At 72.0% G+C, this 49,758-nt stretch carries 47 protein-coding genes; 34 read left to right on the top strand and 13 right to left on the bottom strand.

Features of this window, described 5'->3' with window-relative positions; translation table 11 throughout:
* Positions 1 to 327: 327 nt before the first annotated feature.
* Together ACFWWQ_RS11785 and ACFWWQ_RS11780 are read left to right on the top strand one after the other, a co-directional pair.
* Positions 328 to 1,239, top strand: coding sequence for a glycerophosphodiester phosphodiesterase (locus ACFWWQ_RS11785; protein WP_384594403.1), 912 nt, complete (start codon positions 328 to 330; stop codon positions 1,237 to 1,239).
* A gap of 212 nt (positions 1,240 to 1,451) precedes the next feature.
* Positions 1,452 to 2,630 (top strand): acyltransferase family protein, encoded by a 1,179-nt coding sequence (locus ACFWWQ_RS11780; RefSeq protein ID WP_384594021.1) that lies wholly within the window; start codon positions 1,452 to 1,454, stop codon positions 2,628 to 2,630.
* Positions 2,631 to 2,696: 66 nt separating this feature from the next.
* Here ACFWWQ_RS11780 and ACFWWQ_RS11775 read toward each other — a convergent pair whose 3' ends face one another.
* Entirely contained in the window at positions 2,697 to 3,449 is a 753-nt protein-coding gene (locus ACFWWQ_RS11775; RefSeq protein ID WP_384594400.1) for a DeoR/GlpR family DNA-binding transcription regulator, read from the bottom strand.
* A 761-nt stretch (positions 3,450 to 4,210) separates the two neighbouring features.
* On the bottom strand, positions 4,211 to 5,899 hold the full coding sequence (locus ACFWWQ_RS11770) for a bifunctional 3'-5' exonuclease/DNA polymerase (RefSeq protein ID WP_384594018.1): 1,689 nt from the start codon (positions 5,897 to 5,899) through the stop codon (positions 4,211 to 4,213).
* Between the two features lie 294 nt (positions 5,900 to 6,193).
* Here ACFWWQ_RS11770 and ACFWWQ_RS11765 point away from each other — a divergent pair, with 294 nt between their 5' ends.
* The 7 genes from ACFWWQ_RS11765 (at position 6,194) to ACFWWQ_RS11735 (ending at position 11,466) form a co-directional block, all read left to right on the top strand.
* On the top strand, positions 6,194 to 6,484 hold the full coding sequence (locus ACFWWQ_RS11765) for a chaplin (RefSeq protein ID WP_384594015.1): 291 nt from the start codon (positions 6,194 to 6,196) through the stop codon (positions 6,482 to 6,484).
* A gap of 248 nt (positions 6,485 to 6,732) precedes the next feature.
* Entirely contained in the window at positions 6,733 to 7,143 is a 411-nt protein-coding gene (locus tag ACFWWQ_RS11760; protein WP_384594012.1) for a rodlin, read from the top strand.
* Between the two features lie 366 nt (positions 7,144 to 7,509).
* The gene (locus tag ACFWWQ_RS11755) at positions 7,510 to 7,743 is read left to right on the top strand and encodes a chaplin (protein ID WP_384594008.1); all 234 of its coding nucleotides are present in this window, start codon (positions 7,510 to 7,512) and stop codon (positions 7,741 to 7,743) included.
* A 271-nt stretch (positions 7,744 to 8,014) separates the two neighbouring features.
* Complete coding sequence (locus tag ACFWWQ_RS11750; protein ID WP_384594006.1) at positions 8,015 to 8,305, top strand: hypothetical protein; 291 nt, start codon at positions 8,015 to 8,017, stop codon at positions 8,303 to 8,305.
* 230 nt (positions 8,306 to 8,535) lie between these two features.
* A complete protein-coding gene (locus ACFWWQ_RS11745) occupies positions 8,536 to 8,946 on the top strand; it encodes a rodlin (RefSeq protein WP_384594003.1) in 411 nt (136 codons plus the stop codon).
* A 649-nt stretch (positions 8,947 to 9,595) separates the two neighbouring features.
* Complete coding sequence (locus tag ACFWWQ_RS11740; protein ID WP_384594000.1) at positions 9,596 to 10,003, top strand: rodlin; 408 nt, start codon at positions 9,596 to 9,598, stop codon at positions 10,001 to 10,003.
* A gap of 617 nt (positions 10,004 to 10,620) precedes the next feature.
* Positions 10,621 to 11,466 (top strand): nitrilase-related carbon-nitrogen hydrolase, encoded by an 846-nt coding sequence (locus ACFWWQ_RS11735; RefSeq protein WP_384593997.1) that lies wholly within the window; start codon positions 10,621 to 10,623, stop codon positions 11,464 to 11,466.
* A 76-nt stretch (positions 11,467 to 11,542) separates the two neighbouring features.
* Here the strand turns inward: ACFWWQ_RS11735 and tatA are convergent, their stop codons facing one another.
* Positions 11,543 to 11,770 carry a Sec-independent protein translocase subunit TatA gene (tatA, locus tag ACFWWQ_RS11730; protein ID WP_384593994.1) on the bottom strand — a complete coding sequence of 76 codons (228 nt, stop codon included), beginning with the start codon at positions 11,768 to 11,770 and terminating at the stop codon, positions 11,543 to 11,545.
* A 109-nt stretch (positions 11,771 to 11,879) separates the two neighbouring features.
* Entirely contained in the window at positions 11,880 to 12,023 is a 144-nt protein-coding gene (locus ACFWWQ_RS11725) for a hypothetical protein (RefSeq protein ID WP_384593991.1), read from the bottom strand.
* A 329-nt stretch (positions 12,024 to 12,352) separates the two neighbouring features.
* On the opposite strand from ACFWWQ_RS11725, the gene ACFWWQ_RS11720 reads away from it, so the two are divergent.
* On the top strand, positions 12,353 to 12,592 hold the full coding sequence (locus tag ACFWWQ_RS11720; RefSeq protein WP_143944084.1) for a DUF397 domain-containing protein: 240 nt from the start codon (positions 12,353 to 12,355) through the stop codon (positions 12,590 to 12,592).
* Positions 12,593 to 12,852: 260 nt separating this feature from the next.
* On the opposite strand, the gene ACFWWQ_RS11715 is transcribed toward ACFWWQ_RS11720, so the two are convergent.
* Positions 12,853 to 13,335, bottom strand: a complete 483-nt coding sequence (locus ACFWWQ_RS11715; RefSeq protein WP_384593988.1) for an ATP-binding protein — start codon at positions 13,333 to 13,335, stop codon at positions 12,853 to 12,855.
* A 313-nt stretch (positions 13,336 to 13,648) separates the two neighbouring features.
* On the opposite strand from ACFWWQ_RS11715, the gene ACFWWQ_RS11710 reads away from it, so the two are divergent.
* The 3 genes from ACFWWQ_RS11710 (at position 13,649) to ACFWWQ_RS11700 (ending at position 16,895) form a co-directional block, all read left to right on the top strand.
* A complete protein-coding gene (locus ACFWWQ_RS11710; protein WP_384593985.1) occupies positions 13,649 to 14,512 on the top strand; it encodes a helix-turn-helix domain-containing protein in 864 nt (287 codons plus the stop codon).
* Positions 14,513 to 14,596: 84 nt separating this feature from the next.
* Positions 14,597 to 16,054, top strand: a complete 1,458-nt coding sequence (locus ACFWWQ_RS11705; RefSeq protein WP_384593982.1) for an aldehyde dehydrogenase family protein — start codon at positions 14,597 to 14,599, stop codon at positions 16,052 to 16,054.
* 199 nt (positions 16,055 to 16,253) lie between these two features.
* Positions 16,254 to 16,895, top strand: a complete 642-nt coding sequence (locus ACFWWQ_RS11700; protein WP_384594397.1) for a PadR family transcriptional regulator — start codon at positions 16,254 to 16,256, stop codon at positions 16,893 to 16,895.
* Positions 16,896 to 16,969: 74 nt separating this feature from the next.
* Here ACFWWQ_RS11700 and ACFWWQ_RS11695 read toward each other — a convergent pair whose 3' ends face one another.
* The 3 genes from ACFWWQ_RS11695 to ACFWWQ_RS11685 form a co-directional block, all read right to left on the bottom strand.
* Positions 16,970 to 18,364, bottom strand: coding sequence for a glutamate decarboxylase (locus ACFWWQ_RS11695; protein ID WP_384593979.1), 1,395 nt, complete (start codon positions 18,362 to 18,364; stop codon positions 16,970 to 16,972).
* Positions 18,365 to 18,583: 219 nt separating this feature from the next.
* Complete coding sequence (gene leuE, locus ACFWWQ_RS11690) at positions 18,584 to 19,303, bottom strand: leucine efflux protein LeuE (RefSeq protein WP_384593976.1); 720 nt, start codon at positions 19,301 to 19,303, stop codon at positions 18,584 to 18,586.
* Between the two features lie 229 nt (positions 19,304 to 19,532).
* Positions 19,533 to 19,901 carry a YbjQ family protein gene (locus ACFWWQ_RS11685; protein ID WP_030288486.1) on the bottom strand — a complete coding sequence of 123 codons (369 nt, stop codon included), beginning with the start codon at positions 19,899 to 19,901 and terminating at the stop codon, positions 19,533 to 19,535.
* A 311-nt stretch (positions 19,902 to 20,212) separates the two neighbouring features.
* On the opposite strand from ACFWWQ_RS11685, the gene ACFWWQ_RS11680 reads away from it, so the two are divergent.
* Both ACFWWQ_RS11680 and ACFWWQ_RS11675 read left to right on the top strand, forming a co-directional pair.
* Positions 20,213 to 20,917, top strand: coding sequence for a DedA family protein (locus tag ACFWWQ_RS11680; RefSeq protein ID WP_384593972.1), 705 nt, complete (start codon positions 20,213 to 20,215; stop codon positions 20,915 to 20,917).
* Positions 20,918 to 21,283: 366 nt separating this feature from the next.
* Positions 21,284 to 23,038, top strand: a complete 1,755-nt coding sequence (locus ACFWWQ_RS11675) for a threonine/serine exporter family protein (protein WP_384593969.1) — start codon at positions 21,284 to 21,286, stop codon at positions 23,036 to 23,038.
* Positions 23,039 to 23,165: 127 nt separating this feature from the next.
* Here ACFWWQ_RS11675 and ACFWWQ_RS11670 read toward each other — a convergent pair whose 3' ends face one another.
* Positions 23,166 to 23,660, bottom strand: a complete 495-nt coding sequence (locus ACFWWQ_RS11670; protein WP_367437799.1) for an inorganic diphosphatase — start codon at positions 23,658 to 23,660, stop codon at positions 23,166 to 23,168.
* Between the two features lie 86 nt (positions 23,661 to 23,746).
* Between ACFWWQ_RS11670 and dacB the strand changes: the two genes are divergently transcribed.
* The 6 genes from dacB to folE all read left to right on the top strand — a co-directional run bounded on the left by dacB (position 23,747) and on the right by folE (position 31,560).
* Positions 23,747 to 25,498, top strand: coding sequence for a D-alanyl-D-alanine carboxypeptidase/D-alanyl-D-alanine-endopeptidase (gene dacB / locus ACFWWQ_RS11665; protein ID WP_384593967.1), 1,752 nt, complete (start codon positions 23,747 to 23,749; stop codon positions 25,496 to 25,498).
* A gap of 65 nt (positions 25,499 to 25,563) precedes the next feature.
* Positions 25,564 to 26,715: a zinc-dependent metalloprotease gene (locus ACFWWQ_RS11660; RefSeq protein WP_384593964.1), complete on the top strand. Its 1,152-nt coding sequence runs from the start codon at positions 25,564 to 25,566 to the stop codon at positions 26,713 to 26,715.
* 192 nt (positions 26,716 to 26,907) lie between these two features.
* Positions 26,908 to 27,915: a tRNA lysidine(34) synthetase TilS gene (gene tilS / locus ACFWWQ_RS11655; protein WP_384593961.1), complete on the top strand. Its 1,008-nt coding sequence runs from the start codon at positions 26,908 to 26,910 to the stop codon at positions 27,913 to 27,915.
* Positions 27,916 to 28,002: 87 nt separating this feature from the next.
* Positions 28,003 to 28,542: a hypoxanthine phosphoribosyltransferase gene (gene hpt, locus ACFWWQ_RS11650; protein WP_143941039.1), complete on the top strand. Its 540-nt coding sequence runs from the start codon at positions 28,003 to 28,005 to the stop codon at positions 28,540 to 28,542.
* A gap of 289 nt (positions 28,543 to 28,831) precedes the next feature.
* Positions 28,832 to 30,847: an ATP-dependent zinc metalloprotease FtsH gene (gene ftsH / locus ACFWWQ_RS11645; protein ID WP_384593958.1), complete on the top strand. Its 2,016-nt coding sequence runs from the start codon at positions 28,832 to 28,834 to the stop codon at positions 30,845 to 30,847.
* 107 nt (positions 30,848 to 30,954) lie between these two features.
* Entirely contained in the window at positions 30,955 to 31,560 is a 606-nt protein-coding gene (folE, locus tag ACFWWQ_RS11640) for a GTP cyclohydrolase I FolE (RefSeq protein WP_384593955.1), read from the top strand.
* 135 nt (positions 31,561 to 31,695) lie between these two features.
* On the opposite strand, the gene ACFWWQ_RS11635 is transcribed toward folE, so the two are convergent.
* Entirely contained in the window at positions 31,696 to 32,811 is a 1,116-nt protein-coding gene (locus tag ACFWWQ_RS11635; protein WP_384593952.1) for an alpha/beta hydrolase, read from the bottom strand.
* Positions 32,812 to 32,950: 139 nt separating this feature from the next.
* On the opposite strand from ACFWWQ_RS11635, the gene ACFWWQ_RS11630 reads away from it, so the two are divergent.
* The 6 genes from ACFWWQ_RS11630 to ACFWWQ_RS11605 all read left to right on the top strand — a co-directional run bounded on the left by ACFWWQ_RS11630 (position 32,951) and on the right by ACFWWQ_RS11605 (position 38,288).
* On the top strand, positions 32,951 to 34,798 hold the full coding sequence (locus ACFWWQ_RS11630) for a phosphatidylglycerol lysyltransferase domain-containing protein (protein WP_384593949.1): 1,848 nt from the start codon (positions 32,951 to 32,953) through the stop codon (positions 34,796 to 34,798).
* 98 nt (positions 34,799 to 34,896) lie between these two features.
* A complete protein-coding gene (gene folP / locus ACFWWQ_RS11625) occupies positions 34,897 to 35,787 on the top strand; it encodes a dihydropteroate synthase (protein ID WP_384593946.1) in 891 nt (296 codons plus the stop codon).
* Between the two features lie 5 nt (positions 35,788 to 35,792).
* Positions 35,793 to 36,269, top strand: coding sequence for a nuclear transport factor 2 family protein (locus ACFWWQ_RS11620; protein ID WP_384594393.1), 477 nt, complete (start codon positions 35,793 to 35,795; stop codon positions 36,267 to 36,269).
* Positions 36,270 to 36,644: 375 nt separating this feature from the next.
* Complete coding sequence (gene folB / locus ACFWWQ_RS11615; RefSeq protein ID WP_030288515.1) at positions 36,645 to 37,004, top strand: dihydroneopterin aldolase; 360 nt, start codon at positions 36,645 to 36,647, stop codon at positions 37,002 to 37,004.
* A complete protein-coding gene (folK, locus tag ACFWWQ_RS11610; RefSeq protein ID WP_384593942.1) occupies positions 37,001 to 37,597 on the top strand; it encodes a 2-amino-4-hydroxy-6-hydroxymethyldihydropteridine diphosphokinase in 597 nt (198 codons plus the stop codon). Before folB ends, folK begins: the two co-directional genes overlap by 4 nt.
* Before the next feature lie 202 nt (positions 37,598 to 37,799).
* Positions 37,800 to 38,288, top strand: coding sequence for a DUF3180 domain-containing protein (locus ACFWWQ_RS11605; RefSeq protein ID WP_384593939.1), 489 nt, complete (start codon positions 37,800 to 37,802; stop codon positions 38,286 to 38,288).
* 106 nt (positions 38,289 to 38,394) lie between these two features.
* Here the strand turns inward: ACFWWQ_RS11605 and ACFWWQ_RS11600 are convergent, their stop codons facing one another.
* Complete coding sequence (locus tag ACFWWQ_RS11600; protein WP_384593936.1) at positions 38,395 to 39,561, bottom strand: ABC transporter ATP-binding protein; 1,167 nt, start codon at positions 39,559 to 39,561, stop codon at positions 38,395 to 38,397.
* Between the two features lie 155 nt (positions 39,562 to 39,716).
* Between ACFWWQ_RS11600 and ACFWWQ_RS11595 the strand changes: the two genes are divergently transcribed.
* From ACFWWQ_RS11595 to ACFWWQ_RS11580, 4 genes are all read left to right on the top strand, one after another.
* On the top strand, positions 39,717 to 40,532 hold the full coding sequence (locus ACFWWQ_RS11595; protein WP_384593933.1) for an ABC transporter permease: 816 nt from the start codon (positions 39,717 to 39,719) through the stop codon (positions 40,530 to 40,532).
* 2 nt (positions 40,533 to 40,534) lie between these two features.
* Entirely contained in the window at positions 40,535 to 41,284 is a 750-nt protein-coding gene (locus tag ACFWWQ_RS11590; RefSeq protein ID WP_384593930.1) for an ABC transporter permease, read from the top strand.
* A 149-nt stretch (positions 41,285 to 41,433) separates the two neighbouring features.
* The gene (locus ACFWWQ_RS11585; protein ID WP_384593927.1) at positions 41,434 to 42,402 is read left to right on the top strand and encodes an ABC transporter substrate-binding protein; all 969 of its coding nucleotides are present in this window, start codon (positions 41,434 to 41,436) and stop codon (positions 42,400 to 42,402) included.
* Positions 42,403 to 42,466: 64 nt separating this feature from the next.
* Positions 42,467 to 43,897: a hypothetical protein gene (locus tag ACFWWQ_RS11580; protein ID WP_384593924.1), complete on the top strand. Its 1,431-nt coding sequence runs from the start codon at positions 42,467 to 42,469 to the stop codon at positions 43,895 to 43,897.
* A 160-nt stretch (positions 43,898 to 44,057) separates the two neighbouring features.
* Here ACFWWQ_RS11580 and ACFWWQ_RS11575 read toward each other — a convergent pair whose 3' ends face one another.
* A complete protein-coding gene (locus ACFWWQ_RS11575) occupies positions 44,058 to 45,200 on the bottom strand; it encodes an NADH-quinone oxidoreductase subunit D (RefSeq protein ID WP_143941035.1) in 1,143 nt (380 codons plus the stop codon).
* Positions 45,201 to 45,285: 85 nt separating this feature from the next.
* On the bottom strand, positions 45,286 to 46,332 hold the full coding sequence (locus ACFWWQ_RS11570) for an SAM-dependent methyltransferase (RefSeq protein WP_384593921.1): 1,047 nt from the start codon (positions 46,330 to 46,332) through the stop codon (positions 45,286 to 45,288).
* A gap of 270 nt (positions 46,333 to 46,602) precedes the next feature.
* Here ACFWWQ_RS11570 and ACFWWQ_RS11565 point away from each other — a divergent pair, with 270 nt between their 5' ends.
* The 3 genes from ACFWWQ_RS11565 (at position 46,603) to ACFWWQ_RS11555 (ending at position 49,667) form a co-directional block, all read left to right on the top strand.
* Positions 46,603 to 47,799: a sensor histidine kinase gene (locus tag ACFWWQ_RS11565; RefSeq protein ID WP_384593918.1), complete on the top strand. Its 1,197-nt coding sequence runs from the start codon at positions 46,603 to 46,605 to the stop codon at positions 47,797 to 47,799.
* A 257-nt stretch (positions 47,800 to 48,056) separates the two neighbouring features.
* Positions 48,057 to 48,746, top strand: a complete 690-nt coding sequence (locus ACFWWQ_RS11560; protein WP_384593915.1) for a response regulator — start codon at positions 48,057 to 48,059, stop codon at positions 48,744 to 48,746.
* Positions 48,747 to 48,959: 213 nt separating this feature from the next.
* Positions 48,960 to 49,667, top strand: a complete 708-nt coding sequence (locus tag ACFWWQ_RS11555; RefSeq protein WP_384593912.1) for a glycoside hydrolase family 75 protein — start codon at positions 48,960 to 48,962, stop codon at positions 49,665 to 49,667.
* Positions 49,668 to 49,758: the final 91 nt, after the last annotated feature.

Here is a 49,758-nt window from a genome sequence, read left to right as displayed (position 1 = left end):
GCGCGCGCCCGGCCCCGCGCCAGCCCGCCACCCCCCCGCGGTCGAGCGGGGGGCGGCGGGTCGGCAGGTCGACGCCGGCGGGCCCCCGCCCCGCCCCCCCGACCGTGCGGGGCCGCGCCCTACCGGGCCGCCGGGCGCCCTCCGCTCCCCTGTCCGAGGCCCTCGCGCCCCCGGACGGCCGCCCCCCACTCGCTCTCCCCCCCACACCCGGGCGATCTTCGGAGGAGTGCCGTCCGCCGGGAACCGTGCGGGCTCCCGGCGGCGGCGTGGGCGGGGCCGCCGCGGTGCCGTCCGCCGGGCGAGCGATCTGGAGGCACCGTGCCCCACATACCGATACGCCGCGCCGCCGCCCTCACCCTGCTCGCCGCCGTCGCCACCGGCACCACCCTCGCCGCCCCGGCCGCCCGGCCGGGCACCCGGACCGCGGCCGCCCGGTTCGCGACCGCCCCGGCGGCGCACCCCCACAACGGCGACCCCGACCCACCGGCCGCACCCGCCGTGGCGTCCCCGCTCGTCATCGCGCACCGCGGCGCGGCCCGCCAGGCGCCCGAGAACACCCTCGCCGCCGTCGACGCGGCCCACCGCGCCGGGCTGACCTGGGTCGAGAACGACGTCCAGCGCACCAAGGACGGCCAACTCGTCGTCGTCCACGACCCGACGCTGCGCCGCACCACCGACGCGGCGCGCGCCCTGCCCGGCCGCGCCCCCTGGCGCGTGGCGGACCTCACCGCCGCCGAGATCGCCCGGCTCGACGCGGGCGGCTGGTTCGCCGCCCGGTTCGCGGGGGAGCGGGTGCCGACCCTCGACCGCTATCTGCGGCGCCTGGAACAGAACCACCAGTCGCTGCTGCTGGAGTTGAAGAACCCCACCCGCTACCCCGGCATCGAGGCCCAGACCCTCCGCCTGCTGCGCGCCGAGGGCTGGCTCGACCGCGCCCACCTCGGACGGCTCATGGTCCAGAGCTTCTGCGCCCGCTGCGTCCGCACCGTCCACCGGCTCGCACCACAGGTGCGCACCGCCGTCCTCGGCACGCCCGCCCTCCGCGACGCCACCCGCTACGCCCGCTTCACCGACGGCATCAACCCGCCGCTGGACCACCTCACCCCGGGCTGGACCGCCGCCGTCCACCGTCTGCGCGGCCCGCACGGCGACCCGCTGCGGATCTACGGATGGGGCCCGGAGGCGGCCCCCGGCGCCCCCGCCGCCGCGGCGCGAGGAATCGACGGAGTTGTCGCATAACGTGCCCAGAGGCGGGATCCAGCTCCTGTCCGGCCCGGTCAGGGCGGGGATTTACGGGATTCGCGCGGCGGAGCTAAGGTGCCTGAGATGTTCGACGCCGCCACGCCCCCCGCATACGCATGGAGACGCAGGATCAGGCCCATGGGTTCCCCCGCGGCACCCGGCGCGATTCCCCGTCCCGCCCCTCCTCTGGGTTCGTACCGGGAGGGCCCTTGACGAACGAGATACCCGACCACAGCGACCGTCGGGTGCCGATGCCCCCCACCGTCGACGCGGGCGGCACCACCGCCACGGCCCTCGCCCCGCCCGCCGCGGCGGCCGTACCGCGGCAGTCCCCCGCACCCCGTCAGGACGCGGCGCCCGCGCCGAAGAAGCAGCGGGACGCGTTCTTCGACAACGCGAAGTACCTCGCCATCGTCCTGGTCGCGATGGGCCACGCCTGGGAACCGCTGCGGGACGGCAGCCGCTCCGCCGCCGCCCTCTACATCACCGTCTACGCCTTCCACATGCCGGCGTTCATCCTCATCTCCGGCTACTTCTCGCGCAGTTTCGACATGCGCAAGGACCGGCTCCAGCGTCTGGTCACCGGCGTCGCCGTCCCGTACATCCTCTTCGAGGTCGCCTACACCTTCTTCAAGCGGTGGGCGGACGACGACCCCGGCTACCCCATCAGCCTCCTGGACCCCTGGTACCTCACCTGGTTCCTGGTCGCGCTCTTCATCTGGCGGCTGACCACCCCGCTGTGGAAGATCGTCCGCTGGCCGGTCCCGCTGGCACTCACCATCGCCGTCGCCGCCTCCCTCTCGCCGGAGATCGGTGACGACCTCGACCTCCAGCGCGTCCTGCAGTTCCTGCCGTTCTTCGTTCTCGGCCTGAACATGAAGGCCGAGCACTTCAAGCTCGTCCGCAACCGCCGGGCCCGCATCGCGGCCGTCCCGATCATGGCCGGGGCGCTGCTCTTCGCGTACTGGGCCGCGCCGCGGATGAACGCCGCGTGGTTCTACCACCGCGACAGCGCCCAGGAACTGCACGCCCCCTGGTGGAGCGGCGCCATCATGACGCTCGCCCTGTTCGGCTGCTCGCTGGTCCTCGTCGCCTGCTTCTTCGCCTGGGTCCCGGGCCGCACCATGTGGTGCACCGCCCTCGGCGCCGGCACCCTCTACGGCTATCTGCTGCACGGCTTCCTCGCCAAGGGCTCCCGCTTCTGGCACTGGTACGACGCCGCCTGGCTGCACACCCCGTGGGGCGCGATCCTGCTGACCCTCATCGCGGGCACCGTCATCACGCTGTTGTGCACCCCACCCGTGCAACGCGCCTTCCGCTTCGCGATGGAACCCAAGATGGACTGGGCGTTCAAGAAGGACCCGGTGGGCGCCGCCCGCCGCCACTGACCGCCACCCGTACCCACCAGGGCGCCCGCCACCGGATTCTTCCGGCGGCGGGCGCTCTGCCGTCCGTCACGCGCGGTGCGGCTCCTCGGACACCAACTCGTAGCGCACGCCCAGCGACTGCAGCGCGTCCTGCTCCTCCTGCGGCAGCTGTGCGTCGGAGATGACGAGGTCGAAATCGGCGAGCGGCGCCAGCTCGTAGAGCGCCTGACGGCCGAACTTCGAATGGTCGACGAGCAGCACCTTCCGCCGCGCCGCCGCCATCAATGCCCGCTTGACCAGGACGTTTTCCTGCGCCTGGTGGTAGCAGTGGCCGTTGTCGACGGCCGAGGTGGACAGGAACGCGACATCGGCGCGGAAGCTGCGGGCGCTGTCGGCGGTGGACATGCCGAGGAACGCGTTGAACGCCGCGTGGTACTCGCCGCCCAGCGCGATCACCCGGATGTCGGGCTCCTCCGCCAACTCGTTGATCACCTGAAGGGAGTTGGTGATGACGGTGTACGCGCCGCGCGAGGACAGCGCCCGGGCCAGCGGCAGCGCCGTACTGGAGTCGTCGATGATCACGGCCTGCCCCGGCTCCGCGATGGCCAGCGCCGCCGCACAGATCGCCTCCTTCGCCGCGACCTGCTCATTCCCCCGCCACCGCGCATTGGACTCGAAGAGCGCATTCGGCGCGGCCGTCGCCCCGCCCCGCACCTTCCGCAGCCACCCCTGATGCTCCAGCGTGTCCAGATCCCGGTGCACGGTCATCTGGCTGACGCCCAGCTCCTGCACCAACTCCTCGATCGTCACCTGCCCCTCGGCCAGCACCCGGTCCGCGATCCGCTTACGGCGTTCCCGGGGCGTGAGCTTGGCGGCGGGGGCGTCGGCAGCGGCTTCCGGGACGGGGGTGGCGGGGGCTGTGCGGCCGGCTGCGTCCGGCCGACGGGGCGTGCCCGGCTGATCGGTTGCGTCCGGCTGACCGGGTGCGCCTGGCTCACTGGCTGCGCCTGGCTCACCGGTTGCGTCCGGCTCACTGGCTGCGCCCGGCTGACCGGCCGCGCCCGGCTGACCGGAGGTGGCTGGCCGGCCTGAGGCGGCCGTCTGACCGGCCGTGCCGGCCGTACTGGCCGTGCCCGCCCGGCCTGCGTCGCCCTGCGGGCGGTCGCCCTTCGGTTCGGGGGCCTGCGGGTTCGCCTCCGGGCCCGGTCGGCCGTCCTCCGGATCCGGCCGGTCCGCCTCCGGGCTCCGCCGACCTGCCGCCGGGCCCGGCCGCTCGGTCTCCGGGGCCCGGCCGTGCGGGCCCCCGCCCGTGACCGAGGCCCGATTGCCTTCGCTGTCGGTCAACGCGTCGTCCCTTCGCGGATCGGATGTCGGCCGCCCTCAGCACGGCTGGCCCCCTACCCGGGGATTTTAGGTCGTGCCCTCGAATCGGCGTGCGGGCTGTGGACCGACGGCCGAACGACCACCCGGCCGCCTCGGCCCCTCCCGCGCCCGCAGCTGCTCCCGAGGGCGGGCCCTGTCCGTCGAGTCGCGCGGGTACGGATACGCCGCTCGGTCAGGCCACGGCCCCCACGCCGCCCGCCGGGCCCCGCCTCGCCCCCTCACTTCGCCTCCCCGTAGCAATCCACCACCGCCGTTGTGAACGGGAACCGCACCGGTGTCGGGCCGAACGTCAGGCGGCCCGCCGCGTCCGCCGCCGACGCGATGGCCGTCGCGACCGTCTCCGTCTCCTCGGCGGGACAGTGCACGATCACCTCGTCGTGCTGGAAGAACACCAACTCCGCCCGCAGGCCCGCCTCGTGCAGCGTGTGCCGCAGACCCGCCAGGACCAGCAGCGCCCAGTCGGCGGCGCTGCCCTGGACCACGAAATTACGGGTGAACCGGCCGCGCGCCCGCGCCGCCGCCCCGCCGCCGTACCCGCCCCCGTCCTGCTCCGCCCCCGCCTCCTCCTGCGGCAGCCCGGCCTCCTCCGGCGACGCCACCGACGCGGGCGGGCACGTACGGCCCAGCCACGTCCGCACCAGCCGCCCCTCCTCGCCCGCCCGCGCCGCGTCGTCGACGTACGCCACCGCCGCCGGATAACGCCGCCGCAGATCGGCCAGATGCTTCAGCCCGTCCCCGGACGTCTGCCCGTAGATCGCGCCCAGCAGCGCCAGCTTGGCGCGGTCCCGGTCGCCCCCGAAGGCCCGCGCGGCGAGATCCGCGTACAGGTCACGGCCGGTGCCCGCCACCTCCATCAGCCCGCGGTCGCGCGAGACGGCCGCCAGCACCCGCGGCTCCATCTGGTCGGCATCGGCCACCACCAGTCGCCACCCCGGATCGGCCCGCACCGCCCGCCGTACCACCTTCGGTACCTGGAGCGCGCCGCCGCCGTTGGTCGTCCAGCGGCCGGATACCGTCCCGCCCGGGAGGTACGCGGGCCGGAACCGCCCGTCGTGCACCCACTGCTGCAACCACGCCCAGCCATGCGCCGTGTGCAGCCGGTACAGGGCCTTGTACGCCAGCAGCGGTGCCACCGCCGGATGGTCGATCCGCTGCAGCTCCCACTTGCGCGTCGAGCTCAGCGTGATGCCCGCGCCCGCGAACGCCCGGACGATGTCCTGCGGCAGATCGGGCCGGACCCGCGCCCCGCCGAACGCCCGCGACACCTCCTCGGCCAGCTCCGCCATCCGCCGCGGCTCCAGCCCGCCGGGGAACCGCTCGCCCAACAGCTCGTCCAGCAGCGCCCGGTGCACATCGGCCCGCCACGGCACCCCGGCCCACGTCATCTCCGCCGCGACCAGCATCCCCGCCGACTCCGACGCCAGCAGCAACCGCAGCCGCTCCGGCATCTCCGTCCGCTCCGTGCGCGCCACCTGGTCCGCGTAGACCTCCAGCAGCGCCGTGAGCTCGTCCGTCCCCGGCGGCAGCGGCACCGGACCCGGCTCGAACAGCGACGGCTGGGTGTCGGCCGCCCGCACCGGCGCATCCTTCGGCACCGGCAGCCCCCGCAGCCGCGCCCACGCCGCCGCCAACGACCGCGGCTGCCCCCGCTGCCCCTCCTCGTGCCCGATCAGCAGCGCCTCCGCCGCCTCGACGTCGTAACACCGCTCCACCCGCAACCCCGCCGCCAGCAGCCCGCGGTACAGCTCGGGCGTCGAGCGCCACACCCACCGCTCCACCCCGGGCCGGGCCCGCACCGCCGCCGCGAGCGACGGCTCCCGCACCACCGGCCCCGCGGGTCTGCCCTCCGGAGTGAGCGGACAGAGACGCACACCCCCGTCGTCCGTCTCCGCCACCGCCCATCTCATGCCACGAAGTCTTGCACCAGGGTCTGACAATCGCTCTGACCAGCGGTTTTGTCGTGTCCAGCCGCTGCCCGAGGGCACACCGCCGTACGAGGTGCGCCGCGCCCGCCCGCCGGGCTCATCCGCCCGGCCCACCCGCCGGGCACGCACGCCCCGCACGCCCGCGCAGGCCACTCGCCGGGAGCCCTACGAACACTCCTGCCTCGAATTCACCCGAAAGTGGCGCTACCTGGCGACGGTTCGTGCGTTGAGCAGCTTGTCGCTCCACGCGGCTGTGCGTCGCTCACGCGCACGCGCATGTTCCCGAAAGCTGCTTCAGTGAAGAGGTTCGCCGTGAAGTTTGTCTCCAAGGCCGCCGTTCTGTCCGTCGCCGCGGGTATCGCCGTCATGGGCGGTGCCGGTGTCGCCTCCGCCTCGGGCCACGGTCACGGCGCCAGCGCCGAGGGTGTCGCCGTCGGTTCGCCCGGCGTCGTCTCCGGCAACGTCATCCAGGTCCCGGTCGACGTCCCGGTCAACGTCTGCGGCAACACCATCAACATCGTCGGGCTGCTCACCCCCGCGTTCGGCAACACCTGCGTCAACGGCTGACGCCACCCCGGCCGGCGCCCGTACGCCACGGACGCCCGCCCCGAAGGCCGGCCCGGGACCGCACGGTTCCCGGGCCGGCCTTCGGCTTTCCCGGCCGCGGGACACGGCCCGCCGCGTCACGCCACCCGGATACGGTGATATCTGCCTATGGTTTCGCTGCATTCGAGTGAATCGGCGAAACCGCACCCTGCGAAGTGAGTTGTCCAGGACGCTCCGGATACGGGCACTCCGCCTCGAAAGGGTAAATTGTGATCAAGAAGGTCCTGGCCACGACGGCCGTAGCCGCGTCACTCGTCGGCATTTCGGCGACCGTCGCCCCCCAGGCAATGGCGATCGGCAACGACAACGGCACCTCCACGGTCAACGGCAACGGCGCCAAGACCGCGTTCGGCAACTCCACCACCAAGGGCAAGATGAGCCCGCAGCTGGAGCTGATCCAGGGCTCGCTCAACAAGCCCTGCATCGGCCTGCCGCTCAAGGCGAACGTCGGCTCCCTCATCGGCTTCATCCCGATCACCGTTCAGGACGTCAACGTCCTGTCCAGCCCGCAGAACCAGCAGTGCACCGAGAACTCCACCCAGGCCAAGGGCGACGAGCCGCTGTCGCACATCCTGGACAACATCCCGGTGCTGTCCGGGAACGGCGCCGGTAACCACTGACCCTGCCGTCGGCCGTCGGCCGGTCCTCCCGGTTCTCTCCTCCCGGGCGGACCGGACCGGTGGCGCCCCGTCGCCTATGTGGGGCGGGGCAGCGCGACCCCTCTCGGTAGGAATTCGTATGCGGCGAATCCCTCGTATGTGTGGCCCGCGGTGGCTTTTAACGACAGGGTCGCGCGAAAGCACGGCGACAATCGCCGGGCGGATCCAGGCTGTTCGGACAATTTTTCCGAAAACTCCTCCACGGGAGTTTCGTCGGCGAGGGGACATCGTTACCAATATCGGCAGCGGAGTGACGGGCGAGCGGTTTGCGTCCGTGCGACACGAAGGACGTGTGCGCTATCGAACCGCTGCAGGAAAGGGCTCAAAGTGAAGTACACCAAGATCGCCGCTGTTGCCGCAGGCACGCTGATGGCCATCGGTGCCGCCACCCCGGCGTTCGCCGACGCGGATGCCTCGGGTGTCGCCGCGAAATCGCCCGGCGTCCTCTCCGGCAACGACATCCAGATGCCGATCCACCTGCCGATCAACCTGTGCGGCAACACCGTCGACATCGTCGCCCTGCTCAACCCGACTTTCGGCAACACCTGCGTCAACGACTGATCCGAAGCTTTTCGGATTGCGTTGTCCAGGTCGGCCCCGGTGCACATTCCGTGTGCCGGGGCCGACCGGTTCCACCCCGAATTCGACGCGTCCGTGGAAAGTCGCGCGCCTTTTCGGCACACGTTCCGGGCAAGATGCATGTTCGGGGGTTTCCCTGCGCGCAGGGACTCGTTGGGCAGAGGGAATGCGGTGATCCGAGCAGCGAAGTGAATGCTCACGTGGCCGGGATGTCGCGCCCCGTCGAACACCGCCCGAGAAGGGACAGTTCACAGTGAAGTACGCGAAGTCCGCCGCCGTTCTGGCCGGTTCCGTCATGGCTCTCGGCGCGGCTGTTTCCGCTTTCGCGGAAGGGCAGCCGACGGCTCCGAGCATGAGCCTCAACGGTGGTCTCAACGACGCGCTCCACAGCGAGCAGCTCGACGGTCACCAGATCCGGCCGCTGGTCGACACCGTCACGGGCGTGGCGAAGACGGCGAAATCCGGTCCGAAGAAGATCCTGGGTGGTGCCACGGGGGCGGCCCGGGACGGAAAGCTGCTCGGCGGCCTGCCGCTCGGGAAGTAATTCCGTACGCGGGGCTGCGGCGACGGGTGCGGGGAAGCTCAACACCGGAGAATTCCCGGTTCGCGGCGCCGGATACCCCGTGTTTCTGCGGTCACTTCCCAGGCGATTCCGATCAAGCAGTGCGGGTCGGGGACGCCAGCTCATTTGAGTGAATCAGCGCAACTCGGCCGGACGGCCGAAGTTGGGCACGTTGCCCGGCCCCGGGCAACCCGGAAAACGAAGGACAATCAATGATCAAGAAGGCTCTGGCGACCGCAGCCGCGGCTGCGTCCGTCGTTGGTATCGCCGCCGCTGCCGCCCCGCAGGCGATGGCGATCGGCAACGAACACGGCACGAGCTCCGTCAACGGCAACGGCGCCATGCAGGCGTACGGCAACTCCTCGACGTACGGCTACATGAGCCCGCAGATCGGCCTCATCCAGGGCTCGCTCAACAAGCCCTGCATCGGTCTGCCCGCCAAGGCGAACATCGGCTCGCTGCTCGGCGCCGTGCCGATCACGGTCCAGGACATCAACGTGCTGTCCTCGCCGCAGAACCAGCAGTGCACCGAGAACTCCACCCAGGCCAAGGGTGACGAGGCGCTGTCGCACATTCTGGACGACATTCCGCTGCTCTCGGGCAACGGCGCCGGCAACCACTGACCGGCACCCGCTGACCCGGGCTGCCCGGCCCTTCTTCTTCAGGGCGGCCCGGGTTTCCCTTTTCCCGCTTCCGTATCCCTTCCGAATGGTTTCCGGTGTGGTGATGCGTACGGATATCGGAAGGTGTGCGCGTACGGATTACGGAATGCGTACGCGAGGAATGCGGGCGGGGAAATCCGGGCGGTCGGAAACGGCGTTCGGGCGGTCGGAAACGGCGCCGGGGAATGCGGGACGGAATTTCCGGCATCGTTATCCGTGCGTGACCATTACGGGCCCGGGTCACTCGTTGGTCATGGTGTGTGGAGGGACGCATGCCCATGCGTTCGCGGGATTGATGGGGTTGCGGACGCATGGGCATGCCGTCGGAAGTGGCACGAGGCCCGCGTCGCCGGAGAATCGGCGGCGCGGGCCTCGTGTGTGTCCGGGCCCGTCAGACCTTGGGCAGGCCGGCAGGCCGGCAGACCGGGAGCGGGCCGGCCTTGAGGCCGACGGCGCCGGTGCGGTGCGGGGCGCGTGTGAACGAAGGGGGCGGCCGGGCGCCCGCGGTATCGCCATCTCTTCGGGTGACGGACCGGAACCAGGCGCGGTGCAGCGGGTTGTTGAAACAGGGCTTCTGTACCGGAAGTCCTTGTACCGAAGGGTTTGCACGATGAAGAAGATCATGGCGGGCGCCGCTGTCGCGGTGTCGATGCTCGGGTTCTCTGCCGCGGCGGTCCCGCAGGCGATGGCGACCGGCGACGACCACGGCACGTCCACCGTCAACGGCAACGGTGCCAAGACCGCCTACGGCAACTCCACCACGCACGGCAAGCTCAGCACCCAGCTCGGGCTGGTCCAGGGCTCGCTGAACGACCTGTGCCTCGGTGTGCCGGTCAAGGCGAACGTCGGCTCCCTCATCGGCCACGTGCCGATCACCGTTCAGGACATCAACGTGCTGTCCAACCCGCAGAACCAGCAGTGCGCCGAGAACTCCACTCAGGCCAAGGGCGACGAGCCGCTGTCGCACATCCTGGACGACATCGCCGCGCTGTCCGCGAACGGCGAGCACAACAGCTGACGGCCCGACGTCCCGACTGCCGCGTACGCCTCCGGGTGGCCGGTCCCGTGACCTCCGCGGCGCGGCTCCGGCCACCGGGGCGTACGGATGCGGGGCCGGGTCCGTCGTTCGCCGCGGCCCGGGGCGTGGCGTGGTGAGGTCGCCGCGTTCCGGGGCCCGGCGGGGAGGGGGAAGGGAGCGGGACCCGGCCGTGACCGGCGGGCCCGCGGTGGGGGGGCGTGCTCGGCGGCCGGCCGAGCGGATCCGGCGGGCCGCTCGGCCTGGGCCGCCCGGTCGAGACGGCCGTCGGCATCGCCGGACGACTCGACCGCAGCGCCGTCGCACCTGCGGGCCTGGTGGCGCTGCGGCTGGAAGCCACCCGGCCCGGACGACGGACTGTGCGGATCAACGCGCCAGGGGCCTTCTCCGGTACGGGAAGGATCGTTCTTTCCCTCATTGGTGGGACCAGGCTTCCCGGGGGTTTGAAGCGGCTCGAACGGAGCGGACGGGTGCGCCGGCGACTGCCGCGTGCGCCAGGGGCGGGCACGGGCGGGGGTGCGCGCCGGAGCCGAAGGGGGCGGCCTCTGAGAAAATAGCAGGACAAAAGACGTAAAAGCGATAAAAAGGGGGAGTGTGGCATGCGCATAGCGCTGGCGCAGACCGACTGTCTCTTGGGGGATGTGGAGGGGAACCTCGTCCTCGCCCGCGAGCAGATCGAGCAGGCCGCGGCGGAGGGCTCGGATCTGGTGGTGTTCCCCGAACTGAGCCTGCACGGCTACCACTTGGGCGCCCTGGAGCGGGACACCTCCGTGGAGGTGCGTGATCCGCGGCTGCTGGAGCTGAGCGCGCTCGGCCCGGACGTCGTGATCGGGTTCCATGAGCACACCAGCCTGCGGGCGTACAACACCTCGGCGTATTACGCGTCCGGGGAGCTGGTGCATGCGCACCGCAAGCTCTATCTGCCGAACTATCTGGCCTGGGAGGAGCGCAAGCACGTCAGCCCCGGGCAGTCGATGCGCGCGTACGGCCTCGGGAAGGAGCCGGGCGGCGGGCGGGCGGCGACGCTGGTGTGCAACGACGCGTGGCAGCCGGTGCTGCCGTGGCTGGCGGTGCAGGACGGGGCGGAGGTGCTGTTCGTGCCGACGAACAGCGCGGCGAGCCTGGACCCGGAGGCGATGGACACCGGGCTCTACTGGGACACCCTGCTCTCGTACACGGCGCGGATGCTGCAGTGCTGGGTGGTCTTCGTCAACCGGGTCGGCAGCGAGCACGGCGCGACCTTCTGGGGCGGCTCACGGGTGGTGGATCCCCGGGGCGCGGTGGTGGCGCAGGAGCCCAAGTGGGAGCCCGCGCTCGTCACCGTCGACGTCGACCCGTCCGAGGCGCGTCGGCAGCGCCGCGCCGTGCCGCTGGTGGCCGAGGCGCGGCTCGGGCTGGTCGACCGCGAGGTGCGGCGGCTGATCGACGAGGGCGGGGACCACTGAGCGGCGGGGCTACGGGCCGCCGAGCCGGGGCTGCCGGGCCGCGGTGCGGGGATTCGCGGCCCGGGGCCGGGCCGGGTCAGTGCCCGGCGGCCGTCGTCTCCGTACGGGGCGTGGCGGACGCGGCGGGCTGCTCGGGCCGCTCGGGGGTGTGGTCGTCCTTGAGCGCCTTGGCCTCCGACTTGAGGATGCGCATCGAGCGGCCGAGGCCGCGGGCCATGTCCGGCAGCTTCTTCGAGCCGAAGAGCAGGACGCAGGCGACGATGATCAGGATCAGGTGCCAGGGTTCGAAGGCGTTCCGGAGCATGGTGCGCTCGCTTTCGTCGGGGGTGCCTGCGGACGTTCTGCCCAGTATGACCGGAACGGGCCCGGCGTCCGGCGGAGGGGGGCAACTGGAGGACGTCGCCCCTCGGTGTTCACCAAAGGGCCGCGCGGTCGTCGGGGCGGCGTTCCCCGTGCGAGGCGTGCGCGGAGAGGGTGACGGCCCTGAGCGCCGCGCGGCGGACGGCGTAGCGGGCAGCCGTGGCGACCCCCGGCAGCTTATTGAAAATGGTAATCATGTGGCGATGGTAGTCCGGTGTTGCCGGCCGGGCTCGGCGGCGGGTGTGGCGGGGCGATGGATTCACGCCGATCGAGGGCGGGTGCGGGCGTGATAAGGGGCGCGGTGGAGCGGGAGGGAACCTGTTGGCGTCGGCGTGCGTCCCAGCGGCGACCAGTGGGGCGGGTGAGGTGCGCGGGGACGACGGGGCTCGGGTGGGGTTTCCGTGTTTGACGTGCGGTAACGGTGTCGGCACCCCCTGTCGTGCACGTGCATCTGTACATGCATCTGCATGTGAACCTGGTTATGCTGCCGAGTAGTTGAACGACAGTCATGATCCGGGAGAGCCCTGTGCCGCACGCATACAACGGGATGGCCGCGACCGATCTCCCCGACGCCGCCTGGCAGAAGAGCCGCCACAGCAACTCGCAGGGATCCTGCGTGGAGTTCGCGAAGCTCCCCGGCGGGGAGGTGGCGGTGCGGAACTCGCGTTTCCCCGAGGGGCCCGCGCTGATCTACACGCCCGCCGAGGTCGAGGCGATGCTGCTCGGCGTCAAGGACGGGGAGTTCGACCACCTGGTCCGCGACTGACCGTCCGGGGCAGCGACTGAGACCCATAGCCGCAGGTCAGCGGCTTTTTTGCGCATGCGCTGGCCGAGGCGGGGCCGTGCTCCGGGAGGCGCGGGGCGTCGCCCTGCGCGTACCGCCCGTCGTCGTGTACGTACGCCCTTGGGGCGCCCGTCGCTGTGTCCGGTCACAGGTGTGCCGGGGCCTCCGTGGGGGTGGCCCCGGCGTGTGGTGTGTCCATGCCGGTCCGTCCCGGGGGCGGTGCGCGCCCCCGGCGGGGCGGGTTACGGAACCCGGAAGAGCGCCCAGACGATCTTGCCGTGGGGGGCGCCGGAGAGCGGCTGCCAGCCCCAGCTGTCGCTGAACGACTCGACGAGGTACAGCCCGCGGCCGCCCTCCGCCCCGAAGTCCGCCTCGCCGGCGACCGGTGAGTCGTCGCTGGGGTCACGGACCGCGCACACCAGTCGCGAGGACCAGTGCATCAGGTGCAGCCGGGCCGGCGGGGTCTCGTCGGCGAGCTGCGGGGCGGCGAGGACCGCGTGCCGCAGCGCGTTGGTGACCAGCTCGGAGACGACCAGTTCGACGCCGTCGAAGAGGCCCTCAAGACCCCAGTCGCCGAGCGTGTCACGGGTGAACTTCCGTGCGCCGCCCACCGATTCGTAGCGCGGTGGCAGCGAGCAGGAGGCGGAGCCGGAGACTGTCCAGGGGTCGACGGGAAAGACGCTTTGCCCTAATGGATCGAGCCTGGTCAAAACCTTGGTCCCCATGCGAGGCACTCCTGGCGTTCGCGGACGTCATGACCCGGCCGGTCAGCGGGGTCTGGCGGATCTTTCACGAGCGTGCATGCGTGCGACGCCCATGGTTCCGAATGCGTACGCCAGATGCAAGGGCAGATGCACGTGCACGCGCCGGGGTTGCGGGGATGTCTTCCGGTTCGCGGTTAATTCTTCTCCCGTGCAGAGTGTGGAGGGCATGGGCGGACCTCACATATCAGTAACCGGCCGAGCACTCAACGCCGCAGGAACGTGGCAGACTGCCGGGCATTGTTGGGCGGGTCGGGGCCATGGGAGGGGCGAAACGGTGTCCGCAAGTGAGTCGAACGGGTCGGTGGTGCGGAGGATCCTGCTGGGATCCCAGCTGCGCCGACTGCGGGAGTCGCGCGGCATTACCCGGGAGGCGGCGGGGTACTCGATCCGCGCCTCCGAGTCCAAGATCAGCCGCATGGAACTGGGGCGGGTCAGCTTCAAATCCCGTGACGTGGAAGACCTGTTGGCGCTGTACGGGGTGAGCGACGAGCAGGAGCGCGCCGCGTTGCAGTCCCTGGTGCGCGAGGCCAACGTCGCGGGCTGGTGGCACAGTTACTCCGATGTGCTCCCCGGCTGGTTCCAGACGTATATCGGCCTGGAGGGCGCCACTTCGCTGCTGCGCACCTATGAAGTGCAGTTCATTCATGGCCTGTTGCAGACGGAGGAGTACGCCGACGCCGTGGTACGGCGCGGGATGCCGGACGCCACGCCGGAGGAGATCGAGCGCCGGGTCGCGCTCCGCCTGGAGCGGCAGAAGCTCCTCGTCGCCGAGCGCCCGACGGAGTTCCACTGCGTGCTCGACGAGGCCGCGCTGCGCCGCCCGTACGGCGAAAGACAGGTGATGCGCGAGCAGTTGAGACATCTCATAGAGGTGTCGGAACGGCCGAATGTGCGGCTTCAGGTGATGCCCTTCCAGATGGGCGGTCACTCCGGGGAGAGCGGCGCCTTCACGATGCTGGGATTCCAGGAGGACGGGCTGCCGGACATCGTCTATCTGGAGCAGCTCACCAGCGCGCTCTACGTGGACAAGCCCGAGGAGGTCGCCCAGTACGCACGGGTGATGGGGCGGTTGCAGGCGGAGGGGCCGAGCCCCGCGGAGAGCCGGGACCTTTTGCGTGGTCTACTCCAATTGATGTGACGCGTGGGTAGTATGACCAGCCATCAGGAGGCAATACCCCACAACTGGGCGCCGCGCGCGCCCTGTTCTCCAGATCGGGATGGCATGTCCTACTTCGACGACTTGGCGTACCAGTTCATCGACGGCGAGTGGCGCTCCGGCAGCGGCTCGTGGGACATCGTCGATTTCAATCCCTACAACGGGGAGAAGCTGGCCTCCATACCGGTCGCCACGGCGGCGGAGATCGACGAGGCGTACCGCGCCGCGGAGCGTGCACAGCAGGCGTGGGCCGACACCAACCCGTACACCCGGCGGCTGGTCTTCGAGCGGGCGCTGCGGATCATCGACGACCGCGAGGCGGAGCTGGCCGAGGCGATCGCCGCGGAGGTCGGCGGCACCCACGTCAAGGTCGGCTTCGAGCTGCATCTGGTCCGGGAGTTCCTGCGCGAGGCGATGCAGCTGGCGCTGCGCGCGGAGGGCCGCATCCTGCCGTCGCCGGTCGACGGCAAGGAGAACCGCCTCTACCGGGTGCCGGTCGGCGTCGTCGGGGTGATCAGCCCGTTCAACTTCCCGCTGCTGCTGTCGATGAAGTCGGTGGCCCCGGCGCTGGCGCTCGGCAACGCCGTGGTCCTCAAGCCGCACCAGAACACGCCGATCTGCGGCGGCGGGCTGGTCGCCCGGATCTTCGAGGAGGCCGGGCTGCCGGCCGGGCTGCTGAATGTCGTGGTCACCGACATCGCCGAGATCGGTGACGCGCTGATCGCGCATCCGGTCCCCAAGGTCATCTCGTTCACCGGCTCCGAGAAGGTCGGGCGGCACGTCGCGACGGTCGCCGCCGGGCACTTCAAGCACGCCGTGCTGGAGCTGGGCGGCAACAGCGCGCTGGTCGTCCTCGACGACGCGGACGTCGACTACGCCGTCGACGCCGCGGTCTTCAGCCGCTTCATCCATCAGGGCCAGGTCTGCATGGCGGCCAACCGGGTGCTGATCGACCGGTCGCTGGAGCAGGAGTTCACCGAGAAGTTCGTGGCGAAGGTCGCCTCCCTCAAGGTGGGCGACCCGGCCGATCCGGCCACCCACATCGGGCCGCTGATCAACGAGGGCCAGGCCGAGGCGATCACCTCGCTGGTCGGGCGGGCGGTCGGCGAGGGCGCCACCGCGCTGCTGCACGGCACGAGCGACGGCACGCTCGTCGGGCCCAGCGTGCTCGGCGGGGTGGCGGAGGACTCGTGGCTGCTCCACCAGGAGATCTTCGGGCCGGTGGTGGTGCTGGTGCCGTTCGACGGTGACGACGACGCGGTGCGGATCACCAACGCGTCGCCGTACGGCCTGAGCGGCGCGGTGCACACCGCGGACATCGAGCGGGGCGTGCGGTTCGCCAAGCGCATCGAGACCGGCATGATCCACATCAATGACGGCACGGTGCACGACGAGCCGATCGTGCCGTTCGGCGGCGAGAAGAACTCCGGCGTGGGCCGCCTCAACGGTGACGCGATGGTGGAGGCGTTCACCACCACCAAGTGGATCTCCATCCAGCACGGCCGCTCCCGCTTCCCGTTCTGACGGCCGCTTCCCGTTCCGACAGCGGCTTCCCGTTCCCGCGATCGCTTCCCGCTCCGGCGATCGCTTCCCGTTCCGACGGCGGCGCGGGCCGCACGCCCCGGGCGCGGGTACGGCCCGGCCGCCGCCTCGGGGTACGTCCTAGGCTGGTGCCACCGGGCGCGCCGGTCTGCGCGATCCGGGTGTGGCGGACGGAGGGGCGATGTCGGCGATGCGGTTGCTGGTCCTGGGCGCCGTCCGGCAGCACGGGCGGGCGCACGGCTATCAGGTGCGGGGCGATCTGGAGTACTGGGGCGCGCACGAGTGGGCGCAGGCCAAGCCCGGTTCGATCTACCACGCACTCAAGCAGATGGCGAAGCAGGAACTGCTGCGCGCCCACGCCACCGCGCCGAGCCCGGACGGCGGACCGCCGCGTACCGAGTACGAGCTGACGGACGCCGGTGAGGCGGAGTTCTTCGCGCTGCTGCGGGACGCGCTGGCGCGGCCCGGTCAGCGGAACGATGTGCTCAGCGCCGGTCTCGGCTTCCTCGTGGAGCTGGAGCGGGCGGAGGCGGTGGCGCTGCTGCGGGAGCGGGCGCGGGCCCTGGAGGAGTGGCGGGCCACGGCGGCCGAGGAGTATGTGCCCGCGGAGGGGCCCGGTGCGCTCGGGCACATCGGCGAGATCATGCACATGTGGGTGGACGCCGCCGATCACGGCGCGGCCTGGACCCGCGGGCTGATCGCGCGGATCGAGGGCGGCGCGTATGTCTTCGCCGGGGAGGGCGAGCCGTTCGTGGGCGTCCTGGCCGACGGCGAGGAGAACCCGTACGCGACGGGTGAGGCCCACCCCGGGGACGACGCGTAGGGGCAGCCCGGTTCGGGCGTGCCCGGGCGCCGGGCGGACGGCGGGGTTCCGCGGAGCGTCCGGGACCCCCGTGGTCAGTGATGGAACGCGGTGGCTTTGTGGGCGGGACGCTGCAAAGGGCAGGGCTGGGCGCGGAGTTCCGGCAGCAGTTGCTCCAGGTCGTCCAGGAAGAGGTCGGCGAGGTCATGGGAGAAGCCGTTGCGGCAGACCACCCGGAGGACGGACAGGTCCTCGCGGTGCGGCGGGAAGGTGTACGCGGGCACCAGCCAGCCGCGTTCCTTCAGCCGCCGGGAGACGTCGAACACGTCGAAGACGGTGGTGCCGGGAGCGGTGGTGAAGGCGAAGACCGGCAGTTCGTCGCCGTGCGTGAGCAGGGTGAAGTCGTCGAGCGCGCCGATGCGGGACGCCAGTGACGTCGCCACGTCCCGGGTGGCCTGCTGGACGGCGCGGAAGCCCTCCCGGCCCAGCCGCAGGAACGTGTAGTACTGCGCCACGACCTGGGCGCCGGGCCGGGAGAAGTTGAGCGCGAAGGTCGGCATGTCGCCGCCGAGGTAGTTGACGCGGAAGACCAGCTCCTCGGGGAGCATCGTGTCGTCGCGCCACAGTGCCCAGCCGACACCGGGGTAGACCAGGCCGTACTTGTGGCCCGAGGTGTTGATCGAGGAGACGCGGGGGAGCCGGAAGTCCCAGGTCAGGTCCGGGTCGAGGAAGGGCGCGACCATGGCGCCGGAGGCGCCGTCGATGTGGACGGGGATGTCGAGGCCGGTGCGTTCCTGGAGGGCGTCGAGCGCCGCGCACACCTCGGCGACCGGTTCGTAGGAGCCGTCGAAGGTGGAGCCGAGGATGGCGACGACGCCGATGGTGTTCTCGTCGCAGAGGTCCGCGGCGGCCTGCGGGTCGAGGTGGTAGCGGTCGCCCTCCAGGGGGACCTGGCGTGCCTCGACCTCCCAGAAGGTGCAGAACTTCTCCCAGCAGACCTGCACATTGGCGCCCATGACGAGGTTGGGGCGGGCGCCGGTGCGGTCGGCGGCGTGGCTCCAGCGCCGTTTCAAGGCCATCCCGGCGAGCATGCACGCCTCGCTGGAGCCGGTGGTCGAGCAGCCGAGGGCGGCCGCCGGGTCGGGCGCGTGCCACAGGTCGGCGAGCATCGCCACACAGCGCCGCTCCAGTTCGGCGGTGCGTGGGTACTCGTCCTTGTCGATCATGTTCTTGTCCCGGCACTCGGCCATCAGCGCGGTGGCCTGCGGTTCCATCCAGGTGGTGACGAAGGTCGCAAGGTTGAGCCGGGCGTTGCCGTCGAGCATCAGCTCGTCGTGCACGTACTGATAGGCGGTGTGCGGGGCGAGCGGGCCGTCCGGGAGCGTGTGCCGGGGCGGCGACTCGTCCATGCCGCCGATCGGGTCGGCCTCACCGTAGAAGGGGTTGACCGGGTGGCCGGGCCGCGCGGACGCGCCTTTGTGCAGGGTCATGGCCGCACCTCCTCGGCCGACCCTAGGGCGGCGGCCGGACGGCGGCGCGTGGGGAGGGGCCGGGCGTGTGGCCGGGCTTCGGGGCCGGGTCGGGTGCGTCGCGGGTACGGGCCCGGGGGCGCTTCGGACCAGGCGGGCCGGGGCGCCCCGGGGCCGGGGCCGGAGTCCGGTCGGGGCGCCCGGGCGGAGTGGCCCGGGCGCGCCACGCGGTGGCCGGGGTCAGCCCGTCCCGGCCAGGGACAGCTTCGCGGCGAAGCCCAGGAAGGCGGCGCCGGCGCCCGCGGACAGGCCCGCGGTCAGCTTCCGGCGGCGCCGGAACGTCGCGGCCAGATACGTACCGCTGAAGATCAGGATCGACAGGTAGGTGAGGCTGAACAGCTGCGCCCAGGCGCCCAGGGCCAGGAACGACAGCACCGGGTGCGCGTAGGACGGGTCGACGAACTGCACGAAGAAGGAGATGAAGAACAGGATCGCCTTCGGGTTGAGCAGGCTCACCACCAGAGCCCGGCGGTACGGGCGCTCCACCGGCTCCTTCGCCGCTCCGGCCGGCGCCTCGGCCGTCGCCGCCTCGGCCACCGCCGTCGCGGCCGTCGGCTCGGTCCCGGCAGACGCCTCGGCGGACGTACGGGCCGACCGGCCGCGCCACAGGGCCACCGCGCCGCGCAGCATCCCGATGGCCAGCCAGGTCAGATAGCCCGCGCCCGCGAACTTCACGATCGCGAACAGCAGCGGGCTGGCCTTGAGGAGCGACGCCACGCCGCCCGCCGACAGGGCCATCAGCACCGTGTCCCCGCAGACCACCCCGGCCGCCGCACGGTACGCGACACGGGGGCCGCGGCGGGCCGCCACCGAGACGACGTAGAGCGAATTCGGCCCCGGCAGCAGGATGATCAGGGCGAGGCCCGCCAAATAGGTGGAGAGGTCAGTTATCCCGAACATGGGCGCAGAATCTCACCCGGAGCCCGGCCCTCCACAAGTCTTTTCACCATGCGGACGCCCCGTTCTTTTCCCCATGCGGACGCCCCGGACACGGCGCGGTGTCCGGGCGGGAGCCCGGCGGCGGGGCGGACGGGCGCGGGGCGCGCGGCAGGGGGCGTGCGCCGGGCCGGGGGAGCGTCCGACGGTGCGGCGCGCGCCCCTCGTGCGGGGACGCCCCGGCCCGTAGGGGTCAGCTCTTCGGGGCGAGGACCACGGCGGTGCCGTAGGCGCAGACCTCGGTGCCGACGTCGGCCGCCTCGGTGACGTCGAAGCGGAACATCAGCACCGCGTTGGCGCCGCGCGAGCGGGCCTGCTCGATCAGGCGCTCCATGGCCTGGTTGCGGGTCTCGACCAGGGTCTTGGTCAGGCCCTTCAGCTCCCCGCCGATCATCGACTTCAACCCGGCGCCGATCTGGCTGCCCAGGTGGCGCGAGCGGACGGTCAGCCCGAAGACCTCACCGATGACCTGCTGCACGGTGAAGCCGGGGACGTCGTTCGTCGTCACCACCAGGACGTCGGACTGGGCCTGCTGTCCGCCGCCGAATTCCTCGATGCCCATCTGTCACGCACTTCCTTCGCTGTGTGATGCCTGTGACGCAAGCATCACCGGGTTCCCGCGGCCGGGCATCCTCCGCCGGGACGAGCGTCGTCCGGCATCCCCTCCGACCAGGGGCGGAGGGCGTCTCGTACCGGTGGCCGCGACGGTGTGACCCGGGGTGGCGCCCTGGCCGCCCCCGGGGTGGGCGGGCGGAGGGAACCGTGACCGGCCGGGTGGCGTTGATAGCTTGGGGCCGCACACCGCGCCCGATCCCCGCAGCTTCCCCCGTCGCACCGCAGATCCGGCGCCCTCGACACAGGAGCCTCCACCCCGTGAACACCCTCGCGCTCGGCCCCCAGTGGCTGGACCCGGATTTCCTGATCGGCACCTTCGGCCTGATCGGTGTCCTGGTCATCGTCTTCGCGGAGTCCGGCCTGCTGATCGGCTTCTTCCTGCCGGGCGACTCGCTGCTGTTCACCACCGGCCTGCTGGTGACCACCCACAAGATGGACAAGCCGCTGTGGCTGGTGTGTGTGCTGGTGGCGCTGGCCGCGGTCCTCGGTGACCAGGCCGGGTACCTCTTCGGCCGCAAGGTCGGCCCGTCGCTCTTCACGCGGCCCGACTCCAAGCTCTTCAAGCAGGAGAACGTCGAGAAGGCCCACGAATTCTTCGAGAAGTACGGGCCGAAGTCGCTGGTCCTGGCCCGCTTCGTGCCGATCGTGCGGACGTTCACGCCGATCATCGCGGGCGTGAGCCGGATGAACTACCGCTCGTTCCTCACCTTCAACGTCATCGGCGGCTCCCTGTGGGGCGCCGGGGTCACCCTGATCGGCGCCGCGCTGGGCAACATCGAGTTCGTGCACAAGAACATCGAGGCCATACTGGTCCTGATCGTGCTGATCTCCGTCGTGCCGATCGTCGTCGAGTACCTGCGGGCCCGCGGCAAGGCCAAGAAGGCCGAGGGCGCGGTGCCCGAGCAGGCCGTGGCCGAAGGCGCGCCGGGCGACGACCGCCGCGGTCGCCACGCCAAGCGCTGAGCCGCATGAGGGGGCCGGGCCTCGGCTGCTGACCAGGCGCAGCATTCCGCCCCTGCCCCTCGCCCTCCCATCCCCTCCGCACGCCCCGAGACCGCCCGTCCCCGCGCCCCGGGGCGGGCGGTTCGTGGTGGGGCGCGCGGGCGTGCTCCTGGTACGGGATGCGCCTCCACACCATCCCGGTGCACTCCCGTACTCTCCCCTCGGTCACGCACTTCGTGGCATGACCCCCGGCGCCGTCGGGAATGTGCAGTTCATCCTGTCCGACTCCTTTGTCGGAACCGGTCAACCCCCGCCCCGCGCGCCCGGAAGCGTCATCAGGCATCGTGTCCTTGACGGTCGCAGGAGGCGTACGAGGAGCGAAGAAACGTGGCGTCGGATCCACAGCGCGGCCAGCGCTCCACCAACGGCACACCGCATGCCCATAACGGTCACCACCGCGGGCGGAACAGCAACGGTGGCGACGGTTCGGCGGAGCCGCCCGACGAGGACAGAAAGCCGACGCCGGACGAGGTGCGCAGCGCCTTCACGCCGCCGCTGGGTGTCCCGCAGCCCCCGCTTCCCGAGGACGAGTCCAGTACCACCTCCGAATTCGCGCTGCCCGAGGGGCTGCGGCCGGAGGTCCCCGCGGAGCAGGAAGGTTCAGCCTTCGCCCCGCCCGGCGGCGCGCCCGTCGGCGGCTTCCCGGCGTTCACCCCGCCGCACGGCATTCCGGTGCTCAGCCTCACCAAGGAGGCGCCGTGGCAGGACCGCATGCGGACCATGCTGCGGATGCCGATCCACGAGCGCCCCACCCCGGAGCGGTCGGAGCGCCCCGACGACGAGACCGGGCCCGCGGTGCCCCGCGTCCTCGACCTCACGCTGCGTATCGGCGAGATCCTGCTGGCCGGTGGTGAGGGCGCCGAGGACGTCGAGGCGGCGATGTTCGGCGTCGCGCACGCCTACGGGCTGGAGCGTGTCGAGCCGACCGTCACCTTCACCCTGCTGTCCATCTCGTACCAGCCGTCGCTGGTCGACGACCCGGTCACCGCCAGTCGCACCGTGCGGCGCCGCGGTGTCGACTACACCCGGCTGTCGGCGGTCTTCCGGCTGGTCGACGACATCACCTCCGAGGGCATCACCCTGGAGGAGGCGTACCGCGGGCTCGCCGAGATCCGCCGTAACCGCCACCCGTTCCCCACCTGGGCGCTGACGCTCGCCTCCGGGCTGCTGTCCGGCGGCGCGTCCATACTGGTCGGCGGTGGTCTGCTGGTCTTTGTGGCCGCCGCGGTCGGCTCGATGCTCGGCGACCGGCTGGCGTGGCTGGCGTCCGGCCGTGGGCTGCCGGAGTTCTACCAGTTCGTGGTGGCCGCGATGCCGCCCGCGGCCATAGGCGTCGCCTTCGGCCTGGCGCACGCCAACGTCCAGGCGTCCGCGGTCATCACCGGTGGACTCTTCGCGCTGATCCCGGGGCGGGCCCTGGTCGCGGGCGTCCAGGACGGCCTGACGGGTTATTACATCACCGCCGCCGCCCGCCTCCTGGAGGTCGTCTACCTCATCGTCGGCATCGTCGTCGGCGTGCTCGGCATCCTCTACATCGGGCTCCAGCTCGATCCCGGGCTCAAGCGGCTCAACCCCGAGCAGGCGCTGCACGTCTACAACGAGCCGCTGGTGCAGACCGGCGCGTCCATGCTGCTGGCGCTGGCCTTCTGCGTGCTGCTCCAGCAGGAGCGGCACACGGTGGCGTTCGCGACCCTCAACGCCGGGGTGGCCTGGGTCGTCTACGGCGCCCTCGCCAACGTCGCCGGGCTCAACGCGGTGCCGTCCACGGCCATTTCCGCCGGTCTCGTCGGCCTCTTCGGCCAGCTGTTGTCCCGTTACCGCTACGCCTCGGCGCTGCCGTACGTCACCGCGGCCATCGGCCCGCTGCTGCCCGGTAGCGCCACGTACTTCGGGCTGCTCAACTTCGCGCAGGGCAACCTCCTCGACGGCATCGCCTCGCTGATCAAGGCGGCGTCGCTGGCGCTCGCCATCGCCGTCGGCGTGAACCTCGGCAGCGAGGTCGCGCGGCTCTTCCTGCGCGCCCCCGGGCCCGAGATGCCCGGCGCCGGCCGCCGCGCCGCCAAGCGCACCCGCGGCTTCTGACCATCGGCCGACCACCCCGCGCCACGAACGGGCGGCACCCCGAGTGGGTGCCGCCCGTTCGCGTACGAAAATCAGCGCGCCGTGCGCCGGGTCTCGGGGGCCGTGGCGGCCCCGGGGAGCGCCGGTGTCAGTGGGCGCCGCCCTGCGCGTCCAGGCGCTTGTAGGACGCCTCGATCTCGGCCTCGGCCTCGGCGCGGCCGACCCAGTCGGCGCCCTCGACGGACTTGCCGGGCTCCAGGTCCTTGTAGACCTCGAAGAAGTGCTGGATCTCCAGGCGGTCGAACTCCGAGACGTGGTGGATGTCCCGCAGGTGCTCGACGCGCGGGTCGGACGCCGGGACGCACAGCAGCTTGTCGTCGCCGCCGGCCTCGTCGGTCATCCGGAACATGCCGATGGCGCGGCACTTGATGAGGCAACCGGGGAAGGTCGGCTCGTCCAGGATGACCAGCGCGTCCAGCGGGTCGCCGTCCTCGCCGAGGGTGTTCTCGACGAAGCCGTAGTCCGCCGGGTAGCTGGTCGAGGTGAAGAGTCGACGGTCCAGGCGGATCCGACCGGTCTCGTGGTCCACCTCGTACTTGTTCCGCGAACCCTTCGGGATCTCGATGGTGACGTCGAACTCCACGGGTGGCTCCTCCATGATCAACACATAGGTCTGGTGATTAAGTGTCCCCCACGCAGGTGGGTGCTGGCGAAAGGGGCTGGTCCAAGGTGCCGGAGACCGGATCGTGGCAGGTCAGATGGGAGACGGTGCGACGGTCGGCCCGGGCGTACGCCCGTACCGCGGCCCGTACGGCACAGCGGGCCGGCCACGAGGTCCGGCGGACCTGGCTCGCCGCACCGCCGCGGACACGGAGCACCTGGCGCCTGACGGCGGTGGCCACCGCCGCGGGCCTGGCGACCGCGACGGCCGCGGTGGCGGTGGCCGGGCCCTGGGACTCGGGTCAGCGTACGGCCGAGCGGGCCCGCGCGGGGGCCGCGGCCGGTACGGGTGGCGCACATCACGGCGGGGCGCCCGGCCGCGGCGGTGCGCCGGGGGGCGCGGACGGCGGGCCCGGGCTCCCGCAGGTCCTCCCGGCGCTCGGCGTCCCGGCGGCCGGCGCCTCCGGACGCGGCGCGGCGCCGCAGCCCACCGGCGCCGGGCTCGCCGACGCGCTGTCGCCGCTGCTCAAGGACAAGGCGCTGGGCGCGGTGCGGACCGCGTCGGTCATCGATGTCGCCACCGGCCGCCAGGTGTTCGCCGCCAAACCCACCACGGCGGCGGTGCCCGCCTCCACCGTCAAGCTCGCCACTGCCGTCGCGGCCCTCACCACCCTGGGTACCGACCACCGCATCGAGACGACGGTGGTGACCGCCGCGGACGCGGAGGACGACGGCAAGGGAGCCGAGGAGGGCGAGCACCCCAAGGGCGGCAAGGACGACGAGCACCCCAAGGGCGGCAAGGACGCCAAGAGCGGCAAGGACTCCAAGGACCCCAAGGACTCCAAGGACAAGGGCAAGGGCGGCAAGCCCGCGCCCCAGCGGATCGTGCTGGTCGGCGGCGGCGACCCGACGCTCACCGCCCGGGCACCCGAGGGCGGCGCCGACGGGCCCGCCAGCCTGCGCGCCCTCGCCGACGACACCGCCCGGGCCCTCGCCGAGCGCGGCCGCAAGAAGGTTTCTCTCGGCTATGACACCTCGCTCTACTCCGGCCCCGCCATGCACCCCATCGGCTTCAACGAGAACCTCGCCCGCGTCACCCCGCTGATGGCCGACGAGGGCCGCCTCGACGACAGCGACAACGGCCCGGCGCCCCGCGCCGCCGACCCGTCCGCCGACGCCGCCCGCGCCTTCGCCGCCCGGCTGAAGGAGCGCGGCATCGACGTCGACGGCGCCCCGTCCGCCGCGCACGCGCCGAAGGACGCCACCCGCCTGGCCACCGTCCGCTCCCAGCCGCTCGGCGCCCTCGTCGAACGGATGCTGACCCACAGCGACAACGACATCGCCGAGGCCCTGGCCCGGCAGACCGCCCTCGGCGCCCACCACCCCGCCAGCTTCTCCGGCGCCGGGACCGCCGTCCGGCAGACGCTCGCCGCCCAGCACCTGCCGCTGTCCGGCGCCCGCTTCGACGACGGCAGCGGGCTCGACCGCGACGACAAGGTCAGCGCCGAACTCCTCGCCCGCCTCCTGCTGCACGCCTCGGCGCCCGAGCGCCCCGAACTCCGCCCGATCGTCACCGGCCTGCCCGTCGCCGCCTTCACCGGCACCCTCGACGGCCGCTACGCCGACACCGCGGGCGCCGGGGCCGTACGCGCCAAGACCGGCACCCTCACCGGTGTGAACACCCTCGCCGGAACCGTCGTCGACGCCGACGGACGGCTGCTGGTCTTCGCGTTCATGACCAACGGCACCAGCGACGCCCAGGGCGCCCAGCAGGCCCTCGACGCGCTCGCCTCGGCCGTCGCCAACTGCGGCTGCCGCTGACCCGCCGGCCCCGGAGGCCACCGGTCGGCTACCCCCGAGCCGGGTGCCCACGTACCGTGAAACGCATGACGAGCATCGGTGGTGTCGAGATGGTCGACTGGAACCTCGCGGCGGCGACGGCGACGCGCTTCGTGCGGCCCGGTCCGGAGGTCAGCCGCGACGAGGCCAGGGCGATCGTGGCGGAGCTGCGCGCCCACGCCCGGTCTTCCGAGGAACACGTCCGCGCCTTCACCCGCATGGCGCAGCCCGGAGAGGCGGTGGGCGCCGAGGCGCCGCAGGACACACCCGTCCTCGTCGTGGACCGCCCCGGCTGGATCAAGGCCAACGTCGCCGGGTTCCGCGCGGTGCTCAAACCCCTGCTGGACAAGATGGCCGAGCGCCGCCCCGGCGGCGCCGGGGGCGCGGTGCTCGGCGCCGTCGGCGGCAAGGTCACCGGCGTCGAGCTCGGCATGCTCCTGTCGTTCCTCGCCTCCCGGGTGCTCGGCCAGTACGAGACGTTCGCACCGGCCTCGCGCGATCTGCCCGCCGCGGCCAGGGGCGGCCGGCTGCTGCTCGTCGCGCCCAACATCGTCCACGTCGAACGGGAGCTGGAGGTCGACCCGCACGACTTCCGCCTCTGGGTCTGCCTGCACGAGGAGACCCACCGCACCCAGTTCACCGCCGTGCCCTGGCTGCGCGATCACATCGAGGGCGAGATCCAGTCGTTCCTGGCCGAAACCGACATCGATCCGGGCGCCCTCGTGGAACGCCTCCGCGAGGCCGCGCAGGCACTCACCGGCGCCCGGCCCGAGGGCGAGTCCGGCGAGGAGAACGCCCGCTCCCTCGTCGACCTCGTCCAGACCCCCGCGCAGCGCGAGATCCTGGGCCGCCTGACCGCCGTGATGTCCCTCCTGGAGGGCCACGCCGACTTCGTCATGGACGGCGTCGGGCCCGAGGTGGTGCCCTCCGTCGCCGAGATCCGGGAGAAGTTCCAGCAGCGCCGGGCCAGCGGCGCGGGCCGCCTCGACCTCGCGCTGCGCAAACTCCTCGGCCTCGACGCCAAGCTGCGCCAGTACCGCGACGGCGAACGCTTCGTCCGCGCGGTCGTCGACGACCTCGGCATGGACGGCTTCAACCGCGTCTGGACCTCGCCCAACACGCTCCCCACCAAACAGGAGATCGCCTCGCCCGCGGACTGGATCGCGCGCGTGAAAGGTGCGGCGGACGGGGCACCGTAAGGCAGAGATGCGCCGCGCGCACGCCGGACGGCAGATGTGCGCCCCCGTAATCACCCTTCTGAGGGACCGTTACCAGGGGATGGGCGTGCAATGCTCGGGGAACTGCTCGCCTCTGTCACCATCTAGGCACTCTGTGTGACGAATATGTCGTCCACGGACCAAGGCTCCCCAGCTGAACGATTGGAAACGGACATGGGTCCCCATCCAGCGGTCGCCGCGATACGCCTGGCGGTCCGCCGCGTACTCCACGACGTACTCAACCGGCACTGCGCGCAGGCCAGGACCGAGCCCCCGCTCGTCCTCGTCGCCTGCTCCGGCGGCGCCGACTCCATGGCGCTCGCCTCCGCCCTCGCCTTCGAAGCCCCTCGGCTCGGTGTCCGCGCGGGCGGCGTCACCGTCGACCACGGCCTCCAGGCCGGCTCCGACCTCCGCGCCGCCGAGGTCGTCCTGCGGCTGCGCTCCCTCCACCTCGACCCCGCCGAGGCGGTCACCGTGCGCGTCGGCAAGGAGGGCGGACCCGAAGCCGCCGCCCGCGACGCCCGGTACGCCGCCCTCGACGCCGCCGCCGAACGCCACGGCGCCGCCGCCGTCCTCCTCGGCCACACCCGCGACGACCAAGCCGAGACGGTCCTCCTCGGCCTCGCCCGCGGCTCCGGCACCCGCTCCCTCTCCGGCATGGCCGCGACCACCGGCCACCTGGGCCGCTACCGCCGTCCGTTCCTCGGCGTCGACCGCCAGACCGCCCGCACCGCCTGCCTCATCCAGTCCCTCCCGGTCTGGGACGACCCGCACAACACCGACCCCGCCTACACCCGCTCCCGGCTGCGCCACGAAGGGCTGCCCGCCCTGGAGAAGGCGCTCGGCAAGGGCGTCGTCGAAGCCCTCGCCCGTACGGCCCAGCTCTCCCGGGACGACGCCGACGCCCTCGACTCCTGGGCCGCCGACGCCGAACGCACGGTCCGCGGCGCGGAGGGCACGCTCGACGTCGCCGGGCTGTTCGCGCTGCCGCCCGCGGTGCGCCGCCGGGTGCTGCGCCGGGCCGTCATCGATGCGGGCGCACCGGCCGGTTCGCTCTTCGCCCGGCACATCGAGGAAGTGGACCGGCTGATCACGGCCTGGCGTGGTCAGGGCGCCCTCAACCTCCCCGGGCGCGTCGGTGTTCGACGGCAGGGTGGCAGACTTGTCATTCGGCAGGGCTGAGCCGCAAGACCGCTGCCCCGCCTGATCAGTCCGGCGACGGACACGACACCGAACCGAGCGAGAGTGGCACGGGTGGACGACAAGGACATGGGCTCCGACCTTGAGTCGGTACTCATCAGCAAAGAAGAGATCGACGCGAAGCTGGCCGAGCTGGCCGCGAAGATCGACGCGGAGTACGCGGGCAAGGACCTGCTCATCGTCGGCGTCCTGAAGGGCGCCGTGATGGTGATGGCGGACCTGGCGCGGGCGCTGTCCACCCCCGTCACGATGGACTGGATGGCCGTGTCCTCGTACGGCGCGGGCACCCAGTCCTCCGGCGTGGTGCGCATCCTCAAGGACCTCGACACCGACATCAAGGGCCGGGACGTCCTGATCGTCGAGGACATCATCGACTCCGGTCTCACGCTGTCGTGGCTGCTGTCCAACCTCGGTTCGCGCGAGCCCGCCTCGCTGGAGGTCTGCACGCTGCTGCGCAAGCCCGACGCCGCCAAGGTCGATATCGACGTGAAGTGGATCGGCTTCGACATTCCCAACGAGTTCGTCGTGGGCTACGGCCTCGACTTCGCCGAGAAATACCGCAATCTGCCGTTCGTCGGCACCCTCGCACCGCACGTGTACGGCGGCTGAGGACGGCATCCGCTCGCCGGCCGTACGGGTCGGCGAGGGCCAGGAACGGCCACGGCACGGCGGCCGCGCAGCAGCGGGAACCTGCCGGGGCCGCCCACCGTTGAAGCAGAGAACGGAATCCGAGCTCGCATTGTTCGCTGTCGGCGTCGCCGACGGGTGACAATGCTGGGGTACCGTCCGAAGGTACTCATTTTCGGGCCAGTAATACACCGTACGCACGACCAGCCCTCCGCAGGGCTGTTGTGCCTCACTGTGGCAGGAGGGACGGGGCCGTGACGGCTCCGTATGGATGGACGTGAAGCGATACTTCCGTGGGCCGGTCATGTGGATCGTGCTGGCCGTCCTCGCCGTGGTCGTGTTGATGCAGGTCGTCGGTGAATCCGGCGGCTACAAGACGGTGGACACCGGTCAGGTCGTCAAGGCGATCACTGACAACAAGGTGAAATCCGCCGAGCTGACGACCGGCGACGAGAACAAGATCAAGATCGAGTTGTCGGGCGACAACAAGATCGAGGGTTCCAACAAGCTGCAGGCGAGCTACATCGGCGACCAGGGCGTCGACATCGCGAAGAACCTGCAGGCCAAGTACCAGACCGGCGAGATCAAGGACGGCTACACAGTCGCCCCGTCGAAGCAGAACCCGTTCGTCGGGCTGCTGATCACGCTGCTTCCCTTCCTCCTCATCCCGATCATCTTCCTGTTCCTGATGAACCAGGCGCAGGGCGGTGGCTCCCGGGTGATGAACTTCGGGAAGTCCAAGGCGAAGCTGATCACCAAGGACACGCCCAAGACGACCTTCGCGGACGTCGCCGGGTCGGACGAGGCGGTCGAGGAACTCCACGAGATCAAGGAGTTCCTCCAGGAGCCGGCGAAGTTCCAGGCCGTCGGCGCCAAGATCCCCAAGGGCGTTCTGCTGTACGGCCCGCCCGGTACGGGCAAGACGCTGCTGGCACGCGCCGTCGCGGGCGAGGCCGGGGTGCCGTTCTACTCGATCTCCGGCTCCGACTTCGTCGAGATGTTCGTCGGTGTCGGTGCCTCCCGGGTACGTGACCTCTTCGAGCAGGCCAAGGCGAACGCCCCGGCGATCGTCTTCGTCGACGAGATCGACGCGGTGGGCCGCCACCGTGGCGCCGGTCTCGGCGGCGGTCACGACGAGCGCGAGCAGACGCTCAATCAGCTGCTCGTCGAGATGGACGGCTTCGACGTCAAGGGCGGCGTCATCCTGATCGCCGCCACCAACCGCCCGGACATCCTCGACCCGGCGCTGCTGCGTCCCGGCCGCTTCGACCGGCAGATCGCCGTCGACCGTCCGGACATGCAGGGCCGCCTGGAGATCCTCAAGGTCCACCAGAAGGGCAAGCCGGTCGCGTCGGACGTCGACCTCTCGGCCGTCGCCAAGCGGACCCCCGGCTTCACCGGTGCCGATCTCTCCAATGTCCTCAACGAGGCCGCGCTGCTGACGGCCCGTAGTGACGCGAAGCTGATCGACAACCACTTCCTGGACGAGGCGATCGACCGCGTCGTGGCCGGTCCGCAGAAGCGGACCCGGATCATGTCGGACAAGGAGAAGAAGATCACCGCGTACCACGAGGGCGGACACGCCCTGGTCGCGGCGGCTTCCCCGAACTCCGACCCGGTCCACAAGATCACGATCCTGTCCCGCGGCCGGGCCCTGGGCTACACCATGGTCCTGCCCGACGAGGACAAGTACTCCACCACCCGCAACGAAATGCTCGACCAGCTGGCGTACATGCTGGGCGGGCGCGCGGCGGAGGAGCTGGTCTTCCACGACCCGACGACCGGCGCGGCCAACGACATCGAGAAGGCCACCGCCACCGCCCGTGCGATGGTCACGCAGTACGGCATGACCGAGCGTCTCGGTGCCATCAAGTTCGGCTCCGACAACTCCGAGCCCTTCCTGGGCCGCGAGATGGGCCATCAGCGCGACTACTCCGAGGAGGTCGCGGCGCTGGTCGACGAGGAGGTCAAGAAGCTCATCGAGACCGCGCACAACGAGGCGTGGGAGATCTTGGTCGAGAATCGCGACGTTCTCGACAACCTCGTCCTGGAGCTCCTGGAGAAGGAGACCCTGGGCAAGGAGGAGATCGCCGAGGTCTTCAAGCACATCGTGAAGCGCCCGGCCCGCCCGGCGTGGACCGGCTCCTCGCGGCGTACCCCGTCGTCCCGGCCGCCGGTGCTCTCCCCGCGGGAGCTGTCCCCGGCCAACGGCACGATCCCGGGCAACGGCACCGTTTCGATGGACAAGACAGTGACGGAGTCCCCGGAGGAAACCCGCGAGAGCTGACGCGGGGATCACACGGCCCCGGAATGTCCGCCGCGCCTCCCAGGTTCTAGCCTGGGAGGCGCGGCATTTCCGCATCCGGAGCGGGCGCAGAAGGAACGAGGCACCACATGACCGACCCTGTGACGCTGGACGGCGACGCCACGATCGGCGAGTTCGACGAGAAGCGTGCCGAGAACGCCGTGCGGGAGCTGCTGATCGCGGTCGGCGAGGACCCGGATCGTGAGGGCCTGCTGGAGACCCCGGCGCGGGTGGCGCGGGCGTACAAGGAGATCTTCGCCGGGCTGCGGCAGAAGCCCGAGGACGTCCTGACCACGACGTTCGACATCGGCCACGACGAGATGGTGCTGGTCAAGGACATCGAGGTGACCTCGACCTGCGAGCACCACCTGGTGCCGTTCGTCGGGGTGGCGCACGTCGGGTACATACCGTCCGCCGACGGGAAGATCACCGGGCTGTCGAAGCTGGCCCGGCTGGTGGACGTCTTCGCCCGCCGTCCGCAGGTCCAGGAGCGGCTGACGACGCAGATCGCCGACTCGCTCATGGAGATCCTGGAGCCGCGCGGCGTCATCGTTGTCATCGAGTGCGAGCACATGTGCATGACGATGCGCGGGGTCCGCAAGCCCGGTGCGAAGACCACCACCTCCGCGGTCCGCGGTCAGCTCCGCGACCCGGCGACCCGCGCCGAGGCGATGAGCCTGATAATCGCCCGATAGGCGGTACGGACAGGACGGACCCGATAGGCGGTACGGACAGGACGGACCCGATAGGCGGTACGGACAGGACGGAGGGGCGGGCGCTGCACACCGGGCGCCCGCCCCTCCGTCATGAACCCGCTCCCGCGTGCCCGGTCACACCTTCAGACGGCCGCCCAGCCACTCCATGGCGGCGGGGATCTCGCGGCGCCAGGTGTTGAAGTTGTGGCCGCCGCTGTCGAGGATGATCGACGAGACCTTGGACGGCGACTTCGTCTGCTGGATGAACTTCAGCGTTTCGTGGAAGTTGCCCTCGCCCTGCTTGCTGCTGGTGACCAGCAGGTTCACCGGCGGCGCCGGGAGGTGGCGCTGGCGCCAGAGCAGATTGTTCTCCCGCTCCAGCTGCGGGTCGCCACCGAAGAGGGCGCCGGTGGTGGCGTCCAGCGGCGCCTTGTAGCTGCCGGAGAGGGCGACGGCGGTGGAGTACGACTCGGGGTGGCGCATCGTCATCTTCAGCGCGCAGTAGCCGCCGGTGGAGTCGCCGATGACGCCCCAGCTCTTCGCGTCCTTGCCGACGCGGAAGTGGCTGGCGATGTCGTGGCGCAGGTCCTGGGTGAAGAATGTCTCGGTCTGCGGGCCCCCGGGCACGTCCACGCACTCGGTGTCGCGGGGCGGCGCGACGGTCGGCCGCATCATCACCAGGACCATCGGCTGCATCTTGCCCTTGCCGTGCAGCGCGTGCTGGGTCTGCGGGAAGTGCAGCTTCTTGTAGAGCGCCTCGGCGGTGCCGGGGTAGCCGGTGAGGACCAGCGCGGCCGGGAAGACCTTGTGGGCGTGGGCGCGCTGGAAGTACTGGGGCGGCAGATAGACGAAGGCGGGGCTGCTGATGCCGGACTTCTCGCCGTGCAGCAGCACCTTCTCGATCCGCCCGGCGACCTTCGGCCGGGAGCTGCCGTCGACGTTGAACCGCTCGGCGCCGAGCTTCTGCAGCCGGGTGCCGTCCGGCCCGGACGTGTAGTTCGTCACAACGCCGGGCGCCTGCTCCTGGCCCAAGAGGTCGGCCCAGGACGCGTAGAAGCCGAACGAGTTGTTGGCGGCGAGCCCGACGGCCGCGAACAGCGATACCTGTGTGAGGAGCAGGACGCCGACTCGGCCGAGGACCGGGCGCCAGCTGCGTCCCGACAGCCGAGGCCAGAGCCAGACCGTGAGCACGAAGAACGCCACGGCGAGGACGACGGCCAGTATCAGCAGCTTTTTGCTGGTGAGACCCATGAAGTGCTTTCTCCCGGGCGGCCGGTCCGCCGGTCCGCTGATGGAACCCCGAGCCCTGAAACGCCGTCATACAGGGCGCAAAAGTCCGGAAGCTGCGACCAGGTTCGCACGTTCTCTCGACCGGGGCGACGGGAAAGTGATGTCTGACAGGCTAGATGGCGAAAAGTCGGAGACGGTTGCGTGGCGTGGGCCACGCTGGCTCCGCGGGCCGCGGCCCGCATCGGTACCGCCGCTCATCGGCAGCGCCGGTGTCCTGGTCGGTCTGCTCGACATCGCCTCCGGCGTCTTCCCACGCTTCCGCCACAGCCGGATGCACGCCCTGGCCGAGGTGCTGCCGGGCGCGGTCAGCCCGCTCGCGGCCGCCGCCTCCCTCGTCGTCGGCATCCTGCTGCTCCTCCTGGCGCACGGCCTCAAACGGCGCAAGCGCCGGGCGTGGACGGCGGCGGTGGCGCTGCTGCCGGTCGGCACCGCCGCCCAGCTGGTGTACCGCCACTCGGCGTTCGGCGCGGTCCTCTCGCTGCTCCTGCTGGGGTTCCTGGTGTGGCACCGCAAGGAGTTCGCGGCGCTGCCCGATCCGCGCAGCCGCTGGAAGGCGCTGGCCAACGCGGTGGTGCTGGGCGGCGCGAGCTTCGGCATCGGCATGGTGATCGTCAGCTCGCACCCGAACCGCATCGTCGGCTCGCCGACCGTGTGGGAGCGCGCCCAGCACGTCCTGTGGGGACTGTGCGGCTTCGAGGGCCCCATCGCGTACACCCACCGCGTCGACTACACCGTCGGCTACTCGCTCGGCGCGCTCGGCCTGCTGACCGCCGCCACCACCGCCTACCTGGCGTTCCGGCCCGAGCATCCGGCGGCGCGGCTCACCGAGGACGACGAGCGGCGGCTGCGGGAGCTGCTGGAGCGGCACGGCGGCCGGGACTCGCTCGGCTATTTCGCGCTCCGCCGTGACAAGGGCGCCGTCTTCTCGCCGACCGGCAAGGCGGCCGTCTGCTACCGGGTGATCTCCGGGGTGATGCTCGCCAGCGGCGACCCGATCGGCGACGTCGAGGCGTGGCCCGGCGCCATCGAGCGGTTCATGGAGGTGGCGCGGGCGCACTCCTGGACGCCCGCGGTGACCGGCTGCAGCGAGACCGGCGGCCAGGTGTGGACCCGCGAGACCGGCATGGACGCCCTGGAGCTGGGCGACGAGGCGATCGTCGACGTCGCCGGCTTCACGCTCAGCGGCCGGTCGATGCGCAACGTCCGACAGATGGTCAAGCGCATCGAGCGCAACGGCTACGAGACCCGGGTGCGGCGGGTGCGGGACCTGGAGCCGGAGGAGCTGGCGCGCATCCAGCGGGCGGCCGACGCCTGGCGGGACACCGACACCGAGCGCGGCTTCTCCATGGCGCTGGGCCGGATCGACGCGGACGCCGACGGCGACGCGGTCATCGCCACCGCCCACCAGGCGCCGGAGGAGGGCGCGGAGCCCGGCCCGTTCGGTGACCTCAAGGCGATGCAGCACTACGTGCCGTGGGGCCGGGACGGCATCTCGCTGGAGCTGATGCGCCGCGACCGCTCGGCCGACCCGGGGATGAACGAGCTGCTGATCGTCGCCGCGCTCCAGGCCGCGCCGGAGCTGAAGATCGCGCGGGTGTCGCTGAACTTCGCGGTCTTCCGCTCGTCCCTGGAGCGCGGCGAGAAGCTGGGCGCCGGGCCGGTCATCCGGGTCTGGCGCGGGATGTTGATCTTCCTGTCGCGGTGGTACCAGATCGAGTCGCTGTACAAGTTCAACGACAAGTTCCAGCCGCGTTGGGAGCCCCGGTTCGTGGTCTTCCGGAACAGCCGCGACCTCCCGCGCATCGGGCTGGCCGCGCTCCAGGCCGAGGGCTATCTGGAGCTGCGGCTGCCGCGCGCGCTGCGCCGCCGGACGCCCGCCGAGCCCCTGCCCTGTGCGCATGTGCCGACGCCGCGGTCCGTTCCGGGCGCGGTCGAGCGGGCCGCCTGAGTACGGCGCGGTCCGGGATCGAGCGCGGTCCGGACGGCATCGTTCCGGCCGTTGGCGGCCCCCGTTCGGGTGGCCGGAACACCGCCTACGCTGGGGGCATGAATACCTTGCGTGACCGGGTGGCCGGACTGCCGGAGTGGGACCGCTGCGCGGTGATGGGCGTGGTCAACGTCACGCCCGACTCGTTCTCCGACGGTGGCGCGTGGTTCGACCCCGAGCTGGCCGTCAAACACGGCCTGGACCTGGTGGCGCAGGGGGCCGATCTGATCGACGTCGGCGGCGAGTCGACCCGGCCGGGCGCCGCGCGGGTCGACGAGGCCGAGGAGCTGCGCCGCGTCATACCGGTCGTCCGGGAGCTGGCCGCGGCGGGCGTGGTGGTCTCCGTCGACACCATGCGCGCCAGCGTCGCGGAGCAGGCGGTGGCGGCCGGTGCGCGGCTGGTCAACGACGTCAGCGCGGGCGCCGCGGACCCGGCGATGATCCCCGCGGTGGCGGCGGCGGGGACGCCGTTCGTGGTGATGCACTGGCGCGGCCAGTCCATCGACATGAACAACCGCGCGGTCTACGCGGACGTCGTCGGCGAGGTCGTCGACGAGCTGGCCCGCGGCGTGGAGCGGGCGGTGGCCGGCGGCATTGCCCCGGAGCGCCTCGTCATCGACCCGGGCCTGGGCTTCGCCAAGGAGGCGGCGCACGACCTGGCGCTGGTCGCGCACCTGCCCCGGCTGCGGGCGCTGGGCCGTCCGCTGCTGGTGGCCGCTTCACGGAAACGGTTCCTGGGCAGGGTGCTGGCGGGCGGCGAGGGCGCGGCGGCGCCGCCCGCGCGGGAGCGGGACGCGGCGACGGCGGCGGTATCGGCGCTGGTGGCGCGGGAGGGCGCCTGGGCCGTGCGGGTGCACGAGGTACGGGCGAGCGCGGACGCGGTACGGGTCGCCCGCGCGCTGGAGACCGCGGCGGATGACACACAGGACGACGCGACGGGAGCGGCGTGAGCGGCTTGGGCCCACGGACCGACATCGAGCTGGTCGAGCAGGCGAACACGGAGCTGTACGAGGCCGTGGAGCGCGGAGACCACGAGGCGCTGTCCGCGCTCTGGCTGGACGGACAGGTCAGCGTGGTGCACCCGGGGTGGCCGGTGTTGCGCGGCCGCGGCGAGGTGCTCCGCTCGTACGCGCTGATCATGGCGAACACCGAGTACATCCAGTTCTTCCTCACCGACGTCGAGGTCGATGTGATGGGAGACACTGCGCTGGTCACCTGCACCGAGAACATCCTCAGCGGTGGTCCGGCCGAGGACGACGGTTCGGTGGGGCCGCTGATCGGCCAGCTGGTCGTGGCGACCAATGTCTTCCGGCGTACGGAGGAGGGCTGGCGGGTGTGGTCGCACCACGGTTCGCCGGTGCTGACGGACGGCGAGGACGACGGGGACGACGACGGCCCGGCCGGTCCCGGTGAGGTCGCGGGCGGCGTCTGACGTGCGCTTTTCCGGTCGCCACGCCCGGCGGCCGGTGCGGTCCGGGGCGTACGGCGTTCGGGGGACGGCGTCAGCGGCCGGGGTCAGCGGGGCAGACGGCGGGCACCCGTTCGAGCCAAGTGCGGTGCGGGTAGGGGTGGGGTGTGCGGTCAGGGGTAAGAGGCCGCGCGGGCGGTCGTACGGCCGCCCCGGGCCCGGTTCGCAGGGCCGGTGCCTAGCAGCAGCGACGGGCCTTGTCCATAGCCCCCATGGGCAAGCGTTGTCGGTGCTCGCAGGTAGATTCGACAACGGGCGATGTGCCGGAGGCGTTCGGCGCGGGTCCGAAATCCGACGAGCAGGGGCGCCGCAGGTGCCAGACCGGTGGGAGTGATTCGCGTGGATCGTGTCGCGCTGCGTGGGCTGAAGGCCCGTGGGCACCACGGGGTGTTCCCCCGCGAACGCGAGGAGGGTCAGACCTTCCTCGTCGACCTGGTGCTGGGCCTGGACACCCGCCCGGCGGCGGCGACCGACGACCTCGCCAAGACCGTCCATTACGGCGTGGTGGCCGAGGAGGTGGTGGCGATCGTCGAGGGCGATCCGGTCGACCTCATCGAGACCCTCGCGGAGCGGATCGCCACCCAGTGCCTGAAGCACGAGGGGGTGCAGGAGGTGGAGGTCGTGGTGCACAAGCCGGACGCCCCGATCACCGTCCCCTTCGACGACGTGACCATTACCATCACCCGGAGCCGAGTATGAAGACCAGCAGCGACCCGACCGTCCAGCCGGTGCCCGCCTCCGTCGTCGAGCAGGTGGACGCGGCCGATGTGACGCTCTCCAACCCCAAACGCGCCGTCATCTCCCTCGGCAGCAATCTCGGCAACCGCCTGGAGACCCTCCAGGGCGCGATCGACGCGCTGGAGGACACCCCCGGCCTGCGGGTCAAGGCCGTCTCGCCGGTGTACGAGACCGAGCCGTGGGGCGTCGACCCGGACGCGCAGCCCGCGTACTTCAACGCCGTCGTGCTGATCAAGACGACGCTGCCCCCGGCGTCCCTGCTGGAGCGCGGCCACGCCATCGAGGAAGCCTTCGAGCGGGTGCGGGACGAGCGGTGGGGCCCGCGCACCATCGACGTCGACATCCTCGCCTACCAGGACGTCGTCTCCGACGACCCGCGGCTGACCCTGCCGCATCCGCGCGCCCATGAGCGGGCCTTCGTGCTGGTGCCGTGGCACGACGTCGATCCGTCCGCGGAGGTCCCCGGGCGCGGCCCGGTCGCCGAGCTGCTGGCCGGGGTCGGCAGCGAGGGCGTCGCGCTCCGTGCCGACCTGGAACTGCGGCTGCCCGAGTAATCGTTACGGCCTGGGCAGTTAGGCTTGCGGGTCCGCGCGGACCGCGCGGACGGTGACGGTCCGGCCGTTCCTGCCCGCCGGTGGGCGGCGGGAGGCCGTGCGGCGGGTCCGCCGTCGGCGTGGTTGCGTAGGACGTGAGCGTCGCGGTGCGGCGGGACGGATCGAACGGGACGGCCATGACGGCGCGAGGAGCGAATGCCCGGTGAAGCAGCTACGTATCAAGGTGCTGGTCGGGCTGTTCGTGGTGGCCGGGGTGCTGGCGTGGGCCGGTGCCCGGCTGTGGGACAGCTTCGGGAGCCTGCCGAGCGTCCCGGTGGCCGCGCCGATCGTGCTGGCGCTGATCGCCGCACTGCTGGGCTCGGCCGCCTTCTCGTTCCGCGCGCGGCTGCGCGCCCAACGTGAGCGGCGCCCCGGCGCCAAGGGCGTGGAGCCGCTGCTCGCCGCCCGCGTACTGGTCTTCGGGCAGGCCAGCGCCCTCGTCGCGGCGCTGGTCGCCGGACTCTACGGTGGCGTCGGCGTCTTCCTGCTGACCACCGGCCTCGACTCCGGCCCCCGCCGCGACCAGACGATCTACGCCGGACTGTCGGTCCTGGCGGGCGCCGCCGTGATCGCCGCGGCTCTCTTCCTGGAACGTGTCTGCAAGCTGCCGGAGGACGAGGACATGGACGGGCCGGGGCCCACGTCGGTGTGAGTGCCGGGGCCGGTCGCCCCGCGGCGTCCCCGTGTCGTCCCTCCCGTTCCGCCCCGGGCCCGCGCCGTTCGATGCGCGGGCCTTCCGTAGGACCGGGCGCGGGTGATCAGGCGCGGGGAACGGTGTCCAGGGTGACCGTCTCGCGGGTGGTCCCGGCCGTGTCGGCGGTGGTCGCGCGGCGCAGCGCGGCGTGCAGCCCGCCGGGTGTGAGGACGCCCGCGTAGCGCCCCTCGTCGAGGACGGCTATCCACCCGGCGTCGTGGCCCAGCAGCGCCCCGAACGCCTCCCGCAGCGGCGCGCCCACCGGCAGCGTGGCGTCCATGGGGCGGGCGTGGTCGCCGACGGTGGCACCGTCCGGGCCGTCGCCGGTGAGCGCGGCGGCGGGCACCCAGCCGTACGGTGCCGCGTCGCCGTCCAGGACGACCGCCCAGGAGGCGCCGTCGGCGGCCAGCGCGGCGGCGGCGCGGCCGGCCGGGTCGTCGAGACGGACGATCGGCCGCTCCTCCAGATCACCGGACTCGACGGGCGTGACCGAGAGCCGCTTGATGCCGCGGTCCGCGCCGACGAACTCGGCGACGTACGGGGTTGCGGGGGCGCCGAGGACGGCTGCGGGGGTGTCGAACTGTTCGATCCGGCCGTGCCCGTAGACGGCGATGCGGTCGCCGAGGCGGATCGCTTCCTCGATGTCGTGGGTGACGAAGAGGACGGTTTTGTGGAGGGTGCGCTGGAGGTGGCGGAACTCGTTCTGGAGGTGTTCGCGGATGACGGGGTCGACGGCGCCGAAGGGTTCGTCCATGAGGAGGACGGGTGGGTCGGCGGCGAGGGCGCGGGCGACGCCGACGCGTTGGCGTTGTCCGCCGGAGAGCTGGTCGGGGTAGCGGTGTCCGTAGACGGTGGGGTCGAGGCCGACGAGGTCGAGGAGTTCCGCCGCCCGCTCCCGCGCCTTCTTCCGCGGGGTGCCCAACAAGTGGGGAACGGTCGCGGTGTTGTCCAGGACGGTCTTGTGCGGGAAGAGCCCGGTCTGCTGGATGACGTAGCCGATGCGGCGGCGCAGCTCCACGGGGTCGGTGTCCGCGATGTCCTCGCCGTCGACGCGGATGGTGCCCTCGGTCGGGTCGATGAGCCGGTTGACCATCTTCATCGTGGTGGTCTTGCCGCAGCCCGACGGGCCGACGAGGGTGACGAGTTCGCCCTCCGTGACCTCGAAGGAGAGGTCGTCGACGGCGGTCGTCCCGTCCTGGTAGCGCTTGGTGACGTGCTCGAAGCGGATCATGCTTTCCCTCGTTGTGGACGGCCCCATTGTGGGCAGAAGCGCGTGAACGCGGTGTGGCGGACACATGGCGGGCCGGGCCGGATGTCAGTGGTGGGGGATAGGGTCGCAGACAGTTACCGAAAATGTGAGCGACAGGGCGGGGGAGGTGACGGCGGATGAGCGTGCCGTGGAGCGACGTGACGGCGGCCGCCTGGCCGTCCGGGCAGGTGCCGGCGGATCCGGGAGGTTCCTGGGTAGCGCAGGCCGCGGGGCCGGGCGGCCCCGACTGCCTGGTGGCCAACGACTGGATCTGCGACGCCTACCTACGCACCCGCAGCCATGAGTTGCTGGACGCCACCGTGCAGCACATCGGCATCACCGTGGCCTCCGTGGTCCTCGGGCTGCTGATCGCCTTTCCGCTGGCGCTGCTCGCCCGGCGGCGCCGCGCGGTCGCGGGCGCGGTGCTGGGGCTGACGACGGTCCTCTACACCATTCCGTCGCTGGCGATGTTCGCGCTGCTGACCCCGGTCTTCGGGGTCTCCGTCGCGGTCGTCGTCACGGGCCTGGTGCTGTACTCCCTGACGATCCTGGTCCGCAACATCCTCGCCGGGCTCGACGCGGTGCCCGCCGAGGTCCGCGAGGCGGCCCGCGGGATGGGGTACGGCCCGGTCCGGATGCTGTTCGGGGTCGAACTTCCGCTGGCGCTCCCGGCGCTGGTCGCCGGGATACGGATCGCCACGGTCTCGACGGTCGCGATGACGACGATCGGCTCCGTCGTCGGCTTCGGCGGCCTGGGGAACCTCATCGCCAGCGGCCTGGAGGGCTTCTTCAAGGCCGAGGTGCTGACCGCCTCGGTGCTCTGCGTCCTGCTGGCCGTCGCGGCGGACCTGCTGCTGATGACGGTGCAACGGCTGCTGACGCCGTGGACCCGGCCGCGGGCCGGGGCCGGGCCGGGCGGTCGGCGTGCCCGGGCGACGAAGGCGGTGGCCTGACGATGGACGCGCTCACGGGTGCCTGGCAATGGCTGACGACGGCCGCCAACTGGGCGGGCGAGAAGGGCGTCTGGCACCGGCTGGCCGAGCATGTGCAGATCAGCGCGGTCTGCCTGCTGCTCTCCTGTCTGGTGGCGCTGCCGGTGGCGCTCTGGCTGGGCCATATCGGCAAGGGCGGGGCGCTGGCGGTCAACCTCTCCAACGTCGGGCGGGCGGTGCCGACGTTCGCGGTGCTGGTGCTGCTGACGCTCGGTCCGCTCGGCAGTCAGGGGGAGTGGCCCACGGTCATCGCGCTGGTGCTGTTCGCGATACCGCCGCTGCTGACCAACGCCTACCTCGGCATACGCGAGGCCGACCGGGACGTCGTCGAGGCGGCCCGCGGCATGGGCATGTCCGGCCCGCAGCTCCTGCTGCGCGTCGAACTTCCCCTCGCCTACCCGCTGCTGATGACCGGGCTGCGGTCCGCGGCCGTCCAGATCGTCGCGACGGCCACGCTGGCGGCGATGGCGGGCGGCGGCGGGCTCGGCCGCATCATCACCGCGGGCTTCGGCAACTACGACACCGCGCAGGTCGTCGCCGGGGCCGTCCTGGTGGCCGCGCTGGCGCTGGCCGTCGAGGGCGTCATGGTCGCCGTCGACCGGCTCTGCGACCCGATGCGCGGGCGCCGCCGGGCCCCCCGGTCCGGCCGCGGGTCACGAGCCCGGCGCGGCGAGCGGGATGACCACGCGGTGGCGGTCGGCGGCGCGGCCTGACGCGCCCACCCGCAGGGCGGATCCGAACCCGCAGATCCGAACCCGCGGATCCGAACCCGCGGATCCGAACCCGCGGATCCGAACCCGCGGATCCGAACCCGCGGATCCGAACCGGCAGATCCGAACCAGACAAAGTGAAGGATGGGTCCATGAGCAGCACATCGCGTGGGGCGCGGACCGCGCTCGCCGCGGGCACGGTGGTCGCGCTGGCGGCGGCTCTGGCCGCCTGCGGTGGCCAGAGCCTGGAGGGCAAGGGAGCGGCGCACGGAAAGGGCGGCGGCAAGGGCGAAATCGTCGTCGGCTCGGCCGCTTTCACCGAGTCGAAGGTGCTCGCGCAGATGTATTCCAAGCTTCTGGGGGCCGCCGGATACGACGCCCGCATCCAGACGCTCGACAATCGCGAACTGTATGAACCGGCCCTGGAGAAGGGCCAGATCGACGTCGTCCCCGAATATGCCTCCACGCTCGCCGAATTCCTCAACGCGAAGACGAACGGAGCGAAGGCGAAGCCCGTCGCCTCCGGCGACATCGGCGAGACCGTCACGGCGCTGAAGAAGCTCGCCGCCCCGCGCGGTCTCAAGGTGCTCCCGGCGGGCGCCGCCGCAGATCAGAACGGTTTCGCGGTCACCACCGAATTCGCCGCGAAGCACAAGCTGAAGACCCTCTCCGACCTCGGCGCGTCCGGGCAGAAGGTCACGCTCGCCGCCGGTGAGGAGTGCGAGACCAGGCCGTTCTGCAAGCCGGGGCTGGAGAAGACGTACGACATATCCGTCGCCGGCATCGATCCGAAGGGCGTGGGCTCCCCGTCGTCCAAACAGGCCGTCAAGGAAGGTACCGATCAGGTGGTTCTGACCACGACGACGGACGCCACCCTCGACAACTTCGGGCTGGTCCTCCTCGCCGACGACAAGAAGCTGCAGAACGCCGACAATGTGCTGCCCGTCGTGAATGCCAAAAGCGCAGGTGACAAGGGAATCGAGGCGGCGCTCGACAAGCTCACACAGGTCCTCACCACCAAAGATCTGATCAACTTGAACCGTAAGGTCGACGCCGAGCGGCTCAAGCCCGAGGAGGTCGCGCAGACTTACCTGGAGGCCAAGGGCCTGCTGAAGAAGTAACCACCGGGAAACGGATTGGTGGGCGGGGCCCCATCGGCCCCGGGCGCACGGTAAGTTTCTGGCCATGCCACGAGGACGCCACCGCCATTCACCACCCCTCCACCGGCTGCTTCCTCCCTCCTCGGTCGCCGGAGCGTCGATCGTCTGCGCCGCCGGAACATGGTTCGTCGGCGACGACCTGGTGCAGCGGGTGCTCGCCGCCGGGGCCGCGGGTGCCGCGGTCACCGGCGCGGTGCTGCTGCGCGCCTGGGACCGCAAGGCCGGCAAGCGCGTCGCCGAGCTGGGCCGCGCGCGCGTCCGCGACGAGTGGCGCACCGAGGAGCGGATCGCCGAACTCGAGTCGGACGCCGAGGAGTCCCGCGAGATCCGCGCCGCCCTGGACACCAAGCTCCGCGCCAAGCGCGCCGAGCTGGCCCGGCTGCGCACCGAACACGCAGATCTGCTGCGCCGCTACGCCACCTCCGAGACCGAGCGGGCCGGAGTCCTGGAGCACCGCCGTCAGCTCGCCATAGAGGCGACGGCACCCGCCGCGGCGCTGCCCGCGCCCGCCGGAGCCCCGGCACCGGAGCGCACCGAGGAGGACGCCGCCCCGGCCGCCACCGGCGGGACGCCCCGTCAGGACGCGGCGACGCGCCCCGGATCCGGCGGCCCGGCCGCGCAGCGGCGCCCCGCCCCGGCCACGTTCGCGCAGGCCGACCAGGCGCTCCGGCAGCTGGCCCGGAACGCCGCCCGGCAGCGCGGTGCCCGTACGGAGAACACCGGCGGCGACCGCCCGAGTGGCGCCCGTCCGGAGAACACCCGCGGCGACCGCCCGCGCGGCAGGCACGCGGCCCCGGCCGCCGGACCCGAGGCGACCCCGCCCGCCGGGCCGTCGCTGCGGCCCGTCCCGGCGGCCGCCGCGGCCGTCGCCCCGCCCGCCGCAGCCCGCCCCCCGGCCTCCCGCGAGATCGGCGGCTTCGACTTCTTCGGCAACGCGACGCCTCCGGCGCTGCCCGCGCCCATGGAGGAGGACCTGGCCGACGTCGTGGGCGACGAGGCCATAGCCGAGCAGACCGTCCGCGCCACCGCCCGGCTGCGGCCGGCGGAGCCGGAGAACGGGGCGCAGGCGGGGGCGGCCGAGGCCGCTCCGCAGGCCGCCGCCACCGAGGCCGGGGCCGATGCGGGAGCCGCCGCTTCCGTGGCAGAGGTCCCGGCTCCGGCCTCCGCCCCCGACGACGCTCAGGGCGCGGACCCCGAGGGCACGGCCACCGACGGCGCGGCCCTGGAAGCCACTGCCCCGGAAGCCACTGCCCCGGAAGGCACGGCTCCCGACGGCACGGCTCCCGAAGGCGCAGCCGAGACGGACGCCGCAGGTCAGGACGGTCAGACAGGTCAGGAAGGTCAGGACGGCCAGGACGGTCCCGAGAAGGACGGCGTAGGCGAGGTCATCGACCTCACCGCCCACGACGACACGGAACAGCTCGACCTGGCCGGTCTCCGCACCGCCATCTCGTAGCCCGAGCCCGAGCCCGAGCCCGAGCCCGAGCCCGAGCCCGAGCCCGAGCCCGAGCCCGTAACACGGGCCCGTAGGCAACACATCGGCCCCTCCCCGAATCCCCGGGGAGGGGCCGATGCCGTACGCGCGATCCGCTCGCCGAACTACTCATCGGTCCGGCCTACTTGTCGATATCCCCGACCACGAAGAACAGCGAGCCCAGGATCGCCACCATGTCCGCGACCAGCGTGCCCGGGAGGAGTTCCGTCAGGGCCTGGATGTTGTTGTACGACGCGGAGCGCAGCTTCAGGCGGTACGGGGTCTTCTCGCCCTTGGAGACGAGGTAGTAGCCGTTGATGCCGAGCGGGTTCTCCGTCCACGCGTACGTCGCGCCCTCGGGGGCCTTCAGCACCTTCGGCAGCCGCTGGTTGATCGGGCCGGGAGGCAGCTCCGCGAGGCGGTCCAGGCAGGCGTCGGCGAGGTCGAGGGAGTTGTGGCTCTGGTCCAGCAGGCATTCGAAGCGGGCCAGGCAGTCGCCCTCCTCCCGCGTGACGACCCGCAGCGTGTCCCGCAGCTCCCCGTAGGCGAGGTACGGCTCGTCGCGCCGCAGGTCGAAGTCGACGCCGGACGCCCGCGCGATCGGCCCGGACACCCCGTACGCGTGCACCGCCTCCTGCGACAGGACGCCGATGCCGCGGGTGCGGCCGCGGAAGATCTCGTTGCCCAGCACCAGATCGTCGAAGACGCCCATCCGCGAACGGACCTGCGCGACGGTGTGCCGGGCGCGGCCCAGCCAGCCCGCGGGCAGGTCCTCCTTGAGGCCGCCGACGCGGTTGAACATGTAGTGCATCCGGCCGCCGGAGACCTCCTCCATGACCGTCTGCAACTCTTCCCGCTCCCGGAATGCGTAGAAGACCGGCGTGATGCCGCCCAGCTCCAGCGGGTACGAGCCGAGGAACATCAGGTGGTTGAGGACGCGGTTCAGCTCCGCCAGCAGCGTTCGCGTCCACACGGCCCGCTCGGGGACCTCCATGCCGAGCATCCGCTCGACGCCGAGGACCACGCCCAGTTCGTTGGAGAACGCGGACAGCCAGTCGTGGCGGTTGGCGAGCATGATGATCTGGCGGTAGTCGCGCGCCTCGAACAGCTTCTCCGCGCCCCGGTGCATATAGCCGATCACCGGCTCCGCGTGCCGGATCCGCTCGCCGTCCAGCACCAGACGCAGCCGCAGCACGCCGTGCGTGGAGGGGTGTTGCGGGCCGATGTTCAACACCATGTCGGTGCTCTCCGCCGCGCCGCCGATGCCGACCGTCGTCTCCGTCATGGGAACAGTCTCGCGCACGCCAGGGGGCGGCCGGAAACCCCCTCCGCGCGGGCCGGGCCCTGGGGCGCGCCCCTTCCCGTACCGCTCACGCCTCCGGACGCAGCAGTTCCGCGCAGTCCGGGCCGACCGGCTCGACCAGCCAGCCGAAGCCGCCGAGACCCGCCGGGTCGGTCAGCTCCGCGGCGGCACCCGCGGCCGACAGGGCCCGTACGTACCCGGCGGGATCGGTGGACGCGAGGGCGAGCGGCGGGCGGCGGCCCGTCACGCCCAGGGAGCGCAGGGCGGCCCGCTGGGACAGCAGGCGGCCCGTCGGCCCGGCGCACGCGTCGAGCGCCACATGGGCGGTCACATCGGCCGTGCCGTCCGGGACCGGCGGGACCTCGCGGCCCGCCCGGAAGCCGGTGAGCGTACCGAACGGCGGGCGGTCCGCCCGCGTGTGCGCGTAGTCGGCGGCGACCGCCAGCCCGGCGCGCAGCGAACGGACCGCCCGCGCCCACGCCGCGTCCCGGGACCGCCCGATCTCGCCGCGCGTCCCGGGGGCGGGCGGCGGCACGTCCGGCGGACGCAGCGCCTCGGGGGCGAGCGTCGGCCACCACCGGGCGAGCCAGTCGGCGTCCGGACCGTCGACCGGCTCGCCCGGCCGCTCCGTACCGTCCGCCCGGACCAGCACCCGGCGCACCACACCGTCCCCGTCCGCCGCCACGACATCGACGGGGACGTTGTCCAGCCACTCGTTCGCGAAGAGCAGCCCGACGGCCGAACCCGGCTCCGGCAACCGCGCCGACCAGCGGATCCGCGCGTCCAGACCGGCCGGGCGGGCGGCCCGCTCCACGGCGTACGGGCGGAGCCGCGCCAGCAGACCGGGGTCCGCGTCCGGCGCGGTGAGCACGCCGGTCAGCAGCTCGCCGTGCCCGGCGCCCACGTCGATGAGCGCCAGCTCGTCCGGGTGCCCGAGTGCGGCGTCCACGTCCCGCAGCAGCCGCGCGACCGCCCCGGCGAACAGCGGCGAGGCATGCACCGACGTACGGAAATGACCCGCGGGGCCGGGGCCGCCGGGCCGGGTGTAGAAACCGTCGGGCCCGTACAGGGCCGCCTCCGCCGCGTCCCGCCAGCCGCACCACTCGCTCGTCACGGGGCCACGGTACGGGGCGCCGCACGATGCGCGGACGGGGCCGGGGCGGCACGGGGGGACGGTGTGGACAGGGCGGGGGCCGGGCGTGAGGCCGAGGGGACGCGGTGTCGGGTGTCGGGGCGGCGCGTGCGCCGGGGTCCGCGCGGCCCGGGGCCGGTTCGCCCTCCTCCCCGTCCACGTGCCGTCTCCACCTTCCGGAGTAGGGCCGTCCGACAGGATCGCTCCTCGGGTTGACCCCTCCGCCCGCACGTCCTGCCTACGCTGGGTGACGTGCAGCGTCTCTACGACTTCTTCCGCCGGCACCCCACGGGGGTGGACACCTTCTGGGCGGTCCTCCTCCTGGCGTTCAACGGTCTGTGGGTCTTGTCGCTGGAGGGAACGGCGACGATCGTCGCGATCCCCGTCACCCTCGGTCTCTGCGCCGTCATCGCGCTGCGCCGCAAATGGCCCGAGTGGATGCTGCTGCTGACCGTCCTCATCGGTCTCTTCCAGCTGATCTTCCATGTGAGTTTCAACCCGGGCGATTTCGCGATGCTCGTCATCGTCTACACCGTCGCCTCCGGCACCACCCGCTGGGCGTCCCGGTTCGCGCTGACCGGCGCCTGCCTCGCGCCCAGCCTCTTCCTGATGCGCTTCGGCGAACCCACTCCCCAGCGGTCCCCCTGGGCGACGGCGTTCGTCGCCGTGCTGCTCACCGTCCCCTTCGTCCTCGCCTGGGTGCTCGGTGACTCCGTCCGCACCCGGCGCGCGTACTGGGCGCAGCTCCAGGAGAAGGCGGACCGGCTGGAGAAGGAACGCGAGGCACAGGCCCGCATCGCCGTCGCCGCCGAACGCGCCCGCATCGCCCGCGAACTCCACGACGTCGTCGCCCACAACGTCTCCGTCATGGTCGTCCAGGCCGACGGCGCCGCCTACGTCCTCGACAGCGCGCCCGACCAGACCCGGCAGGCGCTGGAGACCATCTCCGGCACCGGACGGCAGGCCCTGGCCGAGATGCGGCGGCTGCTCGGCGTGCTGCGCACCGGCGAACAGCCCGAGAGCGGCGAGTACGTCCCGCAGCCCGGCGTGGAGCAGCTCACCGACCTCATCGACCAGGTGCGCGGCGCGGGACTGCCGGTCGACTTCCGGGTCGACGGCACGCCGCGGCCGCTGCCCAGCGGCGTCGCGCTCACCGCGTACCGCATCGTGCAGGAAGCCCTCACCAACACCCGCAAGCACGGCGGACCGGACGTGGGCGCCACGGTCCGCCTCACCTACGGGGACGCCGAACTGGAACTCCTCATCGAGGACGACGGCCGCGGCGCGCAGCGCGAACTGTACGAGGAGGGCGGCGCCGACGGCCTCGGCCACGGCCTCATCGGGATGCGCGAACGGGTCGGCATGGTCGGCGGCAGCCTGGAGGCGGGCCCGTGCGACGGCGGCGGGTTCCGCATCGACGCGGTGCTGCCGCTGCGGCCCGAACGGTGAGGACCGCGGGCGGATTCCGGCGGTGAGGTCCGTCGGTGGGTTCTCCCAGTGCGTTCGCCGTGTTCCCCGTGTTCCCCGTGTTCGCCGTGTTCGCCGTGTTCCCCGTGTTCCCTACATTCTGTGGGTTCTGTGCGTCCGTGGGTGGGGGCCGTCGGGGCTGCCGCCGCCCGTGGCGTGGTTCCATTCGTCTCGTCCGTCCCGACCCGTCTCCCGCGCCCCGTGCGCTGCCGTTCCGCATCCGAAGGGAACCCCCTGCCATGACCATCCGTGTGATGCTCGTCGACGATCAGGCGCTGCTGCGTACCGGATTCCGGATGGTGCTGGCGGCGCAGCCCGACATGGAGGTCGTCGCCGAGGCGGGGAACGGCGTGGAGGCGCTGGAGGTGCTGCGCGCCACGAAGGTCGACGTGATCCTCATGGACGTCCGGATGCCGCATCTGGACGGCGTCGAGGCGACGCGGCGGATCTGCGGCGACGGCCGCGCCGAGAACGCGCCGAAGGTGCTGATCCTGACCACCTTCGACCTCGACGAGTACGCGTTCTCCGCGCTCAAGGCCGGGGCCAGCGGCTTCATGCTCAAGGACGTGCCGCCGGGCGAACTGCTCACCGCGATCCGCGCCGTGCACAGCGGCGACGCGGTCGTCGCGCCGTCGACCACCCGTCGGCTGCTGGACCGGTTCACGCCGATGCTGCCCGCCACCAACACCGAGTCGGCCCGCCCCGAACTGGGCCGCCTGACGGAGCGCGAGCGGGAGGTCCTGCTGCTGGTCGCCCAGGGCCTGTCGAACGGTGAGATCGCGGCGCGGCTGGTGCTCTCCGAGGCCACCGTCAAGACCCATGTCGGCCGCATCCTGACCAAGCTGAGCCTCCGCGACCGCGTCCAGGCCGTGGTCCTCGCGTACGAGTCGGGGCTGGTGCGGGCGGGCGGCGGGGGGCCGGTGGGGTGAGTTGTCCGCCGGGCCGGGCGGGCCGTTGCCCTCGTCCTCGGGGCCGTGGCGGGGCCCTCACTTCCGGGCGGCGTGCCGGGTGGCCTGCTCCGAGTGGGTGATTCTCAGCGGCCCGGGCGACGGCGCCCGGCGCGACGCCTTGACGGGGACACGTAAACAAGAGCAGATTGGGCCCGCTCGGTAAGGAAACTTTCCTCATCGAAGGGTTCCCCAGTGCGGACAAGAAACCTTGCTCTCGCCACCGTCGCCGGCGCCACGCTGCTCACCGCAGCCGCCCTGCCGGCCTCCGCCCAGGCCACCGCGCCCACCGCCGCCACGGCCCACCCCGTACAGGAAGGCAGCGTCCGCGCCGCCGACCTGCTGGCCAAACTCAAGGACTGCCACCAGATCTCCCACGGCAAGTACCGCACCGACGAGGAGACCTCCGCCACGGTCCCCGTCTGCGGCAAGAACGGCGCGGTCTTCTGGAAAGCCGACATGGACATCGACTGTGACGGCCAGATCACCGACCAGTGCAACGAACGGACCGACCCCTGGTTCCAGGACGACACCCGGTTCCACCAGTCGGACGACAAACCGCTCAACGCCGCCGAGCTGCCGTTCGTCGTCGTGCCCAGCTCCAGCAGCATCTGGGACTACACCAAGGACGGGATCAAGGGCGGCGGCGTCGTCGCCGTCCTCTACAACAACCAGGTCGAATACGCCGTCGTCGGGGACACCGGCCCCGACAAGATCATCGGCGAGGCGTCCTACGCGACCGCCAAGAGCCTGGGCATAGACCCCGACCCGGAGACCGGCGGCGCCGACTCGGGCGTCACCTACATCCTCTTCAAGAACTCCCAGGCATCGCCCATCGAGAGCCATGGCGACGCGGTCAGCCGGGGGGATGAACTGGCCAAGAAGTTCTTGCAGGAGAACTGAGGGGGCGGTTCGGGGCGGGTGGGGGGCGGGGGGCGGGGGGGGGGGGGGCCCGGGGGGGGGGGGGGCGGGGCGGGGGGGGGGGGGGGGGCGC

The sequence above is a fragment of the Streptomyces sp. NPDC059080 genome (genome assembly GCF_042739975.1).
Taxonomy (GTDB): domain Bacteria; phylum Actinomycetota; class Actinomycetes; order Streptomycetales; family Streptomycetaceae; genus Streptomyces; species Streptomyces benahoarensis.
The sequence above is the reverse complement of the archived record's forward strand: the minus strand, read 5'-3'. Positions and strand labels throughout refer to the sequence as shown.

Excerpts from the sequence above, each read along its gene's own strand:
- tilS (WP_384593961.1), top strand. The coding sequence starts at position 26,908 with ATGGGTCCCCATCCAGCGGTCGCCGCGATACGCCTGGCGGTCCGCCGC.
- ACFWWQ_RS11585 (WP_384593927.1), top strand. The coding sequence starts at position 41,434 with ATGAGCAGCACATCGCGTGGGGCGCGGACCGCGCTCGCCGCGGGCACG.
- ACFWWQ_RS11600 (WP_384593936.1), bottom strand. The coding sequence starts at position 39,561 with ATGATCCGCTTCGAGCACGTCACCAAGCGCTACCAGGACGGGACGACC.
- ACFWWQ_RS11695 (WP_384593979.1), bottom strand. The coding sequence starts at position 18,364 with ATGACCCTGCACAAAGGCGCGTCCGCGCGGCCCGGCCACCCGGTCAAC.
- hpt (WP_143941039.1), top strand. The coding sequence starts at position 28,003 with ATGGGCTCCGACCTTGAGTCGGTACTCATCAGCAAAGAAGAGATCGAC.
- ACFWWQ_RS11580 (WP_384593924.1), top strand. The coding sequence starts at position 42,467 with ATGCCACGAGGACGCCACCGCCATTCACCACCCCTCCACCGGCTGCTT.
- folE (WP_384593955.1), top strand. The coding sequence starts at position 30,955 with ATGACCGACCCTGTGACGCTGGACGGCGACGCCACGATCGGCGAGTTC.
- ACFWWQ_RS11705 (WP_384593982.1), top strand. The coding sequence starts at position 14,597 with ATGTCCTACTTCGACGACTTGGCGTACCAGTTCATCGACGGCGAGTGG.
- ftsH (WP_384593958.1), top strand. The coding sequence starts at position 28,832 with ATGGACGTGAAGCGATACTTCCGTGGGCCGGTCATGTGGATCGTGCTG.
- ACFWWQ_RS11595 (WP_384593933.1), top strand. The coding sequence starts at position 39,717 with ATGAGCGTGCCGTGGAGCGACGTGACGGCGGCCGCCTGGCCGTCCGGG.
- ACFWWQ_RS11735 (WP_384593997.1), top strand. The coding sequence starts at position 10,621 with ATGCGCATAGCGCTGGCGCAGACCGACTGTCTCTTGGGGGATGTGGAG.
- ACFWWQ_RS11685 (WP_030288486.1), bottom strand. The coding sequence starts at position 19,901 with ATGGGCATCGAGGAATTCGGCGGCGGACAGCAGGCCCAGTCCGACGTC.
- ACFWWQ_RS11745 (WP_384594003.1), top strand. The coding sequence starts at position 8,536 with ATGATCAAGAAGGCTCTGGCGACCGCAGCCGCGGCTGCGTCCGTCGTT.
- leuE (WP_384593976.1), bottom strand. The coding sequence starts at position 19,303 with ATGTTCGGGATAACTGACCTCTCCACCTATTTGGCGGGCCTCGCCCTG.
- folP (WP_384593946.1), top strand. The coding sequence starts at position 34,897 with ATGAATACCTTGCGTGACCGGGTGGCCGGACTGCCGGAGTGGGACCGC.
- ACFWWQ_RS11715 (WP_384593988.1), bottom strand. The coding sequence starts at position 13,335 with ATGGGGACCAAGGTTTTGACCAGGCTCGATCCATTAGGGCAAAGCGTC.
- ACFWWQ_RS11725 (WP_384593991.1), bottom strand. The coding sequence starts at position 12,023 with ATGATTACCATTTTCAATAAGCTGCCGGGGGTCGCCACGGCTGCCCGC.
- ACFWWQ_RS11765 (WP_384594015.1), top strand. The coding sequence starts at position 6,194 with ATGTTCCCGAAAGCTGCTTCAGTGAAGAGGTTCGCCGTGAAGTTTGTC.
- folK (WP_384593942.1), top strand. The coding sequence starts at position 37,001 with ATGAAGACCAGCAGCGACCCGACCGTCCAGCCGGTGCCCGCCTCCGTC.
- ACFWWQ_RS11575 (WP_143941035.1), bottom strand. The coding sequence starts at position 45,200 with ATGACGGAGACGACGGTCGGCATCGGCGGCGCGGCGGAGAGCACCGAC.
- ACFWWQ_RS11770 (WP_384594018.1), bottom strand. The coding sequence starts at position 5,899 with ATGAGATGGGCGGTGGCGGAGACGGACGACGGGGGTGTGCGTCTCTGT.
- ACFWWQ_RS11560 (WP_384593915.1), top strand. The coding sequence starts at position 48,057 with ATGACCATCCGTGTGATGCTCGTCGACGATCAGGCGCTGCTGCGTACC.
- ACFWWQ_RS11635 (WP_384593952.1), bottom strand. The coding sequence starts at position 32,811 with ATGGGTCTCACCAGCAAAAAGCTGCTGATACTGGCCGTCGTCCTCGCC.
- ACFWWQ_RS11590 (WP_384593930.1), top strand. The coding sequence starts at position 40,535 with ATGGACGCGCTCACGGGTGCCTGGCAATGGCTGACGACGGCCGCCAAC.
- ACFWWQ_RS11660 (WP_384593964.1), top strand. The coding sequence starts at position 25,564 with ATGACGAGCATCGGTGGTGTCGAGATGGTCGACTGGAACCTCGCGGCG.
- ACFWWQ_RS11630 (WP_384593949.1), top strand. The coding sequence starts at position 32,951 with ATGTCTGACAGGCTAGATGGCGAAAAGTCGGAGACGGTTGCGTGGCGT.
- ACFWWQ_RS11700 (WP_384594397.1), top strand. The coding sequence starts at position 16,254 with ATGTCGGCGATGCGGTTGCTGGTCCTGGGCGCCGTCCGGCAGCACGGG.
- tatA (WP_384593994.1), bottom strand. The coding sequence starts at position 11,770 with ATGCTCCGGAACGCCTTCGAACCCTGGCACCTGATCCTGATCATCGTC.
- ACFWWQ_RS11740 (WP_384594000.1), top strand. The coding sequence starts at position 9,596 with ATGAAGAAGATCATGGCGGGCGCCGCTGTCGCGGTGTCGATGCTCGGG.